The organism is Ralstonia nicotianae (assembly GCF_018243235.1).
GTDB classification, from domain to species: domain Bacteria; phylum Pseudomonadota; class Gammaproteobacteria; order Burkholderiales; family Burkholderiaceae; genus Ralstonia; species Ralstonia nicotianae.
Map to the genome: position 1 here is coordinate 1,151,539 of NZ_CP046675.1, position 57,671 is coordinate 1,209,209.

At 68.1% G+C, this 57,671-nt stretch carries 46 protein-coding genes (1 of these 46 running past the window's edge); 30 read left to right on the forward strand and 16 right to left on the reverse strand.

Annotated features, from left to right (window positions below; genetic code table 11):
* The 3 genes from GO999_RS21130 to cfa form a co-directional block, all read left to right on the forward strand.
* Positions 1 to 3,210, forward strand: the 3' portion of a protein-coding gene (locus GO999_RS21130; protein WP_249215080.1) for a beta strand repeat-containing protein. 837 nt of this gene lie to the left of the window's left edge; only the last 3,210 of its 4,047 coding nucleotides appear in the window; the start codon falls outside the window, past its left edge; its stop codon occupies positions 3,208 to 3,210.
* Positions 3,207 to 4,922 (forward strand): ShlB/FhaC/HecB family hemolysin secretion/activation protein, encoded by a 1,716-nt coding sequence (locus GO999_RS21135; protein WP_211906826.1) that lies wholly within the window; start codon positions 3,207 to 3,209, stop codon positions 4,920 to 4,922. The genes GO999_RS21130 and GO999_RS21135 overlap by 4 nt, the downstream gene beginning before the upstream one ends.
* Positions 4,923 to 5,482: 560 nt before the next feature.
* A complete protein-coding gene (gene cfa / locus GO999_RS21140) occupies positions 5,483 to 6,649 on the forward strand; it encodes a cyclopropane fatty acyl phospholipid synthase (protein WP_020830468.1) in 1,167 nt (388 codons plus the stop codon).
* A 65-nt stretch (positions 6,650 to 6,714) separates the two neighbouring features.
* Here cfa and GO999_RS21145 read toward each other — a convergent pair whose 3' ends face one another.
* The 5 genes from GO999_RS21145 to GO999_RS21165 all read right to left on the reverse strand — a co-directional run bounded on the left by GO999_RS21145 (position 6,715) and on the right by GO999_RS21165 (position 14,356).
* A complete protein-coding gene (locus GO999_RS21145; protein WP_021155528.1) occupies positions 6,715 to 7,875 on the reverse strand; it encodes an ABC transporter substrate-binding protein in 1,161 nt (386 codons plus the stop codon).
* A 492-nt stretch (positions 7,876 to 8,367) separates the two neighbouring features.
* Positions 8,368 to 9,786, reverse strand: coding sequence for a pyruvate kinase (gene pyk, locus GO999_RS21150; RefSeq protein WP_016723540.1), 1,419 nt, complete (start codon positions 9,784 to 9,786; stop codon positions 8,368 to 8,370).
* 3 nt (positions 9,787 to 9,789) lie between these two features.
* Positions 9,790 to 11,073, reverse strand: coding sequence for a glycerate kinase type-2 family protein (locus GO999_RS21155; protein ID WP_029240603.1), 1,284 nt, complete (start codon positions 11,071 to 11,073; stop codon positions 9,790 to 9,792).
* Positions 11,074 to 11,296: 223 nt separating this feature from the next.
* Entirely contained in the window at positions 11,297 to 12,190 is an 894-nt protein-coding gene (locus tag GO999_RS21160; RefSeq protein ID WP_019719909.1) for a LysR family transcriptional regulator, read from the reverse strand.
* 390 nt (positions 12,191 to 12,580) lie between these two features.
* Positions 12,581 to 14,356, reverse strand: coding sequence for a hypothetical protein (locus GO999_RS21165; RefSeq protein WP_135006117.1), 1,776 nt, complete (start codon positions 14,354 to 14,356; stop codon positions 12,581 to 12,583).
* 131 nt (positions 14,357 to 14,487) lie between these two features.
* Here GO999_RS21165 and GO999_RS25005 point away from each other — a divergent pair, with 131 nt between their 5' ends.
* Both GO999_RS25005 and GO999_RS21170 read left to right on the forward strand, forming a co-directional pair.
* On the forward strand, positions 14,488 to 14,616 hold the full coding sequence (locus GO999_RS25005; RefSeq protein WP_016723544.1) for a hypothetical protein: 129 nt from the start codon (positions 14,488 to 14,490) through the stop codon (positions 14,614 to 14,616).
* On the forward strand, positions 14,613 to 15,704 hold the full coding sequence (locus tag GO999_RS21170) for a c-type cytochrome (RefSeq protein ID WP_211906827.1): 1,092 nt from the start codon (positions 14,613 to 14,615) through the stop codon (positions 15,702 to 15,704). The genes GO999_RS25005 and GO999_RS21170 overlap by 4 nt, the downstream gene beginning before the upstream one ends.
* A gap of 251 nt (positions 15,705 to 15,955) precedes the next feature.
* Here GO999_RS21170 and GO999_RS21175 read toward each other — a convergent pair whose 3' ends face one another.
* Together GO999_RS21175 and GO999_RS21180 are read right to left on the reverse strand one after the other, a co-directional pair.
* Positions 15,956 to 17,053, reverse strand: coding sequence for a HAMP domain-containing sensor histidine kinase (locus tag GO999_RS21175; RefSeq protein WP_019719906.1), 1,098 nt, complete (start codon positions 17,051 to 17,053; stop codon positions 15,956 to 15,958).
* Positions 17,054 to 17,056: 3 nt separating this feature from the next.
* Positions 17,057 to 17,743: a response regulator transcription factor gene (locus GO999_RS21180; protein ID WP_014632003.1), complete on the reverse strand. Its 687-nt coding sequence runs from the start codon at positions 17,741 to 17,743 to the stop codon at positions 17,057 to 17,059.
* Positions 17,744 to 17,869: 126 nt separating this feature from the next.
* Between GO999_RS21180 and GO999_RS21185 the strand changes: the two genes are divergently transcribed.
* Genes GO999_RS21185 through GO999_RS21195 form a run of 3 tightly spaced genes read left to right on the forward strand, consistent with a single transcriptional unit; the run spans position 17,870 to position 23,606 of the window.
* Entirely contained in the window at positions 17,870 to 19,381 is a 1,512-nt protein-coding gene (locus tag GO999_RS21185; protein WP_049800508.1) for an AdeC/AdeK/OprM family multidrug efflux complex outer membrane factor, read from the forward strand.
* Positions 19,378 to 20,505: an efflux RND transporter periplasmic adaptor subunit gene (locus GO999_RS21190; RefSeq protein WP_081365376.1), complete on the forward strand. Its 1,128-nt coding sequence runs from the start codon at positions 19,378 to 19,380 to the stop codon at positions 20,503 to 20,505. Before GO999_RS21185 ends, GO999_RS21190 begins: the two co-directional genes overlap by 4 nt.
* Positions 20,502 to 23,606 (forward strand): efflux RND transporter permease subunit, encoded by a 3,105-nt coding sequence (locus GO999_RS21195; protein WP_211906828.1) that lies wholly within the window; start codon positions 20,502 to 20,504, stop codon positions 23,604 to 23,606. Before GO999_RS21190 ends, GO999_RS21195 begins: the two co-directional genes overlap by 4 nt.
* 136 nt (positions 23,607 to 23,742) lie before the next feature.
* Here the strand turns inward: GO999_RS21195 and GO999_RS21200 are convergent, their stop codons facing one another.
* Positions 23,743 to 25,467 (reverse strand): amidohydrolase, encoded by a 1,725-nt coding sequence (locus tag GO999_RS21200; protein WP_211906829.1) that lies wholly within the window; start codon positions 25,465 to 25,467, stop codon positions 23,743 to 23,745.
* Between the two features lie 181 nt (positions 25,468 to 25,648).
* Entirely contained in the window at positions 25,649 to 26,473 is an 825-nt protein-coding gene (locus GO999_RS21205; RefSeq protein WP_019719901.1) for a hypothetical protein, read from the reverse strand.
* A 627-nt stretch (positions 26,474 to 27,100) separates the two neighbouring features.
* Here GO999_RS21205 and GO999_RS21210 point away from each other — a divergent pair.
* The 5 genes from GO999_RS21210 (at position 27,101) to GO999_RS21230 (ending at position 32,513) form a co-directional block, all read left to right on the forward strand.
* Positions 27,101 to 27,418, forward strand: coding sequence for a hypothetical protein (locus GO999_RS21210; RefSeq protein WP_011004709.1), 318 nt, complete (start codon positions 27,101 to 27,103; stop codon positions 27,416 to 27,418).
* A gap of 74 nt (positions 27,419 to 27,492) precedes the next feature.
* Complete coding sequence (locus tag GO999_RS21215; RefSeq protein ID WP_328517102.1) at positions 27,493 to 29,106, forward strand: TolC family protein; 1,614 nt, start codon at positions 27,493 to 27,495, stop codon at positions 29,104 to 29,106.
* Between the two features lie 24 nt (positions 29,107 to 29,130).
* Positions 29,131 to 30,474 (forward strand): efflux RND transporter periplasmic adaptor subunit, encoded by a 1,344-nt coding sequence (locus tag GO999_RS21220; RefSeq protein ID WP_118872804.1) that lies wholly within the window; start codon positions 29,131 to 29,133, stop codon positions 30,472 to 30,474.
* Positions 30,467 to 31,249 (forward strand): ABC transporter ATP-binding protein, encoded by a 783-nt coding sequence (locus GO999_RS21225; protein WP_064478654.1) that lies wholly within the window; start codon positions 30,467 to 30,469, stop codon positions 31,247 to 31,249. Before GO999_RS21220 ends, GO999_RS21225 begins: the two co-directional genes overlap by 8 nt.
* 1 nt (position 31,250) lies before the next feature.
* Positions 31,251 to 32,513 carry an ABC transporter permease gene (locus tag GO999_RS21230; RefSeq protein WP_211906830.1) on the forward strand — a complete coding sequence of 421 codons (1,263 nt, stop codon included), beginning with the start codon at positions 31,251 to 31,253 and terminating at the stop codon, positions 32,511 to 32,513.
* Positions 32,514 to 32,714: 201 nt separating this feature from the next.
* On the opposite strand, the gene GO999_RS21235 is transcribed toward GO999_RS21230, so the two are convergent.
* The gene (locus GO999_RS21235) at positions 32,715 to 32,876 is read right to left on the reverse strand and encodes a hypothetical protein (RefSeq protein ID WP_158594558.1); all 162 of its coding nucleotides are present in this window, start codon (positions 32,874 to 32,876) and stop codon (positions 32,715 to 32,717) included.
* Here GO999_RS21235 and GO999_RS21240 point away from each other — a divergent pair.
* The 10 genes from GO999_RS21240 (at position 32,875) to GO999_RS24870 (ending at position 43,030) form a co-directional block, all read left to right on the forward strand.
* On the forward strand, positions 32,875 to 33,219 hold the full coding sequence (locus GO999_RS21240) for a hypothetical protein (RefSeq protein WP_011004714.1): 345 nt from the start codon (positions 32,875 to 32,877) through the stop codon (positions 33,217 to 33,219). The genes GO999_RS21235 and GO999_RS21240 overlap by 2 nt on opposite strands.
* A gap of 192 nt (positions 33,220 to 33,411) precedes the next feature.
* Complete coding sequence (locus GO999_RS21245; protein ID WP_016723556.1) at positions 33,412 to 33,741, forward strand: hypothetical protein; 330 nt, start codon at positions 33,412 to 33,414, stop codon at positions 33,739 to 33,741.
* Positions 33,742 to 34,143: 402 nt separating this feature from the next.
* Positions 34,144 to 35,079, forward strand: a complete 936-nt coding sequence (locus GO999_RS21250) for a SphA family protein (RefSeq protein WP_019719895.1) — start codon at positions 34,144 to 34,146, stop codon at positions 35,077 to 35,079.
* A 1,446-nt stretch (positions 35,080 to 36,525) separates the two neighbouring features.
* The gene (locus tag GO999_RS24865; protein ID WP_230076549.1) at positions 36,526 to 36,834 is read left to right on the forward strand and encodes a 3D domain-containing protein; all 309 of its coding nucleotides are present in this window, start codon (positions 36,526 to 36,528) and stop codon (positions 36,832 to 36,834) included.
* Positions 36,835 to 36,842: 8 nt separating this feature from the next.
* The gene (locus GO999_RS21260; RefSeq protein WP_081263872.1) at positions 36,843 to 38,054 is read left to right on the forward strand and encodes a hypothetical protein; all 1,212 of its coding nucleotides are present in this window, start codon (positions 36,843 to 36,845) and stop codon (positions 38,052 to 38,054) included.
* A 521-nt stretch (positions 38,055 to 38,575) separates the two neighbouring features.
* Positions 38,576 to 39,718 (forward strand): helix-turn-helix transcriptional regulator, encoded by a 1,143-nt coding sequence (locus GO999_RS21265; RefSeq protein WP_081326709.1) that lies wholly within the window; start codon positions 38,576 to 38,578, stop codon positions 39,716 to 39,718.
* Positions 39,719 to 40,037: 319 nt separating this feature from the next.
* Positions 40,038 to 40,931, forward strand: a complete 894-nt coding sequence (locus GO999_RS21270; protein ID WP_011004719.1) for a LysR family transcriptional regulator — start codon at positions 40,038 to 40,040, stop codon at positions 40,929 to 40,931.
* Between the two features lie 189 nt (positions 40,932 to 41,120).
* Entirely contained in the window at positions 41,121 to 41,447 is a 327-nt protein-coding gene (locus GO999_RS21275; protein ID WP_011004720.1) for a carboxymuconolactone decarboxylase family protein, read from the forward strand.
* Positions 41,448 to 41,507: 60 nt separating this feature from the next.
* A complete protein-coding gene (locus tag GO999_RS21280; protein ID WP_211906831.1) occupies positions 41,508 to 42,512 on the forward strand; it encodes an aldo/keto reductase in 1,005 nt (334 codons plus the stop codon).
* Between the two features lie 140 nt (positions 42,513 to 42,652).
* Positions 42,653 to 43,030, forward strand: a complete 378-nt coding sequence (locus GO999_RS24870) for a hypothetical protein (protein WP_249215081.1) — start codon at positions 42,653 to 42,655, stop codon at positions 43,028 to 43,030.
* Positions 43,031 to 43,554: 524 nt separating this feature from the next.
* On the opposite strand, the gene GO999_RS21290 is transcribed toward GO999_RS24870, so the two are convergent.
* Entirely contained in the window at positions 43,555 to 44,664 is a 1,110-nt protein-coding gene (locus GO999_RS21290; protein ID WP_211906832.1) for an NEL domain-containing protein, read from the reverse strand.
* Positions 44,665 to 45,359: 695 nt separating this feature from the next.
* On the opposite strand from GO999_RS21290, the gene GO999_RS21295 reads away from it, so the two are divergent.
* The gene (locus GO999_RS21295) at positions 45,360 to 45,785 is read left to right on the forward strand and encodes a DUF1801 domain-containing protein (protein WP_019719889.1); all 426 of its coding nucleotides are present in this window, start codon (positions 45,360 to 45,362) and stop codon (positions 45,783 to 45,785) included.
* Positions 45,785 to 46,303, forward strand: coding sequence for a hypothetical protein (locus GO999_RS21300; protein ID WP_019719888.1), 519 nt, complete (start codon positions 45,785 to 45,787; stop codon positions 46,301 to 46,303). Before GO999_RS21295 ends, GO999_RS21300 begins: the two co-directional genes overlap by 1 nt.
* 277 nt (positions 46,304 to 46,580) lie before the next feature.
* Here the strand turns inward: GO999_RS21300 and GO999_RS21305 are convergent, their stop codons facing one another.
* Positions 46,581 to 47,471, reverse strand: coding sequence for a LysR family transcriptional regulator (locus GO999_RS21305; protein WP_211906833.1), 891 nt, complete (start codon positions 47,469 to 47,471; stop codon positions 46,581 to 46,583).
* 99 nt (positions 47,472 to 47,570) lie between these two features.
* On the opposite strand from GO999_RS21305, the gene GO999_RS21310 reads away from it, so the two are divergent.
* The 5 genes from GO999_RS21310 to GO999_RS21330 all read left to right on the forward strand — a co-directional run bounded on the left by GO999_RS21310 (position 47,571) and on the right by GO999_RS21330 (position 52,417).
* Entirely contained in the window at positions 47,571 to 47,984 is a 414-nt protein-coding gene (locus GO999_RS21310; protein ID WP_016726382.1) for a nuclear transport factor 2 family protein, read from the forward strand.
* A 289-nt stretch (positions 47,985 to 48,273) separates the two neighbouring features.
* On the forward strand, positions 48,274 to 49,014 hold the full coding sequence (locus GO999_RS21315) for a DUF3348 domain-containing protein (RefSeq protein WP_011004728.1): 741 nt from the start codon (positions 48,274 to 48,276) through the stop codon (positions 49,012 to 49,014).
* Positions 49,015 to 49,024: 10 nt separating this feature from the next.
* A complete protein-coding gene (locus GO999_RS21320) occupies positions 49,025 to 51,121 on the forward strand; it encodes a DUF802 domain-containing protein (protein ID WP_211906834.1) in 2,097 nt (698 codons plus the stop codon).
* The gene (locus tag GO999_RS21325) at positions 51,118 to 51,765 is read left to right on the forward strand and encodes an OmpA family protein (RefSeq protein WP_019719883.1); all 648 of its coding nucleotides are present in this window, start codon (positions 51,118 to 51,120) and stop codon (positions 51,763 to 51,765) included. Before GO999_RS21320 ends, GO999_RS21325 begins: the two co-directional genes overlap by 4 nt.
* Positions 51,758 to 52,417, forward strand: coding sequence for a DUF2894 domain-containing protein (locus tag GO999_RS21330; protein ID WP_019719882.1), 660 nt, complete (start codon positions 51,758 to 51,760; stop codon positions 52,415 to 52,417). The genes GO999_RS21325 and GO999_RS21330 overlap by 8 nt, the downstream gene beginning before the upstream one ends.
* Before the next feature lie 188 nt (positions 52,418 to 52,605).
* On the opposite strand, the gene GO999_RS21335 is transcribed toward GO999_RS21330, so the two are convergent.
* The 4 genes from GO999_RS21335 to GO999_RS21350 form a co-directional block, all read right to left on the reverse strand.
* Entirely contained in the window at positions 52,606 to 53,346 is a 741-nt protein-coding gene (locus GO999_RS21335; RefSeq protein WP_011004732.1) for an alpha/beta fold hydrolase, read from the reverse strand.
* A 20-nt stretch (positions 53,347 to 53,366) separates the two neighbouring features.
* Positions 53,367 to 54,590 (reverse strand): MFS transporter, encoded by a 1,224-nt coding sequence (locus GO999_RS21340; RefSeq protein ID WP_016723570.1) that lies wholly within the window; start codon positions 54,588 to 54,590, stop codon positions 53,367 to 53,369.
* Between the two features lie 89 nt (positions 54,591 to 54,679).
* A complete protein-coding gene (locus GO999_RS21345; protein WP_019719881.1) occupies positions 54,680 to 56,029 on the reverse strand; it encodes an ATP-grasp domain-containing protein in 1,350 nt (449 codons plus the stop codon).
* 16 nt (positions 56,030 to 56,045) lie between these two features.
* On the reverse strand, positions 56,046 to 57,617 hold the full coding sequence (locus GO999_RS21350; RefSeq protein WP_011004735.1) for a carbamoyltransferase family protein: 1,572 nt from the start codon (positions 57,615 to 57,617) through the stop codon (positions 56,046 to 56,048).
* Positions 57,618 to 57,671: the final 54 nt, after the last annotated feature.

The window sequence follows — 57,671 nt, forward strand, 5'->3', positions numbered from 1 at the left end:
CTGACCCAGGTAAGCGGCCAGATCGACGCGAGCGCGCCCGACGGCGGCGGCAACGGCGGAAGCGTCAAGGTGCTGGGCACCAAGGTCGGTGTATTCGATGGCGCGCGGATCGACGTCAGCGGCATGGCGGGCGGCGGTACCGCGCTGATCGGCGGCAATGCCCAAGGGGCGGGCCCCGAGCCCAATGCCACTGCCACGTATGTCGCCCCGACCGCCGCGATCGATGCCAGCGCCATCCGGCAAGGCAACGGCGGCAGGCTGATCGTCTGGGGAACGGATGTCGCCAATGTGCACGGATCGCTGTCGGCCAACGGCGGCGCGCAGGGCGGCAACGGCGGCCATGTTGAAACCTCGGGCCATGCGCTGGATACGGACGGCATCGCCGTCAGCGTGGCCGGCGGCGGCGGCGGCACGGGCGGCCTGTGGCTGCTGGATCCGTACAACGTCACCCTCTCCGCGGGCACGCAGACCGGCGGTGCGTTCTCCGGCAACGTGTGGACACCCAGCGCCAGCGGCTCGCTGGTGAACACCTCCAGCATCCAGAGCCTTCTCAACAGCGGCGGCAATGTCACCATCACCACGACGGGTGCCGGCACGCAGGAAGGCAACATCGCGATCAACGGCAGCATCAGCAAGACAGCCGGCGGCAATGCCAGCCTGACACTGATCGCCGACGGACGCATCACCACCAACGCATCCAGCGGCACGCACCGCACCATCACCAGTACGAGCGGCACCCTCGACGTATCGATGACGGCGCGCGCGACCACCAGCGCGGCCAGCACCAGCGGCATCAATCTGCGCTACGTGGACATCAACGCCAACGGCGGCAACATTTCAGCGACGGCCAGCGGGGCCCAGTCCGGCACCGCGGCGGCACTCAGTCTCCAGAACAGCAGTTGGAGCACAACCGGCGCCGGCAACATCAGCCTCTCTGGCACCCTGCCCGACAACGGCAACAGCCAGGGCGTCTTTCTGAATGCGAACACGCTCACCACGGCGTCCGGCTCGATCACGGTATCCGGCACCAGCGGCGGCATCGCCACCATCACGGGCACCAACAGCAACGGGGCACCGCTGTTTTCCACCAGCAACATCGGGGTGTACCTGGCCGGCGGCAATACCCTGCGGAGCACCGGTGGCGGCGCGATCGCGCTCACGGGCACGGCAACCGGCGCCACCGCCACCTGGGCAGGCAGCGGCGTAACGCTGAGCGCGCTGGACTCGCTGTCCACCAGCGGCGCCGTGACGATCAGCGGCACGGCCAGCAATCCGGTCTCCAGCACGTACCGGAACCAACTGTCCACCGTGAACATCGCGGGCACCGGCTCGAACGCCGCCAGCCTGACCGGGGGCACGGTCACCATCACCGGCACCAACAGTGTGGTGGGCAATGCAAGCAGCACCAGCAACGGCAACGCGGCCGTCAAGCTCGACGGCAAGGTCAATCTCACGGCCACGGCCGGCCCCATCAACATCGCCGGATCGAATGCGGGCGGCGACGGTGTCTGGGGCTCGGGCAGCGGCGCGGTCACGATGAGTGCGCCGGCTTCATCGTCGATCACGATCAGCGCGCGCTCCCTCGATTCGGTCAGCGGCTACAGCGGGTTCTATATCGGCGGCGGCGGCGCGACCCTGACGTTTGCAACGGCGGCGCCGGTCAGCATTGCGGCGGAAAGCCTGGTCGGTGCCCGCAAAGCGTTCTGGAACAAGGGCGGGCTGACCGTCCCTGGCAACCTGAGCATCGTCACGACCGGCGGCGCCATTGCCGACGACACGACCCATGGCGGATATTTCCACGTCACCGGCAGCACCTCGATCGACAGCAGCGGCGCCGGCAACACCGTCAGCCTGACCAACAGCGGCAACACGTTCGCCGGAGCGATCTCGCTCAACGCGGGCGACACCACGCTGGCCAGCAGCACATCGCTAACGCTGGACAGCTCGACCGTGAACGGCGCCCTGAACCTGACCGCGCCCGGCATCACGCAAAGCGGCGCGGTGTCGGCGGCCGGCACCGCCACGCTCAATGGCGGCAACGCGGCCATCACGCTGACCAACGACGGCAACGCTTTCAATGCCCTGGCCGTGACCGGCGCCGCAGGGGTGAACGTGGTGAACGCCAACGCACTGAGCGTGACGGGCGTCACGTCGACGGGAGCGGTGCGCTTCACCACCTTGAGCGGCGACCTGGCCACGCGAGGCAACTGGTCGATATCGGGCGGCGACCTCACCCTGTCGGCCGGGGCAGGCAACACGCGCGGCACGGCGAGCGGCGGCAACGTGGACAGCCAGGCCACCCTGGCGGTCGACGCCGGCCGCACCATCACGGTGTACAGCGGCGCGGTCGGCTCGACCGTGCTTGGCGGCACGCTGGCCGGGCGGGCCGCCGCCGGCAGCGGCAACTTCCGCTACAACCGGCAGGATGGCGATGCCCCCGGCGCCGACGGCATCGGCGATGGAGCGACCTACGTGATGTACCGCGAACGGCCCACCGTGACCGTGACGCCCACGGACGCCGCCAACACCAAGGTGTACGACGGCGGCGGCGCGAGCGACCCCGCACTCGCCTACACCATCGTCGGCCAGGTCAACGGCGACAGCGCCACGCAGATCCTCTCCGGCAGCCTGGCCCGGGCGGCTGGCCAGAATGCAGGACGCTATGCCATCTCGCAAGGCACGCTTGCCGACCAGCTCGGCTACCAGACCGTCCTGGATGTCGGCCACGCCTTCAGCATCACGCCGGCGCCACTGCTGATCACCGCCAATGGCGCGAGCCGCACGGCCGGCCAGGACAACCCCGCCTTCAGCGCCACCTTTGCCGGCTTCGTGGGCGGCCAGACCGCACAGACCGCCGACCTGCGGGGCACGCTGCGCTTGCTCACCAGCGCCGATGCCGGCTCGCCGGCGGGCAGCTATGCCATCGTGCCGGATGGCATCTCGAGCAACAACTACAGCATCCGCTACGCCGCCGGCACGCTGTCGGTGCTGCCGGCCAGCCCCGCCCCGATGGTCGCGGTGCCCGGCGAGCCGTCCTACATGAATGCCGTGATCGACATGCAGGCCAGGATTCGCGCGGCAGGGCTGGCCTCGGCGCCGGAGCCGGCGGAGCGCAGCGCAACGGGATGGCGCACCACGACAGCCACGTTCCGACAGGACGATACCGCCAGCGACAACGTGCCAGGGAATCGCCTGGCCGCGCAAGAATGACGGCCCCCCCGCGGGCACGCGCGCGCAGGCGCCGCCAGCCCGCGCGCACCTATGCCCGCCTGACCCTGGAGAGTGCGCTGCTGCTTCTGATGGCACCCGCCGTCTGCGCGGAGCTTCGGCCCGACGCGGGCGACGTCGCACGCGATACGGCGCCTGCGCAGCTCCTGGGCATGCCCGCCGGAGGGACGACCCTGCCCGGCACCGCTGGCGATCAGGGTGACGGCAGCGTGCCGCAGGATGCCACCCCCATCCCCGTGCGCCACGTGCGCGTGACAGGGGCACGGCTGTATCCGACCGCAGTGCTGGAGGCGCTGGTCGCCGACCTGAACGGCGGCACGCGCACGCTGGCGGACCTGTCGCGCGGCGCGGCGCGCATCACCCGCTTCTATCGCGCGCAGGGCTGGCCGCTGGCAAGCGCCTATCTGCCGGCCCAGTCGATCCGGGACGGCCAGGTCGAGATTCGCGTCATGGAGGGCACGTTGTCCGGCGTGCGCATCCAGGCCGATCCGCAAAGCCGGCTGCGCGCCAGCGTCATCGACGCCCATCTGGCGGCGCTCGAGCACGATGCGCCGCTCAACCAGGCGCAGGTCGACCGCGCATTGCTGTTGCTGTCCGATCTGGCCGGCGCCAGCCTGAACGCCAGTCTGGCTGCCGGCGCGCGTCCTGGCCAGACCGAACTCGTGATCGGCAGCCGGGCCGCCCCGCTGACAAGCGGCCGCCTGGAGGCCGACAACTACGGTTCGCTCTACACGGGACGGACCCGCGTTGGCGGAACACTCAACGTCAACAGCCCCACGGGCCATGGCGAGCAGATCAGCGCGCGCATGCTGGCGAGCGACGACCACCTCTATTACGGCAGACTGTCCGTGCAGATGCCGCTGGGGAGTCGCGGCCTGAGCACTGGCGCCGGTTTTACGCACACGCAGTACGTACTGGGCTCGGCCTTCACGCAGCTCGATGCGCGCGGGCAGGCGGACATCGCCGAATGGAACCTGACCTACCCTTTCGTCCGTAGCGTTGCGCACAACGTGTTTGGACAGTTCAGCGCGGAACACCGTCGCATCTCCGACCAGGTGGGTGCCTCCGGCACCGAGACCGGCAAGCGGGCCGACCACTACAGCGCCAACCTGCTGTACAGCGGCCGCGATGGCGTGGGCGCCGGAGCCGATACCCAGGCGGCGCTGCGCATCGGAACAGGCACGCTGGGCATCGATTCGCCCACCGCCGCGCGCATCGATGCATTGGGCGCGCAGACGGCCGGCCGCTACAGCACGCTCAATCTCGATCTGCAGCGCAACCAGAGGCTGGGCGGCCCGTGGGGCCTGCTGCTTGTCCTGCGCGGCCAAGCGGCATCGCGCAACCTGGACTCCTACCAGAAGTTCGTGCTGGGCGGTGCCAATGGCGTGCGTGCCTACCCGGCCGGCGAGGCAGCCGGCGACGAAGGCTGGCTGGCCAGCGGCGAACTGTATTACGCGGCAAACCCGTTGTGCATCCCCAGCGTGTTCTATGACGCCGGTGGCATCGGGATCAACAGGCATCCCTATCTGACCACCGCCAACCGGCGTGTGCTGCACGGCTATGGCATTGGCCTGCGAGGCAGTCACCGGACATTCGACTGGAGTGCCAGTCTCGCCTTCCGGGGTTCCGAACCCACGCAGACGGAACCGGATCGACGTACGCGCCTTTGGGTACGGCTCGGATGGGCGTTCTAGCCACCCGGGAAAAAACACCTCGCGAAACCGCGCCGCGGAAAGCCCAGGCAGCCGGGCAGCCGGGCAATCGCGCGACGGCCACGGCCTGACCGCCACCGCCCCGCGATCAGCTCACCAAGCGGCCATTGCTACCGATCGTCGTAACGTCGACATCGTCCAGCCTGGCATGGCTGGCGCGATCGTGATGCGAAAGTCCGCCATCACGTGCGAGGCCTGCCCTCGCGCATGCACGAGCACGTACACCAGCGCGGCCGACGCTTTTGCACCGGCGATCGATAAGCCTGCCCGGCGGCGCGGCTCGCATGCGGCCGCTGCCGCCCGGCCCAGGCGCGGGTGTCGGCACGAGCGCGCAACCTATCCGCACCATTAAGAAATTCAATTTTTTTGCGCGCTCGGGTTCCGCTTAGCATCGGCTCAACCGTCAGCCGACGGCCTGTCGCAGATAGCCGCCATGCATGGCGCGACCGATCGCCTGCGCTCGGTGCCGAACCTGACCAGGCGCTGCCCGATTGAGGCCGTTGACGCAAACCACCACCGAAGCGGTCGAGGATGCACTGTCCATGAGCACTACCGAAAGTCTGGTTCCATCGCAGGGATCGCACAGGGATGACAGTGCACGGCGCTATATCGAGCAACTGCTGGCCCAGGCCGATGTGCGGATCGACGGCACCCGACCGTGGGACATCCGGCTGCACGATCCCGGCGTGCCGGCCCGCGTGCTCGCACTCGGCAGCCTCGGGCTCGGCGAAGCCTACATGGACGGCCATTGGGATTGCGCTCACCTCGACCAGCTGTTCGACCGGCTGCTGCGCGCGCGGCTGGACCGCACGGTGCGCGGCATGTCGGCCGTGCTGCATCATCTGCGGGCGCGGCTGTTCAACCGGCAGACGGTGCGGCGCGCATGGCAGGTCGGACACACGCACTACGACCTGGGCAACGACTTCTACGCGGCGATGCTCGATGCGCGCATGACCTACACCTGCGGCTTCTGGGAAGGCTGCGGCACCCTGGACGAAGCGCAGGCGCACAAGCTGGACCTGGTCTGCCGCAAGCTCGGGCTCCAGCCGGGCATGCGCGTGCTGGACATCGGCTGCGGATGGGGCAGCTTCATGCGGTTCGCGGCCAAGCGCTACGGCGTGCAGTGCACCGGCGTCACCATCTCGGCGGAGCAGGCCGGCTTCGTGCGCGCACAGTGCGCCGGCCTGCCGATCGAGACCCGGCTGGCGGACTACCGCGACCTCGACGGCCGCTTCGACCGCATCGTGAGCCTCGGCATGTTCGAGCACGTGGGCCGCAAGAACCACGCGGCCTACATGCGCGTGGCCGAGCGCTGCCTGGCCGACGACGGCCTGTTCCTGCTGCACACCATCGGGCGCAACGAGAGCGGGCACGGCACCGATCCGTGGATCGACCGCTACATCTTCCCCAACGGCGAGCTGCCCACCCTCGCCGACATCGGGCTCGCCTGCGAAGACCGCTTCGTGGTCGAAGACCTGCACAACTTCGGCGCCGATTACGACCGCACGCTGATGGCCTGGCACGCGAACTTCGAGGCCGCATGGCCGGCCTTCTCCCGTACGCTGGGGCCGCGCTTCCACCGCATGTGGCGGTATTACCTGCTGTCGTGCGCCGGCGCGTTCCGCGCGCGCGACCTGCAGCTGTGGCAGTGGGTGCTGTCCAAGCCGGGACGCTCCGGCGTATACCGGCGGGTGTCCACGACACGATAAGACCCGCCGGCCCCTACCCGCCGCCGCCGGCTCCCGGCTCAGCAGGGCGGACTCCACTCCGCGCGTCAGCGGATCACCTGCCCCCGCGCGCTCACGATCGTCATTTCGACAAAGCTCGAGCCGAGGTGATTGCTTGGCGAGAAGTTGAGCACGAAACCGCCCATGTCGTGGTTGCCCAGGGCTTCGAGGGCCCGGATGAACTTGTCGCGCGTGAGATCGCGGCCCGCCCCTCTGAGCCCATCAACGAGCGCGCGTGCAGCGATATAGCCCTCCAGGCTGCAATAGTCGAAGTCGGTGATGCCATTGGCCTTGAGCAGCTTCTGGTATTCGCGCACGATCGGCGTCGATACGCTGCGCGGATAAGGCATGACCTGGGAGATCACAACACCGCTTCCGGTCGTGCCCAGTTCCTTTGTCTGCATCTTGGAGCCGACCAGCGACAGGTTGTAGAACTGGCCGGCATAGCCTTGAACCTGTGCCTCGCTCACCAGCGCCACCACCGTCTGATAGCCGCAGACAACGGCGATGACCTCCGGCTTCTGCGCCAACACGCTACTGAGCACTGCCTTGATATCGGTGGTGTAGCGCGCCACGCTCGCCTGGCCGACCAGCGCCAGACCTGCATTGGCCGGAAGGGCCAGCGCATGCCGGAGGCCGTCCAGTCCGGCCCTGCCATACGCGTCGTCGTTGTAGATCACGGCGATGCGTTTCTGGCCCACGGCCCTGATCTGTTGAATGATCGCCGCGGTTTCGTCGTTGAACCCGGCACGCACGTGGAAGACGTTGCGGGCGAAGGGCTCGCGCAAGGACTGCGCGCCGGCGTACGGCGCAAAGAACGGCACGCCCGCCGGATTGGCAACCTTGAGCGCCGCCATGCTGCTCTGCGTGCCGACATAGCCGAACAGCGCGAACGCCTTGGCGTCGTTGATGAGCGTCCTGGTATTGCGGGCGCTCGTGTCGGCATCGAACCCATCGTCCAATACCTTGAAATCGATCTTGCGGCCGTGGATTCCGCCCGCCGCATTGACAGCGTTGAAATACAGCCGGGCACCCAGGCTCAGCTGCTGGCCCAGCTGTGCGGCCGCCCCGCTCAATGGGGCCGACTGGCCGATGATGATGCTGTCGGCCGTGACACCGTTCTGCGCATGCGCGTGGCACCCCGTCCAGAACAGTACAACAGCAGCCAGTTTCGCCAGCCAGCGCTTCAACAACCGGTCTTGTGCCATCTTTCCACTCTCCCCAGAGACATATGCGCAGGCGCTCGTCCCGATTGACGTGCGCCCTCGATACTCGGACCTGCGTTCGAATGTGCGGTGCGCGCCGGAAGACCGTATCGATCCGGGCGTGCCGGCCCACGATGCGGGAAGCGGTTGCGGCGCGTGATTCAGCTGCATGAAGCCACGCAGCACCGGTCATGGTGCTGGCTGATCTCACCGACAACGTCTTCAGTAACGCCGACACATCGCGTACGGCATGCCTCGTGCCGACACGCGGATCACGCTGCACGCAGGCATCCCGGGCCAGGCATATCGCGCCGCGCGGACCTACCCCGCTCGAGCGCCATGGCGCCCGGCAGGCCAGCATCACGGCGGCAACGACCCGCATGCTTCAAGCGCATGCAGACCGCCGCAACCCAGGAACCTCGAGGAAATTGTAGGCAGCCCCTTGCCGCAAGGTTTTCAACTTTGCTCAGCGCCGACAGCCCCGTGGCGAGGATGTCATTCCACCTGCGCGATGCGCAGCAGGTTGGTCGATCCCGGCGTGCCGAATGGCAGGCCCGCCGCGATGACGAGGGTCTGCCCCGCTTGCGCGAACCGCCGCTGCACGGCCGTCTGCCGCGCCACGTCGGTCATCGCCTCGACGTCGAGCACGCCGTCGCAGATCACCGGATGGACGCCCCACACCAGCGCCAGCCGGCGCGCGGTTTCCGGGCGCGGCGTCATGCCCAGGATGGCGGCGCGGGGCCGCTCGCGCGCCATGCGCAGCGCCGAGGCGCCCGAGCTCGTGTAGGCAACCATGGCCGCCACGTCCAGCAGGCCGGCCACCGAGTGCGCGGCGCAGCCGATCGCATCCGGCGTATTGGCGCCGGGCGGCGTGTGCGAGGCGTCGATGGCGGCGCGATAGTGCGGGTCGGCTTCGGTCTGCGCGATGATCCGCCGCATCATGGCGACGGCTTCGACCGGGAACTGGCCGGAGGCGGTCTCGGCGGACAGCATGACCGCATCGGCGCCGTCGTAGACGGCAGTGGCCACGTCCGAGGCCTCGGCGCGGGTGGGCACCGGCGCGCCGATCATCGACTCCAGCATCTGCGTGGCCACGATGACCGGCTTGCCCAGCCGGCGGCAGGCCCGCACGATGCGCTTCTGGATGGCGGGCACCTGCTCGGCCGGCAGCTCGACGCCCAGGTCGCCCCGCGCGACCATCACCGCGTCCGTCTCGGCCAGGATGGCGTCCAGGCTGTCGATGGCGGCCGGCTTTTCCAGCTTGGCGACAATGCCCGCGCGGCCGTGCACGAGCTGCCGGATCTCGGCGATGTCGGCGGCGCGCTGCACGAACGACAGCGCGATCCAGTCGACACCGAGTGCCAGGCCGAAGGCCAGGTCGGCGCGGTCCTTCTCCGTCAGCGCCGACAGGGGCAGCACCACGCCCGGCACGTTGACGCCCTTGCGGTCGGACAGCATGCCGCCGTTGACGACGCGCGTCTCGGCGTGGTCCGGGCCGCAGGCCACGACTTCGAGCCGCAGCTTGCCGTCGTCCAGCAGCAGCGCCACGCCGGGCCGGATGGCCGCGAAGATTTCCGGATGCGGCAGCGCGACGCGCGTCGCGTCGCCGGGGCGGCCGGTCTCCAGGTCGAGCCGGAACAGTGCGCCGTCGTCCAGCCGCACCCGGCCCTCGGCGAAGGTGCCCACGCGCAGCTTGGGGCCTTGCAGATCGAGCAGCACGCCGAGGGGTCGGCCGAGCGCGGCCTCCACCGCGCGAATCCGTTCGAGCCGCCGTTGATGATCGGCATGCGCGCCGTGGCTGAAATTCAGGCGGAAGACATCCGCGCCCGCACGCGCGAGCGCTTCGATCGTGGCGTGGTCGTCGCTGGCCGGACCCAGCGTGGCGACGATCTTGGCATGGCTGGAACGTTGCATGGCTCAACCTCCGTTGGCAGGGCCATCGATGACGATGGCGCGAAAATCGTTGACGTTGGTCAGCGTCGGACCGGTGATGACCGCGTCGCCCAGGGCCTGGAAGAAGCCGTGGCCGTCGTTGTTGTCGAGGCACGCGCGCGGGTGAAGGCCGAGTGCCCGCGCCCGAGCGATCGTGTCGGGCGCGATGCAGGCGCCGGCGATCTCTTCGACGCCGTCCACACCATCGGTATCGCCCGCGATGGCGTGCACGCCGGGCAGCCCGTCGAGCGCCACCGCCAGCGACAGCAGGAACTCGACGTTGCGGCCGCCCCGGCCGTTGCCCCTGAGCGTGACGGTGGTCTCGCCGCCAGACAGCAGCACGCACGGCGCCGCGAACGGCTGGCCGCGCCGCGCCACCTGCCTGGCCATGCCGGCCATGACGAGGCCGAGATCGCGCGCCTCCCCCTCCAGGCTGTCGCCGAGGATATGCGGCGTGTAGCCGGCGGCCCGGGCCACCCGGGCTGCCGCTTCGAGCGCGATCTGCGGTGCCGTGATCAGGCGCACCGTGCTCGCCCGCAGGCGCGCATCGCCCGGCTTGATGCTCTCGGCCGCGTCGCCGCGCAAGTGCGCCAGCACGCTGGCCGGCACGGCAACGCGATAGCGCGCGAGCACGGCCAGCGCATCGTCGCGCGTGGTCGGGTCGGCCACGGTGGGGCCGGAGGCGATGTCGATCGGATGATCGCCGGGCACATCGGAGATCAGCAGCGTCACGACGCGCGCCGGATGGCAGGCCGCCGCCAGCCGCCCGCCCTTGACCGCCGACAGATGGCGCCGCACGCAGTTCATCTCCGCGATGGTGGCGCCGCATTGCAGCAGTGCGGCATTGACGGCCTGCTTGTCGGCCAGGGTGAGGCCCTCGCCCGGCGCCACCAGCAGCGACGAGCCGCCGCCGGAGATCAGGGCAATCACGAGGTCGTCTTCGGTCAGGCCGGACACCAGCCGGCGCATGCGCGCGGTGGCCTGCAGGCCGGCCGCATCGGGCACGGGGTGCGCGGCCTCCACGATCTCCACGCGCTCGCAGGGCACGGCGTAGCCATAGCGCGTGATGACGAGCCCTTCGAGCGGCCCCGGCCAGTGCGCCTCCAGGGCCTGCGCCATGGCGGCCGAGGCCTTGCCCGCGCCGATGACGATGGTGCGCCCCCTGGGCGGCGCCGGCAGGTGTGGCGCCAGGCATCGCGCGGGCTGCGCGCTGGCCACGGCGGCGTCGAACATGGCGCGCAGCAGCAGCCGGTGGTCGGCTTGGGGCATGGGTTTCATGAGATCGCTCGGCAGACGGACAGGGACGGGCCGCGGCGTGCGGCGCACCGGTTGGCGATGCGGCCCGATGCCAGTCTATGAACGGCTGCGCGGGGTACCTAGTGGCAAATCGTCAAGGCAGCGTGGACGCCCAGGAATACCGCGCTGCGACAAGGCCCGGCGGCGCACCGCCGCCATGCGCGCGAGGGGAAACCCTGAGGCATGGCACGCGCCGTCAGGCCGCCCCGGTATCAGCCGGCCAGACCATGGGAATGGTCGCCAGCAGCGCCTGCACCACTGCGTCGTCCGCGCCGGCGCGCCGATGCAGCAGGCACAGCGGGCAAGGCAGGCGCGCCCCGCTCCAGACGACGGCCTGCCCGCCCAGCGCCATGCCGGCGGCGAGGCGCTCGCGCATCAGGCCCAGCGCCACGCCGGACTGCACGAGGTCGATCATGGAGGCTTCCTGGTCGGCCTCGACCACGGTGGTGTACGACAGCCCCCGCTCGGCGAACATCTGCGCGACCAGCCCGTGCTGCGAGCTGCCGGCGGGCGTGGCGAGCCACGGCATGGCGGCGAGATCGGCCCAGGTCGCCTGGCGCAGCCGGGCCTCCCACGCGGCCGGCGCGACCACCACGTAGTGCTCGACGGTCAGCGGATACGCCGCGATCTCCGGGTCCCGCACCGCGCCGAGGTAGAAGCAGGCGTCCACCTGGCCATCCTTGAGCATCTGCAGCACGCTGCCGGAAATGCCGTGGACCAGCGACACGTCCACGTGCGGATAGAACCGCAGCAGCGCCGCCAGCAGCGCCCCCAGGCGCAGCGACTCCGGATCGATGATGGTGCCCAGCCGCAGCACCCCCGACACATGCTCGCGCAGCGACGCCGCCAGCGCGCCCATCTCCTGGGCGGACTCCACGATGCGCCCCGCGACGGCCAGCAGCCGGCGGCCGGCCGCGGTGGCGGTCATCCCGCTCGGGGTCCGGTCGAACAGCAGCACGCCCAGCTCGTCCTCCAGGCTCTTGATCTGCTTGGAGACCGCGGACTGCGTCAGGTGCAGCTGTTCGCCGGCACGCCCGAGCTGACCGGTGCGCGCGACGGCGAGGGCGGCTTTGAGTTGATAGAGTTCCATGGGCGGCAAGGCGGGATCGGCACGGTAGTTTGGCAGAATCCGGCGGCCTTGCCTGTGTCGGCGGGGCCGCCGCATTCACGCAAGCCAGCCGGCATCATCAGAAGCGGTGGGTGAAAGGTCGGTCATGCAGTCGAGGCCAGAAGCAAAACACGCCTCCAACTATCGGCGGCTACAGCCGCCCAGGCAATGCGCGCCCCCCGACTTGACGGCGAAGCACACGCCATCGCCAGCTTGAGCCGGCCCGGTAGCACTCGACGCCCCGCAACCGCGACGCCAACGCGATTGTCCGCCCCCCGGACCGACTGGGCAATCAGCTCGCGCATGCATCCTGCATACAGGCGCGTGCCATCCTGCGCAGCCCGTCGGGCGCCGCTTCGTCTACCCGTGAGACTAGATGCCAAGACCGCTCACGCAAATCGTCTTTCCTTCGAGAGCGTACTCCGTGGCGGCACGCTCTTGTGACCACCCTCCGCCCGTGTTCATTGCGCAATAGACAGGATGCTCGGCAAGCAACCGTCGGATCACGGTCATGGGATGGTCGATCAGCAGGGGGCCCCGCAGGCGGATAGGCTCCGGCTCGCCATCGGCTCGGCCAACACGGCACTCGGCATCCTTGAGCAGATTGCGAAACGTCGCCCAGTCATACAAGGCGATGCCGTCTTCGGTGCTCTGGAAATCGAATTGGGCGATGTTATGCAGCAGCACGAAGCTGCAATTCTCCGGCGTCGCATCTTCAATGTCCCTCGCGGCCAGGGTCTTGCAGAGCCGGTTGGCTTCCAACAGGCGCTTGGCTTCCCGCAGCTGGAAAATCCCGTGGCCAATATCGTCCTGTATCGCCTCGACAATCGGCTTGAAAAAGCCCTCCTCACCGAGCAAGGAGTGCTTGACCTGGATGAAATAGTAGTGCCGTTGCTGGACATCTCTGATGATGAACTCGATGTCGCATTGGTTCGGGGCGTCGTCTAGAACCTTGTGCTGATCAAAGCCCTCAAGCACCTGGTATCTGGGCTTGTAGTCATCTCCATGTTCGATGCGGTGCCGAATATGGGTTTTCTCAAAGAAGAACCCACCGATATGCGTTCTCAGCACGTCGCGCTCGCCGAACTCCAACTCAAGCGCGCGGTAGTAGCGACGCAAGCCTTTGGATGCGGCTTCGATTCGCAGGCACAGCGTATCGCCCTTGCGGGTGACAAACTGATCGGTCACCAGCGCTTGCGTCTGGCGGTACACAAGGCCAGACACCTCGCTGAAGTCCAGGCCATATCGCAACAGGTCCGATCGTGTCATCTTGACTGCTTCACCGCGAACACCCGCCGCGGCAACCACGCCGACGACAGCAACCGCACCATAGAGGTGTTGGACACTCTTCAAGGCACGCCCCTGATCGGTCAGCCGACGCCACGGGATGGCCAGATCCTGATCCAGGATTTTCTCAATCACGGGTGTCAAATCGCGAACGGTCATTGCACCATCATCCACCAGCGCCTTGATCATGGCGAGGGTACTTGTCCGGCTGCTCTGATCCAGGGCACGCGCAAACCAGGTCGCATGAAGGGTTTCCTGAGCGGCGGCGTCCCGCACGGAGATGTGGAACCGATTCTCATGGTGGAAGACCTTGGCAAGGCCCGCCAAGCACAGGACAAGTGCTTCGTTCAACATCAGAAAGCGGACGGCTGCAACCACTTCGGCCTTTTGCAAAGCGCTGCCCATTCCCATGCGCCGCAGCCCCAGATGGTCATATAGGCGTTCAAGCTGACACTGAACGCTGACGTAACTGAGGTACCGCGCGCCATGCACTTCTGGCAGTCGCGGTGTCTCACCTGTGAACGCCGTTTGGCAGATACCCCTCAAGTCCGTGTCGGGCCGCACAACCACCGACAATGATTCCTCGAGCAGCGGCCGGACCTGAATCAGTCCGCGCTGCGCAGATGATTGCGCCCGATCGTAGAGACGACCCAGCGCGACAAGGCTGTCGAAATCGGCCCGATGGGCCAAATGCTTGCGCAAGGGACCCGCAATACTGTCTCCGGCCGCGAAGTCGAACGGCTCGTCCAGGAGGCTGTGTATCGGTCGCAAGAGCTTAGGGTTGGTTCGGAAGAACATGCTTGTTGAAGTCGTAGCTGAACCCTCGACGATAAAGCCATATGTGATGTCCATTGCCATCATCAACTTCGCCCTGATTGTCGAAGGTACTCTTGGTGTGAACGTACCCTAGCGGATGCCAGCCGCGCATTGAGCGCATTGAGATACGCCGATCTGCCGCCTACGATGCTTTCTTTTGAAGGAGGGCATACGGCATGCTCCAAGCAACGCTCAAACCGGCCGGCATCTCGACACAGCGCATCAAGCCGATGCGGCCGCGCGGTTTTCACCGCAGCCACCGGCCGGCGACGTCGGCCGCCGCCATCATCGCGGAGCACACATGACGGCGACCCTGCGCTCGATCCTGCTGCTCGCAGCCGGCCTGTGCGCCGGTACGGCCGGCGCGCAGCCGCCCGCCGCCCCCGACATCCCCGCGCCGCATGCCGGCGAAGCGGTCGACACCGCCCGCGCCATCCAGCTGCGCGAGCGCGAGGCGGCGCAGCCGGTGCGGCCGTGGGCCGAGCCTGACCCGGCGGCCATCCCGACCGGCAAGGCGGGCGACGCGATCCGGTATGGCCAGGCACTGCTCACACGCACCTCCACCCTGATCGGCCCCAACGCGCCCGACCCGGCCAGGCGGTTTGCCGGCAACAACCTGAACTGCGTGCATTGCCATGCCGTGGGGCCGTCCGGCCTGCCCGGCACCAAGCCGTATTCGCTGCCGCTGGTCAACGTGGTCAACGAATATCCGAAGCTCGACATCAAGTCGATGAAGGTGATTTCGCTGGAGACGCGCATCGCCGGCATGGTCGGCAAGGGCCCGGCGGGCGGCATCCCCGCCGACGGGCCCGAGATGCAGGCGATCCTGGCCTACCTGAAATGGCTCGGCCGCGCCGGCAGGCCCGATACGCGCATGGCCCAGACCGGCCTGGACGAGGTGGCGATGCCCAACCGCGCGGCCGATGCCGGACGCGGCGAACGGCTCTACCGCGAGCAGTGCGTCGCCTGCCACCAGCCGGACGGCACCGGCATCAAAGCGCCCAATTTTGCGGGCGGCGCCGGCTACGCCTTCCCGCCGATTGCCGGCAACGACAGCTACGACGACGGCGGCCACATGGCCATGGTGCCGCTGCTCGCGCGCTTCCTGGCCGCCAACATGCCCTACGGCAGCACGCGGCAATCGCCCCGGCTGACGGTGGACGAGGCCTACGACATCGCCGCCTACGTCACCAACAACCTGCCGCGCAAGCACAACCCCGGCCGCGTCAAGTCGTATCCGGCCGAGGCATTGCGCCCCGGCGGCTTTGTCATTCCCGAGCAGTTTCCCGGCGACGATGCGGCCTACCAGCGCGCGCGCCTCGGGCCGTTCATCGACCCGCCCGCGCTGCGCCAATCCGCGGACACGCGCCACGACCTGGCGGCGGAGCAGTGAACCGCGGCCAGTGAGGCGCTGACGACGGCTGGCGGACCGGGCCCGCGCCGCCGTGCCGGCCCGATCTCAACGGGCAGCCGCATGGGCAGGTGCGGGCGGATGCGGATGCGGATGCGGATGCGGATGCGGATGCGGATGCGGATGCGGATGCGGATGCGGATGCGGATGCGCAATGGTCACACGGCCCACCGTGGCGTGCGCGCCGATGCCCCGCCTCGCGGTATCCGGCTGCCCGATCCCGGGGACACGCCCTACGGGTGGTCCGAAGGGGGCGCGCTCATCACCGCGCTTGGCAGGCGCGCCGTCACGCGCAGGCCGCCCCCCTCTCTCGGCACGGCCCGGATCGAGCCGCCGTGCAGCGCCAGTGCGCGCCGCGCAATGGCCAGGCCGAGCCCGGTGCCGGGCACGGCTTGCGCCGCGCCCTCATGCCAGTGCGGCTCGAGGCGGCGAAACGGTTCGAAAATCGTCTCGCAGAACTCGGCCGGCACGCCGGGGCCCCGGTCGCACACGCTCACCTCCAGCCATTTCACGTCGCCGCCCTGGGGGTTGGCCGGCGCGGACACCTGGGCGTGGATTTCCACGGTCGTATTGGGAGCCGTGTATTTGACGGCATTGCGCACGACGTTTTCGAAGGCGCGGTACAGCGTCTCCCCGGCGACCTCCGCCACGAAGCTGCCGGGCGCATCCAGGGTCACGGCGCAAGCGCGCGCCTGGGCCTCGAAGGCGGCATCCTGGGCAATGTCGGCCAGCAGCTCCATGACATCGATACGCTCGCGCACCGGACCAATGGCGCCGGCCTCCAGCTTGTGCAGCGTCAGCAGTTCCTCGATCAGGCGGTCGAGCCGCTCGGCCTCCCGGGCAATGCGCTCGGCCATGACCGGCCCCGATTGCGGGCTCTGCTGCATGAGCCCGACCGCCGCCTGGATACGGGCCAGCGGTGAGCGCAACTCATGCGAGACGTCGTGAAACAGCTGGCGATGCTGGGCCGCGGCCTGCTGCAGCAGGGCGGCCATATGGTCGAACTCGCGCGCGAGCTCCACCAGCTCGTCGCGGCGCGACCCGAGCAGCGGCAGCACGCGCACGTCGAAGCGCGCCCGCGCGGCGTGGCGCAGCGCCATGCTCAGGTGGTGCAGCGGCTTGGCCAGATACCACGCCAGCGCAAAGGCAACCGGCAATCCGACCGCGGCCCCGGACACGACCGGAATCAGGAAAAACCAGCGCGGCTCGGACGGCGGCGGCGGATGCCCGGTCAGCCGCAGATACAGGCCGGCGCACACGAATGCCGCGACCATGGCCAGCCAGAGCACGGCGAAACATTTCCAGAACAGGCGTCCGACCGGCAGCTTCATGGTTCAGTCCGCAAGCAGTTGATAGCCCATGCCGCGCACGCTGACGATCCACGGCTGCCCATCGGGACGCTGGCCGAGCTTCTGGCGGATGCTGCTGATATGCACGTCGATGCGCCGATCGAAACGCGCCAGCGGCCGGTCGAAGGCCTGCAGCGAGATGTCTTCCTTGCTGACCAGCCGTCCCGCATGGCGTGCCAGGACTTCGAGCAGGCTGAACTCGGTGCCCGTCAATTCCAGTGCGCTGCCCAGCCAGGTGGCGCGCCGGCTGGCGGGCCACAGCGCGAGCGGTCCGGCGTGGATCGCCCCGGCGGCGGCGCCCGCATCGGCACCCGAGGTACGGCGCAGGATGGCGCGCAGGCGGGCGACGAGTTCGCCCGGCGTGCAGGGCTTGGGGACATAGTCGTCCGCGCCGAGATCCAGGCCGGAGATGCGATCGATGTTGTCGCCGCGCGCCGTCAGCATGACGACCGGCACCTGGCTGGCGGCCCGGATGCGGCGCAATGCGTCGATGCCCGACAGGCGCGGCATCATCACATCGAGCACCACGATGGCGAAGTCCCCCGAGAGCGCGCGGGCCACGCCGGCTTCGCCGTCATGCGCGACCTCTGCGGCAAAGCCCTCGTGCGCGAGATACTGCACCAGCATCCCGGTCAGTTCGGCGTCGTCGTCGACCAGCAGCACGCGAGTCATGGAAGTGCGGTCAGGATCGGTCATGGCAGCAGTATGGCGCGCCGGATACCGCATCAGGAAGCGGTTCCGCCGCAATTTTACGCAACTTAACCCAGCCATACCGCACTGGACGGTGTGATCCGGACAATGGCTTCCATCGGCCCAAGGTGGGCCTGGGAGCATGCATTGGACGGATGGAAACGATGCCGGCGTCTGCGGACGCGGCTGGCGGCACTTGCCGGCGGCCTGGCGCTGAGCGCCTGCGCCCTGCAGCCGCCGTACCAGGCACCGCAGACGGCGATCGCCACCCAGTGGCAGGCGGAGCGGCCGCATGGCGCCAGCGTCACGAGCCTGGTCGACTGGTGGAGCCGGTTCAACGATCCGGCGGTGGCCGAGCTGATCCGGCGGGCCGAAGCCGACAGCCCGTCGCTGGCCAAGGCGGTGGCGCAGATCAACAGCGCGCGCGCCACGCTGGTGTCCAACGGCGCCGACGCATGGCCCGCCCTGACCGGCAGCGCGTCGGTCACGCGGGCCAAGTCGGCCACCGCCGCCGGCGACACCACCGTGTCCAGCCTGTCGACCACGCGCAGCGGCGGACTGGACGCCTCCTGGGAGATCGACCTGTTCGGCAAGGTTCGCGCCAGCCGCCAATCGGCGCAGGCGCAGCTGGAAGCCCGCATCGACGATTGGCATGACGCGCGCGTGTCGCTGGCCGCGGAAGTGGCGGACGACTATGTGCAATACCGGGCCTGCCGGCAGCTTGCCAAGGCGTATGCGCAAGCGGCGGCTTCCCGCGCGCAGACCGCCAAGTCAACGCGCGCCGCGGTGGCCGCGGGCATGACCGCGGCTTCCGACGGCTATCTGGCGCAGGGCAGCACGGCCAGCGCCAATGCCACGGCCACGGAGCAGAGCGTCGCGTGCGAGACGCTGGTCAAATCGCTGGTCGCGCTCACGGGCACGGACGAGCCCACCCTGCGCGGCATCATCGACCGCCCCGGCGCGCCCGACCTGCCGCAGCCCGACACCTTCAGCGTGACCAGCGTGCCGGCCGACCTGGTGCGCCAGCGCCCCGACCTGGCCTCGGCCGAGCGCGATCTGGCGGCCGACTATGCGTCGATCGCGAAGGCCCGGGCGAATCGTTTCCCGAGCCTGTCGCTGTCGGGGTCGATCGCGATCTCGGCCACCACCCTCGCCGCGCCGATGTCGAGCTGGTCGTTCGGTCCGAGCCTGTCGGTGCCGCTGTTCGATGCCGGCCAGCGCAAGGCCGCGGTGGATTCGGCGCAAGCCACCTACGACGCGCAGCTCGCCACGTATCGCAGTTCGGTGCGCACGGCGGTCAAGGAGGTCGAGCAGGCGCTGGTCGCGCTCGACGGCGCCGCGCGCCGCAGCGACGACGCGCGCCAGGCCGCCGAGCAATACCGCCGCTACGTCGGCGCCATCGAAACCAACTGGCGGGCCGGCCTCGACACCCTGCTGACGCTGGAAGAGGCCCGCCGCTCGGCCACCACCGCCGAGATCACGCTCATTGAACTGCAGCGGGACCGCGTGCGCGACTGGATCACGCTCTACAAGGCACTGGGCGGCGGCTGGCAGGCCGACCAGGCCCTGGCCTCGACCCCTCATGCCACCGCTGCGCCCGCACAAGGAACGACACCGTGAAACTGAATCGCCGCATGGCCGCATTGGCGGCCTTCCTCGCCGTGGCAGGCATTGCCCTGTGGCGGCTGGCCCCCACCGCGCCCGCGCGCGCCGAAACGCAGGCGCCTCCCGCCGCGCTCGCCGTCAGCCTGACCGAGCCCACGCGCCTGGACTGGCCCGACACCATCGAGGCCAACGGCACCACCGCCGCGTGGCAGGAAGCCGTCATCGGGGCGGAGACCGGCAGCCTGCGCATCACCGAACTGCTGGCCGACGTGGGCAGCACCGTCAAGCGCGGGCAAGTGCTCGCACGGCTGGCCGATGCCACCGCAACGGCAGACCTGCGCAAGCAGGAAGCCGCGGTGGCCCAGGCGCGCGCCAACCTCGAACAGGCCCAGGCCGACCTCAAGCGCTCGAAGCTGGCCGCCGACAGCGGTGCCCTGTCGGCGCAGAAGCTCGACGAATACCGCATCACCGAGGCGGTCGACCGCGCCGCGCTCGCCTCCGCCGAGGCTGAGCTGCAAAGCAAGCGCATCACCGTCTCGCAGACGCGCATCGTGGCGGTGGACGACGGTGTCATCTCGTCGCGCTCGGCGCTGCTCGGCAACGTGGTGAGCGCCGGCACGGAACTGTTCCGGCTGATCCGGCAGGGACGCGTCGAATGGCAGGCGGAAGTCGACGCGCAGCAACTGACGCGCATTCAGGCCGGCCAGCCGGCGCACGTGACCCTGCCCACCGGCAAGACCGCCGACGGCAAGGTCCGCCTGGTCTCGCCCACCCTGTCGACCAGCACCGGCCGGGCCATCGTCTACGTGGCGCTGGACGGACACGACGCCCAGCCCGGCATGTTTGCCAGCGGACGCATCGAACTGGCCGGCCGGCCGGCGCTGACCGTGCCGGAATCGGCCCTGGTGCCGCGCGACGGCCGCACGGACGTGTACGTGCTCAACAGCGACGGCACAACCGTCGCACGGCACACCGTGGCTACCGGGCGCCGCCGCGACGGCCGCGTCGAAGTCACCACCGGGCTCGACGCCGGCGCGCGCGTGGTGGCCAGCGGCGGCGGCTTCCTGTCGGACGGCGCGCGCGTGAGGGTCACGCCGTCGGCCGTGGCCAGCAACACCAAGGAAGGGGCCGCGCGATGAACATTTCCTCCTGGTCGATCCGCAACCCGGTGCCGGCGGTGCTGTGCTTCATCCTGCTGACCGTCTTCGGCCTGATCGGCTTTCACAAGCTGCAGGTCCAGGATTTTCCGGACATGGATCTGCCGACCATCAGCATCTCGGCCTCGCTGGAAGGCGCCGCGCCCTCGCAGCTGGAGAACGAGGTCGCCCGCAAGATCGAAGACAAGCTGACCTCGCTGTCGCAGCTGGACCACATCACCACCAAGATCACGGATGGCGCGGTCAGCATCAGCGTCAGCTTCAAGCTGGAGAAGGACCCGCAGGCCGCGCTGAGCGAGGTGCGCAACGCCGTGGACGGCGCGCGCGCCAGCCTGCCCAGCGAGATGGCGGCGCCCACCGTCTCGAAGAGCGACGCGGCCAATTCCGCGCTGCTGACGTACACGGCCAGCTCGACCACGCTCGACGAACAAGACCTGTCGTGGTTCGTCGACAACGATCTGGCCAAGGCACTGCTGTCGGTCAAGGGCGTCTCCAAGGTCGAGCGGATCGGCGGCATCGACCGCGAAGTCCACGTCGACCTGAACCCGGCCCTCATGGCCGGCCTCGGGCTGACGGCCGAGACCGTCTCGAGCGAGCTCACGGCCATGCAGCGCGAGCGCTCCGGCGGCCAGGGCGACATCGGCGGACAACGGCAATCCTCGCGCACGCTCGTCGGCGTGGGCTCGGCTGCGGATGTGGCGGCCCTGACCATCACCACCGGCGACGGCCGGCGCGTGCGGCTGGACCAGATCGCCCGCGTCACCGACGGCGCGGCGGACCGCGCGTCGTATGCCTTCCTGGACGGCAAGCCGGTCGTTGGCGTGCAGATCACGCGCGCCAAGGGCAACTCGGACGTGACGGTGCTGCACGACGTGCGCAAGGCCATCGCCACCTTTGCCGAGTCGCATCCCGAGGTGCGCCTGGCCGAGGCCAGCAACACCGTCAGCCCCATCGAGGACAACTACGAAGGCTCGATGAGCATGCTGATCGAGGGCGCGCTGCTGGCGATCGCGGTGGTCTGGTGGTTCCTGCGCGACGGCCGCGCCACGCTGGTGTCGGCGGCGGCCTTGCCGCTCTCGATCATCCCGACCTTCGGCGCGATCTACCTGGCCGGCTATTCGCTCAACACCATCACGCTGCTGGCCCTGTCGCTGGTGGTCGGCATTCTGGTCGATGACGCGATCGTCGAGATCGAGAACATCGAGCGGCACCTGCGCATGGGCAAGACGCCCTACCAGGCCGCCATGGAAGCCGCCGACGAGATCGGGCTGGCCGTGATCGCCACGACCTTCGCGCTGGTGGCCGTGTTTCTGCCGACGGCGTTCATGTCGGGCATTCCGGGGCTGATCTTCCGGCAGTTCGGGGTGACGGCGTCGGTGGCGGTGCTGATGTCGCTGCTGGTGGCCCGGCTGCTGACGCCGATGATGGCGGCCTATCTGATGAAGGCGACCCGGCATGCCGAACGCGACGGCCCGGTGATGACGCGGTATCTGCGCTGGGTCGGCGGCGGGCTCGACAAGCGCGGCCGCACCATGTTGGCCGCCGGGCTCATGCTGCTGCTCTCGCTCTCGATGGCGGCCGCCCTGAAGACCGGCTTCTTCCCCGCGCAGGACAAGGCCCAGACCCAGGTCACGCTGGAGCTCACGCCGGGCAGCACGCTCGAGCAGAGCCGCGCCGTGGCGCTGCAGGCCGAGGCGCTGATCCGCCGGCTGCCGGAGGTCAAGGGCGTCTTCAGCACGGTCGGCAGCGCCAGCGACAGCAGCAACCCCGCCGCCGGCACCAGCAGCACGGCCGATGTCCGCACCTCGACGCTCGTGGTCGATCTCGTTGCGCGCGGCGAGCGCAAGTCAAAGCAGTCGGCGGTGGAAGAGGCGATCCGCCACCAGCTGCGCGACCTGCCCGGCGTGCGTGTCGCGGTCAACAACGGCGGCAACGGCGAGAAGCTGCAGATCACGCTGGCCGGCAGCGATGCCACCTCGCTCGAAAGCGCGGCGGCGGCACTGGAGTCGCAGTTGCGGACCCTGCACGGCATCGGCAACGTCACCTCCAGCGCCGCGCTGCAGCGCCCCGAAGTCCAGTTCCGGCCGGACCCGGCGCGCGCGGCGGCCCTGGGCGTGACGACCGAGGCGGCGGCCGACGCCATCCGCATCGGCACCTATGGCGCCTATTCGACCTCGCTGCCCAAGCTGAACCTTCCCGAGCGGCAGATCGCGATCCGGGCGCGCATCGACCCGGCCTTGCGGCAAGACCTGGATGCCATCGGCCAATTGCGCGTGGCCGGCACGAACGGCAGCGTGACGGTGGCCTCGGTCGGCACGCTGTCCATCGGCAGCGGCCCGTCGCAGATCGACCGGCTCGACCGCGCGCGCAACATCACGCTGTCGGTCGAGCTGAACGGCCGCACCATCGGCGAGGTCAACCAGGAAGCGCAGCAGCTGCCGGCGCTGCAGCACTTGCCGGCCGGCGTCCACCAGGTCCAGCAGGGCGAGCTGCAAAACATGAGCGAGCTGTTCCAGAGCTTCGGCCTGGCCATGGCCATCGGCGTCTTCTGCGTGTATGCGGTGCTGGTGCTCCTGTTCCACGACTTCCTGCAGCCGGCTACCATCCTGTGCGCGCTGCCGCTGTCGCTGGGCGGTGCGCTGCTCTCGCTGCTGATCACGCGGATGAGCTTTTCCATGCCCGCGCTGATCGGCCTGCTGATGCTGATGGGCATCGTGACCAAGAACTCGATCCTGCTGGTCGAGTACGCCATCATGGCCCGGCGCGAGCACGGCCTGAGCCGGCTGGCGGCGCTGATGGACGCCTGCCACAAGCGGGCCCGCCCGATCGTGATGACGACCATCGCCATGGGGGCCGGCATGCTGCCCAACGCGCTCGGCCTGGGGGCGGAACCCAGCTTCCGCCAGCCCATGGCCATCGTCGTGATCGGCGGGCTGCTGGCTTCGACGCTGCTGAGCCTGCTCGTGATTCCCGTGGTGTTCACCTACGTGGACGACCTGGAGCAGTGGCTGCGCCGCCGATTCCGGCAGGCCAAGACCCATCAGGACGCATCGCTCCCGCTGCCCGTTCCCCACGATCAGTGAGGCAGCGCAGCGTCCCGCAAGAAGGCCGCGCGACCGGTGACGGTCGTTCCGTTGAACAGCGCTCGCGCCAGGCCTGGGCGAGCGCTGTTCCGCGGTTGAAGGGGGGCCCAGCCCCATATCGTGCCCGGGCAGACCTTTACTGATCGGCGGCGCGATAGACCGGCCGCCCCTGGAAGTAGGTGACGCGCACCGTGGTCCGGTGGATCCGCGACGGCGGGATCTTGAACAGGTCCTGGCTCAGCACCGCGAAGTCGGCCGACTTCCCGACCTCGATGCTGCCGGTCTCCTGGCCCAGCCCCATCGCTGTCGCGCTGTTGAGGGTGTAGAGCCGCAGCGCCTGGCCGAGCGGGATCGCCTCGTGCGCGTCCAGCACACCGGGCACGTTACCGGCCGGATTGCGCCGCGTGACCAGCCCTTCGATGCCGAGCCACGGGTCGGGCGTCTGCTGCCCGGCGGGCCAGTCCGAACCGCCCGCGACCAGCGCGCCGGCCCGGATCAGGCTGCCGATCGGGTAGCTGTGCAGCGTGCGCGCGTGTCCGACCACCTTCTCGAACAGCGGGGTATAGGCGTGCGGGAACCACAGCATCGGCGACACATCCGCCACGACATTGAGCCTGGCGAAGCGCGGCATGTCGGACGGCGCGATGAAGGTGATGTGCGCGATCTGGTGGCGGGGGCCGTTCATGCCGTTGGCCTTGCGCACCGCCTCGATCGCATCCAGCGCGAGCCGCACCGCGCCGTCGCCCACGGCATGCAGCTTGACGGGCGTGCCCTGCCGGTCGAGCGCCGTCAGCTTTTCGGTCAGCACCGCCAGCGCATAGAGCGGCGCACCGCGAAAGTCGTGCCCATGGGCATCGCTGGGCGCGTACGGCTCCAGCATGGCCGCGGTGTAGCTCATCGGCACGCCGTCGAGGAAGACCTTGACGAAGTCCGGACGCAGGCGGTCGCTGCGCACCTGCGCGAGCGTCTGCCGGCCGGGCAGGCCGTCTCCGCCGGCTTCGGGCTCCACGCCCATCGACGCCACCACGCACAGCGGCAGGCCCTGGCCGTCCGTGTCGGCGGCGTGCCAGCCGGAGAGGATCTGGCGCGTGACGAAGGCATCCTGCACGCCGGTGATGCCGAAGCTGTTGAGCCTGCGCGCCGCCGCTTCGGCAGCGTGCTTGAGGCGCGCCGGCGTGCGCGACGGGATCAGCTTCTCGACGGGCTGCCACGCGGGCGGCTCCTTGATCAGGCCGGTGGGCTTGCCGTCGGCCATGACGTACGCGCCGCCGGCGGGCGCGGCGGCGCCGGGGCCGATGCCCGCGCGCTGCAGGACCACGCTGTTCGCCCAGCGGTTATGGAAGGTATCGTCGCGCAGCAGCACCGGCAGCCCCTTGCTCGCACGATCGAGCGCGGCAAGGCTTTCCGGCGTCTCCAGCGCACCGAGCAGCGCGCTGGACCACGGCCCGCCGACGATCCAGTCATCGGGCTGCGCCCGCGCGGCGCAGGCGCCGACCGCGGCCAGCACCGCATCGAGATCGCCCGCCGGCGCAAGCGCGCAGTGGTACAGCGCCTCGTACGCGCCCTCGACCGGATGCGCATGCACATCGCTCAAGCCGGGGACCACCATCGCGCCGTGCAGATCGACCACCTGCGTCGCCGGCCCGACCAGTTGCGCGACCTCGGCATCGCTGCCGATCGCAACGAACCGGCCATCGCGCACCGCCACCGCCTGCGCCCACGGCTTGCCGGCGTCCAGCGTATAGAAGCGGCCATTCCTGACCACGAGCTCGGCCGGCGCGGCCGGGGCGCCGGGGCTGAAGCCCGCCGCGAACCATCCCAACAGCAACGCACCCCAGATACGCCTCGTGTTCGCAGACATGCTCCCTCCTCCCAGAATTGCGCTTGTCTGGTCGGATGTTAGGTGGGCTGTCCGGGCGCCCGCATCTCCCGTTTGATAGATGGGGTTGTCCCTAAGCGAGGGCTCGATGGAGGCACTCGGGCCGGCAGGCCGATGCCGGCACCACGCGCGAACGGCAGTGCCGCGTCAACCGGCGTGCCCGTCAATCGGCAGGGGGCTCCCGATATTTCGGATCCAGGCTGGGCAGCACCAGCGCGTCCGGCGTCTTGCCCGACCGGTATTCCGTTTCGACTTCGAGCCCCAGCGGCGCAACCGCTGCGCGGATGATCGTTGCGACTTCCTGCAGCTGCGCCTCTCTGCGGTCCTCGTATCGCGAGTAACGCCCCGACTTGTTGATGACCACCAGTTTCCCGGTCTCTGCGTCGAAACGGAATTCGCCGCAGATGCGCGCTGGACCGCCGCTGACCAGCAGCGGGTGCCCTCGACGGCGTTGCTTTCCCGAGTCGGGGTCGTGCCCCACGGGCTCTTCCTCTCCGATGAACACGCGGCCCAGCGCGCTGGCGGCCCAGATGTACTGCTTGTCGCCCGCCTTGAGCGCGTCGATATCGAACGCTTTCCGCACCGCCGGGTCCGTCCAGTCCGGCGGCGCGTCTCCGCCCTGCAGCGCAATGAAGCGAGGATGCGCCAGCGGCCGCCCCTCCGCATCCTTCTCCCAGTCATGGATGCCGTCGCCATCCTTGGTCCGCACGGGCTGCAGGCTGCCGAATCGGACGTCCAGATCCGCTGCGCGCTCGGTACCGATCAGCGTCTGCAGCGCCGGTGCCTTGACCTCCGGACCGGCGCTCAGGCTGCCGTCGGACGCGCTCAGACGCAATCGCTTGTTCGGCATGGCGGCCTGGGACAGATCGGCCAGGGCACCGGGCGATCTCGGGCGCTTGCTGCCGACGGACGGCGATGGCGCGCTGAATTCCGCCGAAGCGCCGGCGGCCGCGGAAGTGGATGGGGGTGAGGTGCGTGCGGGCTTCATCGGAAACGTGTGGGGTTGCAGCTTCCCGGGAGGCTTTAGGGTGTGCAACGTATGCACTTGGCTGCCGTGTCTTGCGTCGGCAAACGAACCGGTGTCGCCCGCCGCGAAACGCACCCACCGATGCAGCGCTGGAGACCGTTGACAGGCCGGCGCATCCGCATGCCCGGCGCTGCCGCATCCGTCGTCTTCGCACCGGCTCGCGCACCGCTCGGGCAGGCATCCCGAAACACCTCCGCCCCCGCTCCGCCGGCACGCATGGCGGCCGGCTCGATCGTCCCGATGGCCGCGGGGCCGCCGGCTGCCTTCGCTTGCCGGGCACCGGCTTCGCAATTCCGGCGCCGATCCGCTGGAGCGCGCCCTATCTTGCTAAGCTGCCGCCTTTCTCCAGCGCATGGCATGGATCCGTTTTCATGCAACGGCGGGAGGGTCCGATGCGTTTTCTCAAGAATCATCAAACGGCACTGAGGGTGCCGGATCGTTCGATACAGTGTCGTCGATCCAGTTGATGCCGCCACCAGCGATTTGATCGGTGCGTTCGGGTGATTGGTTTACAAAACGCCTTTGGATCAGCCAAGCAGGCGCGCGCTTTGAAGTTTCATCGAGTATTCAACCCATCAAGGAAGATCAATGCATAGCTTTGGATCGAATCGCGGCAGGAAATCCATCGCCGTCGCCGCTCTGGTGATGGCATCTGCGTTTGCCCATCACGCCAGCGCCAGGACGCTCGGCAAGGTCGATGTCATCGGCACCTACACCGGCACGGCGCTGACGCCTGCCAACGCCTGGTCGGCAACCTGGGGCAACGCCTGGGATGCCTGCCGCGTCCAGTACGGCACGACGCGCTCGGTCAACATGACGTGGCATCAGTTCGGGAATCCGAGCCCGGCCGGCTCCAACAAACGCTCCGTCGCCGCCACGTGGGAATGCCGTGACACGGCGAACTGAGCGGCCGGCCCGGCCGGAATGGCGCTAGCCGCCCCGGCCGGCACACCCCTGCGGCGGCGCGCCGGTCCCGTTGGATGAGGGATCGGCGCGCCGTTCTCGCTGTCTTTACCTGCCCCGTAGTGAGCATCTCCCGCTGCCACGCACTGCTGCTTGCCCTCTCCATCGGCGCAGCGGATGCGGTACTCGCCCAATCGGACCGCCCTGATGCGATGCTCGCCGCGCCGCCGGCCATCGCGGCCGAAGCCTTGCCGGCGCATCCGCCGACGGCATTGCGGCTGAGCCTCCAGGAGGCCTTGCAAGGCGCGTTGACGCGCGCCGTCAGCGTCCAGACCCAGCAGTTGGACTTGCAGCAGCAACAGGAGCAGACCGAACAGGCCCGTCACGAATTCCTGCCGCAGACCGTCCTGTCGAGCCAGCTCGAGCGCAACAGCACTTCCGGCACCGGCACGGGCACCACGCGCGGCACGGCCAGCTCGGGGAACCTGGTTTCCACGTGGAAACTGCGCTCGGGCACGCAGTTGTCCCTGTCGGAGGGGCGCCTGTACAACCGGTTCGGGCAGAGCGCGCCGGCGGACAGCTTCGTCCCGGGGGCCAGCCTGAACACCAGCAGCCGCGTCACGTCGGTCTCGCTGTCGCAGCCGCTCCTGCGCGGCTCGGGCAGCGACGTGGTGCTGCTCAACGAACGCCGGGCCGCCCTCGCGCTGGAGAGCGCGCGCCGGAGCTTCCTGCAAACCCAGCGCGACGTGGTGCTGAACGGCGTGCTGGCGTACTTCGCGCTGGAGCAGGCCAGGCAGAATGTCACGCTCGCGCAGGCGGCGCTGCAGCGCGCGGGCGAGGCCCGATCGATCAACGAAGCGCTGCTCGCCGCCGGACGCATCGCCCGCATCGCCCTGCTGCAGAGCGACGCCGACCTGGCGCAGGCCGAGCTGGCGCTGACGCAGTCCCGGCAGGCCGAGAACGTCGCCCGCCGCCAGCTGCTGCGCGTGATCGGCCGATACGACCTGGATGCCGACCGCACCGACATCACGCTCACCGATTCCTTTACCGCCTATCTGCCGCCGGCCGCGCAGAACGAGGCGCCGATCATGCGGGATGCGCTGGCCAGGCGGGTGGACCTGCAGCTCGCGAAAGACGCCGTGACCGCAAGCCAGTTCAGCGTGACCGCCGCGCAGGACGGCATGCGCAACCAGCTCGATCTGTACGCGCGGCTCGACCGGTCGGGCGACAGCGCCGGCGGCACCTCGAACCGGCAGATCAACCGCGCGGTCGGCCTGAGCTTTTCCATGCCGCTGGACAAATCCGAGAGCCGCCTGGCGCTGGGCGCCGCACGGGTCGCGCTGACGAAGGCCGAACTGTCGCTGGCCGATCTGGAGCGCACCGCGCGTGCCGAAGTCAGCGACGCACTGAGGAACATCGACTTCGCCTTCCTCCAGCACCGGATGGCCCAGCGCACGGCGGAGCTCGCGCGGCAGCGGCTGGCGGGCGAGATCGAGAAAGCGCGCGCCGGCCGCAGCAGCGCGACCGACCTGTCGCTGGCCCAGGACACGCTCAACCAGGCGCTGTCCCAGGAGGTGCAGGCGCGCTTTGCCATCTTCACCGCGCAGCTCGAGCTGCAACGGGTCAGCGGCACCGCGCTGGAGCAATGGCACGTGGCGGCGTTCGCCCAGGCAACCCTGCCCCCTTCATGAAGCGCCGGCATGCGAGACACTGAAATGCAACCTCCCTCCCGATGGCAACGGAACGCCGCCCGCGCGGCGGCGGCCGCGCTCCTGATCGGCCTCGTCGCGTGGGGGCTGAGCCGGGTGGCGCGGCCCGCCGTGCAGGAGCGCGGCCATTGGCTCAAGGCTGCGCGCCAGGCGTCGTCGCAGCCGCTGCTGCTGCAGGGCACGCTGCGCCCGGTCGATGCCGTCAATATCGCGGCGCCGGTCGAGGGCGTGCTGCTCGCGAAGTTCGTGCAGTTCGGCGACACGGTGACGGCCGGGCAGAAGCTCGCGCAAGTCAGCGACACCGAGCTCAAGCGCCAGCTGCGCGAGGCCGAGATCGCCTCGATCCAGGCGCAGCAGGCGCTGAGCGCGGCACAGCAGATCGAATCCAGCACGGAATACCAGGCCGCGGCACGCCGGCTGCTGGCCGCGCAGAACAGCCTGGCGGCCGCGCAGCGGCGCGGCAAGGAAGCGCAGATGCTCTACGACAAGGGCATCATCGCCCGCACGGAGCTGGATGCCGGCAAGCAGGAGATCGATACCGGCCAGAGCCAGGTGGACGGCGCGCGCGACGAAATCGCCACGCTCAGGCTCAAGCGCGCCCCGGCGGCCCTGCGCGTGCTCGAACTGGATCTCGAAAACCGGCAGCTGCGCCTCGAAGAACTCCGCGCCAAGCTCAAGGCGACGACCCTGCTGTCGCCGATCTCGGGCGTGGTGCTGTACCCCGAGCCGACCGACGGCAACGACCCGTCCGGCCGCAAGGAGCTGAACGCGGGCGCTGCCGTCACGCCCAAGGACGTCATCCTGACCGTGGGCGACACCTCGGCGTTTCTCATCAAAGCCTGGGTGGACGAGGAGGACATCCGCCGCGTGGCGCCGGGACAGGCCGTGCGCATCGTGCTGGGCGCGGACAGCGACCGGGCGTTCGCGGGCACCGTGCAGCGGGTCTCGTCGCAAGCCAGAGCGGCGGACGGGCGCGGACAGGGCAGCCGCGGCACGGCGGAATTCGAAATGCAGATCCTGTTCAAGCCACCCACCGATGCGGGCAGGTCGCTGCGCGTCGGCAGCGCCGTCAACATGAGCCTGGCGCCGGAGCCGGGGCCGGCCACGCTGCGCATCCCCCTGGCGGCGGTGGCCTGGAGCCCGGCGGGCCGGCCGGTGGTGCGCGTGCGCAAATCGGCCTCGGACACGGCGCGCATGCAGGAGATCGAAGCCGGCCGGACCCTCGTCGACAGCGTCGAGGTCAAGGCCGGCATCGCGGATGGCGACGAGGTGTGGGTGCCCAGCGCAGCCGCCGGCCCCGGCGACGAGGGCACGCTGAAGCAACTGCTGTCGGGGGCCGGCAATGGCTGAGCCCGAGGCCGGCAACGATCGCGCACCCGCCGGGCTGCTGATCGAGCTGCGCCAGGTCTCGCGCACCTTCCAGGTGGCCGGCGAGACGGTCGCGGCGGTGCGGGGCGTCGATCTGCAAGTGCGCAGCGGCGAGGTGCTGGCCATGGTCGGGCCGTCCGGCTCCGGCAAATCGACCATGATGAACCTGCTCGGCCTGCTGGACACGCCGACCTCCGGCCAATACCGGCTGGCGGGAGTCGATACGCAGACCCTGTCCTCGCAAGAGAAGTCCCGGCTGCGCAATCAGGACATCGGCTTCGTCTTCCAGCAATTCCACCTGCTGCCGGCGCTGACCGCGCTGCAGAACGCGCAATTGCCGCTGCTGTATCGGGGCCTGTCGCAGCGCGCGTCGCTCGACGCGGCGAGGGCGGCGCTGGTGGCGGTGGGGCTGGAGCACCGGCTGTCGCACCGCCCGGCGGAGCTGTCCGGCGGAGAGCGGCAGCGCGTGGCCATCGCCCGCGCCATGGCCGGCCAGCCGCGGCTGCTGCTGGCCGACGAGCCGACCGGCGCGCTGGATTCGGCAACCGGCGCGCGCGTGCTCGCGCTGCTGCGCGAAGTCACCGCCACGCACGGAACGGCGCTGCTGATGATCACCCACGACCTTGAGATTGCCCGGCAGCTGCCCCGCCAGATCGAGATGCGCGACGGGCGCCTGCGCTGCGCCACGCAGCCCGATCGCCCCGCCGCAGCGCAGGCGCAGCCCCTGTCGGGCCGCCGCGGCACGGTTCCCGCCTGAGATGGACAAGCGGCTCCAGCACCAGGTACAGCGCCTGCGCATCGCGGTGGGATTCGCCTGGCAGAGCATCCTGACCAACCGCCGCCGGATCGCGCTGGCGGTGGCCGGCGTGGCGATCGGCATCGCGGCGGTCACCTCCATGCTGGTCATCGGCGACAGCGTCACCGCCCAGGCCACCCGGGCGCTGGACCAGCTGGGCGCGGACGTGGTGACGATCAGCGTACCGCCACCGGGCGCCGACCCGTCCGGCCAGAGCGCCGAGCCGCTGAGCGAGGCCGCGCAGGCCCGGCTGGACGCCACCACCGACGCCGCCGCCGCCGCGCTCCGCCACATGCCGGAGGTGCAATCCGTGGCGCGGCTGGAGCGCCGCTTCGGCTGCGGCGACGGACCGGAGACGGCACTGGGCAGCCCGGACATCGTCGCCGCCAATCCCGATCTGCCCGGCGTGCTGTCGCTGCGCCTGCAGCACGGGCGCTTCCTGAGCCCGCTGGATGCGCGGCAGCCGTGGATCGTGCTCGGCGCCGACATCGCCGCCGAACTGCGCAAGACCCGCCTGGACGTGCAACCGGGCGCGGCCCTGCCCCTGTGCGGCAAGACGTTCTTCCTGGCCGGCGTGCTGGCCTCTTACATCGGCGACGATCTGCTGCAGTCGATCCGGATGAACCACGCCGTCTTTGTCTCGTACGCCTCGCTGCGGCGGCTGACCGGGCCACCGTCGCCGTCGGCATCGCTGCTGCTGACCCGGCTGCAAACGGGCGTGACCGCGCCCGACATGCCGGGCCTGCTGGCATCCCGCCTGCGCACCATGCTGTCGCAGACGGTGGAGGCGAGCGGCGCCAGGCAGGTCAGCGAACTGCGGCAGCAGCAGGTCTCGCTCTACACGCGCTTTCTGGCGGTGCTGGGCTGCGTCGCGCTGCTGGTGGGGTCACTGGGCATCACGAACGTGATGCTGGCCTCGGTGTCCGAACGCAAGACGGAAATCGGCCTGCGCATGGCCCTGGGCGCGCACACCACCGATGTGGTGGCGCAGTTCCTGACCGAAAGCGTGCTGATCTGCCTGCTGGGCGCGGCGCTCGGCCTGGCGCTGGGCATCGTGGGCGCCGGAGTGGCGCTGACGGTTGCGCAGATCGGCATCACGCTGGATATCACGACACCGCTGTGCTCCGCCGTGCTGGCCCTGCTGTGCGGCCTGGCCGCCGGCGCGTATCCCGCGGCCAATGCGGCGCGGCTCGATCCGGTGACCCTGCTGCAGGGACGCGGCTGAGACCGGATTGCGCGCCCGTGGCCGCATGGACCGTCATTGCATGCGGCCCCACCCTCGCGGTGGCGCGTGAAGGCGACCCGCGCGCCCTCGGCGCACCGGCATACCGTTCATTACGCAAGCCCGAACAAAAAAGCGAAATCATTTACCCAAATAAGAAATAAAAAACCAAAAACAAAGCAAAACAAAATACATCAAAAAAATTCAAAACACACTTACAAACACTTTCGCATGAGATATTGATTTCAGCAGCCGCCAATCTTGCGCTTCCGTCAATATTTCTTTGTTATATCCCGGACAAAAGCCATTTCCACGGCGCTGCCGCTCGGCATCATCGAGTGAAACCACTTCATCGGAGATATCCATGCAACTCAGCAAGATCATTCACAAGCAATCGTTCGCCTTCGCCTTCGCAGCACTGGCGCTCATCGCGGCTCCGGCGCACGCCCAGACCGCCAAGGCCAGCTTCACGGTCAAGCTGACCGGCCAGAACGCCACCAAGGGGTGCGTGCGGTTCTATGTGAATGGCCAGCAGGACGTCGCGGCCGGCCAGACCAAGTATCTGGGCGGGGTTCCCAACGATAAGCAGTTCATGGCTTCCGTGTTCCCGAACGCCTGCGGCGGCACGGCATCGCGCAATGTCTGGATCACGACCAACAAGTGGCCGTCGAGCCAGCAGGCTTACGCGCAGACGTGGAAGGTGCAGTAACCCGGCCGCGCCGTACTCAAGCGAGCGGATAGCTGCTGCTGCGGCTTGCAGCAGCCAGCGCCTGCGCCCGGGCGATTGCCGCAAGACCACGGAAAAAACGAATGCGCGTTCCCCTTTTTCCTGTCAATGCGTCATTGCCATCACGCCGATGCGCATCCCCCTTGTACTGACGTCACCCCACAAAAGATACCAATGAATATCAGTAAAACCACCGGCAAGAAATCTGTTTTCTTTGCAATCGCGGCAACGCTGGCCCTGATGGCCAGCCAAGCGAAATCCCAGACCATCACGGGCGTGGATCTGACCGGCCAGAACTATACCCAAGGGTGCGTGCGCTTCTTTGTGAATGGCCATCACTACGACGTCTCGGCCGGCCAATCGACGAAGGTGCTCTATGTCGCCAGCGGCAGCACGTTCATGGCGTCCGTCTTCCCGTCGGGCGGCGTCTGCGGTGGCACGGCCACCCGCAACGTCTGGTACACGACGAACAGCGTGACCCACCAAACCTGGCTGATCAGGTAATCGAGCACGCCGGTAAAAGCGACCTTGCCCGTGCAAGGTCAAGGGGCTCGCCCCGTCGCTCCAGGCATTTATCCGCGTACGCCCGCCCGGAAACCTCCGGAGGTTTGCGGGCGGCAGCTTTTCTCACGCACTCGCCGCATGCCCGACAGGTGCGCACACCGGGCACGGATGCGGCCCACCTCATCCTCCCCCACGACAAGACCCCGGCGCCGATGCATCCCGGCAAAGGCGGGCGGCCCCTCGGATGCTGAGGGTCATTAGGGCAAACGCGTATCCAAAATGGCAGATGCCGGGCGCCCACCGCGACGATAGATTGACCTCGCCGAGGCACCCAGGGCCGTGCGAGTCCAACGACAGGCCAGCCGGAGCACGCCTTGTGTCCCATCTTCCGGAGGTCAAACCATGCGGCTCATCCGCCCGCGCCTTGCTGCCCAGCTGTCCTGTCTTGCCATGGCCACGCTCCCGCTCCATGCCGCCGCGCTCGAGGGCAATGCGCCGACCACGCCGTTCGGCGTCTTCGACTTCGGCGCAGGGATGATGCCGCCCCCGACGGAACTGCCCGCGGTCGGGCTGCGCGTCACGTCGTACACGGCCAAGCGGATGCAGGACAACCGCGGCAACAGCACGCCGCTCGATGTCGATCTGTCGGTACAGAGCTACGGCCTGGCCGTCGTCAAGACGACCCGCCTGTCGCTGCTGGGCGGCAAGTACGGGTGGTCGTTCGTCGCGCCCGTGCTGAGCATGAAGCTCGACCTCGGCATCCCGACGCCCGCCGGCCGGCTCAGCCAGAGCGGACGGAACACCGCGCTCGGCGATCTCCAGGTCTCGCCCATCACCGTGTCGTGGATGCCCGCGCAGAACCTGTTCGTCAACGCCTCGCTGATGCTGCAGCTGCCCACGGGGTCGTACGACAGGAACCGCCTGGTGAATGCGGGCATGAACCACTGGGTGGTTTCGCCCACGGTCGCGTTCACCTACATCACGTCGTTCGGCGGCGAACTCTCGTCCAACATCCAGCTCAACGTGAACGGCCGCAACCGCGACACCGACTACCGCTCGGGCATCGAGTACCAGCACGAATTCGCGATCGGGCAGCATATCGGCCCGTGGACGGTCGGTATCGGGGGCTACTACAGCCAGCAGCTCACCGACGACACCCAGGCCGGCAAGACCATCGAAGGCAACCGCGCACGCGTGTTCGCCCTCGGCCCGGCGGTATATTTCCTCAAGCCTGGCAGCGCCTGGCCGATCGTCTCGCTGCATGCCTACAAGGAGTTCGCCGCGCGCAACCGGGCGCAGGGGCGGCAGATTGCGTTGCGGGCGGCGTGGGTCTTCTAGGGCGGCGTCAAATACGCCCGGGTCCCGGGGGCCAATAGCGAGTTGCCGGACACAATGCACTGATGCAACAAAGGGCTCTTGCCCCCGGCGTGCACACAAACACGTGTTTCTCGACAAGATGCACTGCGTCATGCCATGAAACGGATTTGCGGCAGTGATTTCGCCATCATGCTGAATCGCGCATCAGGCTCGTCCAGAAACACTCAGCATTTCAATCTGGCATACATCATTCCGAGACTTGGACGTCGCTTCCCGTGTCTTTGGATCCCGGGCGGATGGTCAGTCGCCCAGACTCAGCTTCCATCAGTGGCTGAGTGGCAAGCTGCCCGGTGCACGACCTCTAATCTTACTGGGACGCCTAAGATATTAGTTGCTCTAATATCTTGAAAAAGAAAATTTCATCAATTTCGTCATGAACAACGCATGCCAAATAGATTGGCACTCGATCACAATACCCTACGCTCGCTTGTGAACGATATGATTTCACGCGACCCAAATAACCGACACCAGCACGCCAAATCATTTCACGAGAAAACACAATGACAAGGAGGTATTTTGAGAAATATTTCCATCACAGCTGGAATATTATTTATTTTCGCGCTTTCCCTAAACAAATCTGCCAAAGCGGTACAGGATATTCCATCTATACCGGTTTACCTGGGACCCGGTAACGCTGGATATCCAACGGCAGACGCAGCCGGCCAAGCTTTGGCGGCTTTGGTCTGCAATGCCCCTGGTAATCAGTCGTATTTTCAAAGTTGCACGTATGCAGGACTCCGAACGGATATCCCCGATCCGGACCCGACCTCGCCTCTTCCATTTGCAGGGCGTGCGATGGTTACCCTTGTGCGCAATGGGTCGTCATTGACAATGACAGCGGGAGACGTGCGGGAAACTTTCTCTTGCCCCGCCGGCAATTGGTCTCTTCGTTGGCTTCCGAACAACCCTATCCCGGTTTGCGAGGGGTCAGGCACAGCTCCACCGCCGCAACCATCGCTGCAAATTACCGCGAGCGCAGCATTCATTCCCGCAGGTGGCACGACACAAAATGGGAAAATACTTACAAAGTCGAATCTAACCTTACGAGTTACGCAAGCTGGTCAGTCGGTTAGCGGCATGTCGGTCGGATTGCAATCGAGTCGTGGCTCTCAGGATGCTATTCAAGGCCCGACTGCAGCAACGAACGCGAGCGGCACAAGCACTGCCTCCGTGTCAACTCGAGCACAGCCGGGTCAGTCAACCATTAGCGGCTCGAGCCCATCTAACCTCCAAACGACGAATCAGGCAAACATCAGTTGGCTCCCGGCACGCTATGAGCACTCGTTTCTCGTCACCTGCTACACGTTGGCCGTGGAGGCAGAAGCGCCGGCCACACCCATCAGTCATAACGTCTGCGGATTGCCGAGCGCCAACCACTACCGTTCGAAGTTTTTGACCGACGTGAAGATGCAGGGGTCCGGGCAGGCGTTGGATGGCACCATTGTTCACTATAGGGGCCAAGGATGTTTCAACACCGACACATGTGCACGCACCGCGACCGGCGCTTGCGCCACGGTGGGCACCACCATTGCTGTCGACCGCTCCGTCATCCCGAAGGGAGGTTCCGTCACCGTCGACATACTAGGCCAGCGAAAGGCACAGGATGGAGGTGGCTGGATCAATGGCTACCATATAGATGACTACATGGGACCTCAGCGCGCGGCATGCTTACAACTGGGGACTCGCAATTCAGGCATCGTGTTTCAGAGCTACTAGGGGGAGACATGCGTAATTTTGGAAAAATCTTTGCATGGATGGTGTTCTGCGCAATCGCATCGCAACATGTCGTAGCAGCGCAAGATTGCCGCGCATTGGTGGTGGTCAAGGAGGATCTATGGTTTGCACAACAAAATGGAACTCTGCTCACACAACTGACAAACGACGGCAAATTGAAACTTGCTGTTGCATTGGCCCCAACGTCAAATCTCATCGCTTATAGCGGGAAAAGTTCACCTGCCGACGTATCCCTGATCGATTCAACTGGCAGGCTACTCGCCGACGTAAACTTGCACGCAACGGACGCAATTACCGATCTAGCGTGGACATCTCCGGACCTGCTTGAGGCAGGGCAACACGAAAGCCCGACCAGCAGCCGCTTTTACTTTCTGCGCGTCCCGCCCCCCGCTGGGCCCGCTCAGGTTCTGCCCGCGACGGGGGCCGGAGGACGCTGTGCTCTCTCCCCAAGAGGGCATGGCATTGCATGCACCCAGGGTGATGCCATCAGCCTGAATGGTCGGGATATCTATACCCTTCCGAGTCCGTTTTCCACTGCCGACGTCGTACAGAAGGTCAATGCTTCTGTTGGCACAAGCGTTTCCACAACAACGAAGCCTTCGTTCCGAATCGAGGTTCAGAACATTCGAGACGATCAGGTTGCCCTGAAAGCCACAACACCAGATGGGCAATCGATGCAAACCTATCTGCGCAACGGTGACGTACTTCCTATACCGTACCCGAGCGAAAGCTCTGACGGTTCCTCTGCACTGTATGGGGTAGGCGCAGAGATTGCCCGACATAACAACGGGGTTGTTACGCTAACAGTAATGTCTAACACTCGGGGCACACCAACGTTTGAAGCCGGCCCAGTCTGGGATCCAAGGGGCAAGCGCATTGCCTTTGTCGAGTCCAATGGCTCAAACCAGAGATGGCTGGTCTTGATCAATCGAGAAATGGGCGAAGCCGATGAACATCGCGGGGGCCACGATGCCAGAGAGCGGCTTCCGATCGCCGGTCCCGTGAGCTCGATCGCGTTCACATCGGACACGCACATCGTGGTTAAGGGGCAAGACAGCGTTTTTGCACAGGACATACCCGCCGAAGGAAAGGTGCCTGGCAACGCTCCTTACACGACAACGCCACGACTGGCACAGCAGATCAATGTGACGGTCGGCGGAAATCTGACTCCCGTCCCGGTAAGAGGTTGGACCTGCCAGTAGTGGTTCTCACTTGGCGGTGCGTGGCAACATCAACGCACTGCCCATTCATTGTCACTTGGCAATGGATTGGCTGCGAGATTGTCCCCACGAACCGGCACCGGTGCCCAGGAATAAAAGAGCCGATCGCCCCATCCTTCCCCCTCTCCCCGCCCCATCCTCCGTATTAGGGCTTTCCCGCTAGCGGCAACCACCGTCACGGGCGCATCATTGCCGAGCGCAGACATCGTTCCCGGCCGCCCCAAACAGCAGAACGACGGCACCGCGCCCGCACCGGGGCGCCGGCCGCACACCACCCGATCCGCCCGCGCCCCCCGCGGCGAGCATCGGGCCCGCCACTGGTGCCCACGAGGCACCGGTTTGGAACGCCCGACGGCAGCGCATCCGCAGACAAGAAAACGACGGGAAACCGGGTTCGCCGCCCGCCATCACGGACCGCGGCCGCCCGCCCACCCGATGGGAGACCGGCCTGGAAGTTGCCCGGCGGATGCCGCGCAGCGCGCCATGGCCACGAGAGGTCGCAGATGGAAACCACGTACTCGAACGACCCGCTGCTGCTCAACCTGTACCGCTGCTGCACGGCCCCCGGCGGATGGCAGGCGGTGCTCGACCGGCTGTGCGACGAGGTCGGCGCGCACTCCGCCGTCATGCAGGCCATTGCTTTCGCGGATGACCACCAGGGCCGCACGTACTGGTGCGCGCACGATTCCCGGACCGACGTGAATGCCTACCGGGCGCTGATCTCCGACGCCAACAACCCGCGCATGGACCGCCGGCGCGGCTTGCCGGTCATCGGCCGGTTCGTCGGCGACGAACAGCTGTTCACCAGCCGCGAAGACCTCCGCCAGCAGCAGCGGCTGCAGCGGCAGCTGGCCGACCTGGGCTTGGGGCGCTTTCTCGGCGCGCTGCTGCCGATCGGCGGCGACCGCTTCATGGCGATGGTGCTCCACCGCCCGGCCGGCAACGACACCGCCTTCGGCGAGGCCGACCAGCAGCGGCTTGCCGGCCTGCTGCCCCACTTCGGCCAGGCCGCCGAGCTCAGCCTGTCCGTGCACGGCGAGCGCAAGCTCGAGCAGATCCTCAGCGCCTGCCTGGACCGCTGGCAATGCGGCCTGGTCGTCTGCGATGCCGACGGCCGGGTGCAATGGATGAACCGTCCGGCGCAGGACCGCATCGCGCACCACGGTGCGCTGCACCTGCGCGACGGCCTGCTGCACGCCCACGGCGACAAGGCGGCCCGGTTGCGGCACGCGCTGATGCCGCGCAGCATCGCCCACGGCCGGGCGACCTTCCTCACGCTCGATCACGCCGCCCACCGGCTGCACCTGGCCGTGCAGCCGCTGACGCGCGTCGACGGCATCGCCGATGCCGGCGGCGCGCTCGTCATGATCAGCGACGGCAACCTCGCCGGCGAAATCCCGGCCGCGGCGCTCGCCGCGCTGTTCGACCTGACCGAGGCCGAATCCCGGCTGGCCAGCGCGCTGGTGCAGGGCGACACGCTGGAGCAGTATGCACAGCGCCGCGGCGTGTCGATCGGCACGGTGCGCTATCAGCTCAAGCAGGTGCTCTCGAAGACCGGCACCAACCGGCAATCCGAGCTGATGCGCAAGGTGCTGTGCTCGGCCGCGGCGCATGCGGCGGGCTTCCAGTCGGCCAGCATGCACTGAGGGCGACCGCGCGACCGCTGCCCTGCGCGCCTTTCAAAGACGGCCCGGACCACCGGACTGGCGGAACACGCCTCGTGCCGCCTCGCACGGAAAGCCGGGCGCGCGAGCCTTGATGCCGCCCGCGCCCAGGCGCAAGCGCCCTCGTCCATGGCGGCGGGACGCGGTACGGACAAGGCCATGCGTTTCATTGCGGCCCCCTCCCGCAAGACAATCGGCGACGCATACGCACGGCACATCGCCGACCGGCCCGAATCCGTCCGGTGCGCGGCCAAGCGGCCGGATGCTACGATCCCGATGAACTTGTGAACGGGATTCAGCAATGGCACGCGAGAACTACCACGACCTCCTGGCCTTCCTCGCCGTGGCGCGCGAGCGCAGCTTCACCCGGGCGGCGGCGCAGCTCGGCGTGTCGCCCTCGGCGCTGAGCCACACCGTGCGTGCGCTGGAGACGCGGCTCGGCATCCGGCTGCTGACCCGCACCACGCGCAGCGTCTCGCCCACCGAGGCCGGCGAGCGGCTGCTGCAATCCATCGCCCCGCGCTTCGAAGAGATCGATGCAGAACTCGCGGCCATCGGCGAACTGCGCGACACCCCCTCGGGCACGGTCCGCATCACCACCACCGACTACGCCATCCGCACCTTGCTGTGGCCCAAGCTGTCGAAGGTCCTGCACGACTATCCGGACGTGAAGGTCGAATTCGTGACCGACTACGGGCTGACCGACATCGTGGCCGAGCGCTACGACATCGGCGTGCGCCTGGGCGACACGCTGGCCAAGGACATGATCGCCGCGCGCATCGCGCCGGACCTGCGCATGGTCATCGTCGGCGCGCCCGCTTACCTGAAGCGGCACCCCGCCCCCAAGACCCCGCAGGACCTCACCGCGCACCGCTGCATCAACCTGCGCCTGCCGACCCGCGGCGGCGTGTACGCGTGGGAGCTCAAGAAGGGCCAGCGCGAGATCCAGGTGCGCGTGGACGGACAGCTCACCTTCAACGGCGTCTACGAGATCCTCGACGCGGCGCTGTCCGGCTACGGGCTGGCCTACATGCCCGAAGACCTGGCCCAGCCGCACGTGGCGGCGGGCCGCCTCAAGTGGGTGCTGGAAGACTGGTTCCCGACCTTCCCCGGCTATCACGTCTACTACCCGAGCCGCCGGCAGTCGTCGCGCGCGCTCACGCTGGTGATCGACGCGCTGCGCGACCGGACCTGAAGGGCGCGTGCCGCCGCCGGCACGCGGCACGCCTCGGCGGCATTGTTGAATCCGCCTCATAGCCGCATGCAGCGGATCGGCCTTTATCGGTGGCCGGCCGGTCCTTACCATGCAGGGCATATCCCGTTCCGCGGCTGGCATGCGCGCCGGCCGCGCAGGGTGTCGTGTCGCCTTCAACCGGAGTTGCCCATGTCCGCCCCATCGACCGTCGCGCGCGACGCGTTCGGCCACATCGCGCCCGCGCTGGCCGACTACACCGACAACGTCCTCTTTGGCGATGTCTGGCAGCGGCCGGGACTGTCCCCCCGCGACCGCAGCCTCATCACCGTGGCCAGCCTGATCGCGCTGTATCGCACCAACGAACTGCCCTTCCATCTCAAGAAGGCGCTGGACAACGGCCTGCGCCGCGATGAGCTGATCGAGGCCATCACCCACCTCGCCTTCTACTCGGGCTGGCCGACGGCCAGCACGGCGCTGCCGATCGCGCAGCGCGTCTTCGAGGCCGCGGGCGTCTGAACAGCGCGCGCGGCGTTCCCACGCTTGCATGGCGGGCGCATGCCCGCACGGAGCCAATCCATGGAGTATCGGTATCTGGGCCGCAGCGCCCTCAAGGTGTCGCCCCTGTGCCTGGGCGCGATGATGTTCGGCGGCGAGACCGACGAGACCACCGCCACGCGCATCATCGGCAAGGCGTTCGACCAGGGCATCAACTTCATCGACACCGCGGACGTCTACCACGCCGGCCGCTCGGAAGCGATCGTCGGCCGCGCCATCGCCGCGCGGCGCGACAGCTGGGTCGTCGCCACCAAGTTCGGCTTCCCGAGCGCGCAGGGGCCGAACGAGCAGGGCCAGTCCCGCAAGTGGATCATGCAGTCGGTCGAGGCCAGCCTGAAGCGGCTGGGCACCGACTACATCGACATCCTCTACTTCCATCGCGCCATCCCCGACCTGCCGCTGGAAGAAGGCGTGCGCGCCGTCGGCGACCTGATCCGCCAGGGCAAGGTGCGCTACTTCGGCGTGTCCAACTTCCGCGGCTGGCGCATCGCCGAAGTCGCGCGGCTGGCGGACCAGCTCGGCATCGACCGCCCGGTGGCCAGCGAGCCGCTCTACAACCTCGTCGACCGCTCGGCCGAGGTCGAGCAGCTGCCGGCCGCCGCGCACTACGGGCTGGGCGTGGTGTCGTACAGCCCGCTGGCGCGCGGCGTGCTGACGGGCAAGTACACCGTCGATGCGCCCCCGCCCGCCGACAGCCGGGCCGGGCGCGGCGACAAGCGCATCCAGCAGACCGAATGGCGGCCCGAATCGCTGCGGATCGCGCAGCAGATCGCCGCCCATGCCGCCGCGCGCGGCACCACGCCGATCGCGTTCGCGCTGGCCTGGGTGCTCAACAACCAGTGGGTCAGTTCGACCATCGCGGGCCCGCGCACCGAGGCGCACTGGGACCACTATGCCGAAGCGCTGAACCTGCGGCTCGGCCCCGACGACGAGCAGTTCGTCGACCGCCTCGTGCCGCCGGGCCATGCCTCCACGCCGGGCTATACCGATCCGGGCTATCCCGTGGAAGGACGCAAGGCGCGCTGACCCCGCGCGGGCACGCCATCCCCATCCACTTCCGGCATGGCGGCCACGATCCGGCATGGCTCCGGCCAACGAAGCGTTCGGGCGGCACGCGCGGGGGCGGGATCGGTTTGTGATCGATCTGGCGCATGAGGACACGACGCGTGCCGGCCATCCGCATCTGCCCGGTTGACGCCATGAACCGGTTTCGCCGCCGGCGCAATGGCTTCGCCGCCCCTGGCGATGCGGCGCCCCAGCCCCCCGGCATCATCACCCATCCTCAAATCAATCATCCATCTCACATGCCGAAGATCTCGCCCCCTGCTGCATCGTCTTCCCGACTCACCGTGGCCGAGGAAGACACCTCGCCGCGCCCCAGCAACATCGCTCGCTCGCGGACCATCAACGACATCGACACGCAGGGTCCCAAGAAGAACGAGACATTGCGCGCAGCGCTGCCCCGCCGGCCGGCGCAAGTCGATCCCGACGTACAACAGGCAGCGGAAACGCTGTTCGCAATCAGCCGCGGCACCAAGGGCTGATCCGTCTCCTGCCATACGTGCCCGTTCCAATGCGCGACGGGGCGGCCGGAAAGCCCGGCTGACAGCCCACGCGCGAACGGGCACGCATGCCGCGCCCTCTGCCCGAAAGACGAGTCGAGCCCGGACCTTCCGGCTCGCCTCGGAAGGACCACGGCATCCCCAGCACAGCCCACCTGCGACAGGATCGGATGCGTCGAAATGGGCACCACCCGATACCGCCGCGTCTCGCGGAATGTCCGCTCCGCAACATCGTATTCAGCCGCAAAGCCGAGGCCGCCGTGGCGCTGCTGGCACGCATTGGCGGCCTCCGAAGCGTCCGCCGCGGGCAGCTGGGCCCATGTTGGCCTTCGCCCCGCACGGCTTGTGCGCGCCCGGCGACGCAGCCATGCCGCAGGTGCCGCGCGCGCCTGTCCCGGCTGGGTCTTCCGTGAGCCGGGCGTCCCATGGAATGCGCACCGGATTGCCGGCCCCCTCGGCGTGACGCCAGCGCACCGGTGCCCGATCGAACACCGATGCGCCCCCGGCTATCCGCCGCGCGCGGCGACGATTTCCTGTTGCGTGAGCCGCATCAACCGTTCGTGCCGGTCTGGCGTGCCGATGCCATCGGACGAGAACGCCGGATCGTCGGGATGCTCCTGCTCCAGGTAAGTCAGCCAATCGGGATCGCGCAGCAGGTGTGCGTACGCCTTGGCCTCGGTTCTCGGCGTCCGCTTTTCCACGACGAGCCTGCGCGTCAGGTCTTCCGACAGCAGCACGGTGGCGTTTTGCTGCAAGTGCCGGAACGCGTGGCCCGTCCCGATGCCCGGCATCGCGCGCGCCCTGGCCAGCGCTTCGGTGCGGGAGCCGAAGGACACCGTGTTCACCTCCGGCGGCACCGCCATCGCAGCGCCCTCCGGCCGCTGCTCCATGACAGCCTGCAGCGCGGACGCCCACAGCAGCGTATTGGCAGTGAATTCGACCGGATGCTGCCGCTCCATGAACTGGCGCCAGGCCGGGCTCCTGCACAGGTTCCGCTGCAGTTTCGCCTCGCTATCGCAATGCTTTGCGATGTAGGCCCTTGCCTGAGCCTCGACCCCCTGATTGACACTGGTCATGTTGTCGAACGTCATGGCGGGGGTCCGGATCGGCAGGATATCGGACAGGCGTATCCGCAACGCAAGGACGTTCTCCAGAGACTCTGCGAACAACGGAAACCGCTCCGACACGAAATCGTCGACCAGTGACCAGGGCACGCAGCGCTTGTGGTAGTTCAGCACCTGCTCCAGGCTGGCGTTGCCATGGTAGGTCGGATCCCTGGCCGCCAACCGCAGGTTGCCGAAAATGACCTCGGCGTTGTCATAGCAGTCGGCATCGGCACCGCCCGCGACATCGAAGCAGAACGCGCGATAGGCATCGTTGTGCGCGGCGAGCTTCAGTACGGCGCCCAGCTCCTGCACCGAGTCGGCACGATGCGGCTCCTTCTCGAACGACTCGCACGCGTCCAGCTTGGCAAGCAGGGACATGAACGGTCCGCTGCCTTCCTGGTCCCGCAAAGCCCGCAGGGCTTCGACCGTCTCCGGTTGCAGCTCGCACGCCTGCGCCCAGACCGCTAAGGGCTCGCGCGGCGATGACGGTGTGGGCGCACCGATGTTCACGTGCCTCGTCGGACGAAACCGGCGTGGCAAAGACCTCCCGCCCTCGTGGCCGTGCGCCGTCTCTCCGGCGCCCCTGCGGCGCGAGAAGCCGACCAGCCCCGCCAGCACCGCCGCGGGGCTTCTGCGCGCCGGGCGCGCACCCGGAGACGGTGGAGACATCGCGGGAGGCTGACCGTCGGAGGTGGACGGATCGTGGCTGGACTGGGCAACGTTGATGCTCCGGACAAGGAAAACCATATCGAGCGGGGTGGGTGGGAAAGCGCTGCTTTATAGTCCCCCCTCGCGCCGCCCACCTGCCGGACCTCGAAATCAGCGAGGCGAATGCGAAGCCGGGCGTCCGTGCTTCGCGACGCCGTCACGCCACCCCGCCAACGCATCTCGCACGCACGGCGCATGGGTGTGCCGGCCGCGCAAACCCTTCCGCATCCGCGCCGATCGCGGCGCCATCCGGGCACCGCTGGCCACAGCGATCGGATCGTAGACGGATTGCCCGTCGCCGCGCCGGTGCTGTGTCTGCAGGTCGCCCTGGATGGCCGCCATGCCGTTCTCGCGCCCGAGCCCCGAATCCTTGCCGCCGCGGGATGGTGTAGTGTGTCGCGGATGCCTCGGCCATGTCCGCAAAGACGGCAGCCGAGGCCGACACGAATCCGGGTCCAACGCCCCGAGCGCGGGGCGCCAAGCGAGAGGCAGACGACATGGAACAGCATCCGTCGGCAAGCGCCGAATCCGAATCCGCATCCGAGTGGATCGACGCGAAGATCCGGGCACTCGGCGACTGGCGCGGCGAGACGCTCGCGCGGCTTCGCGCCTTGATCCGGGAAGCCGACCCCGAAGTGGTCGAGGAATGGAAGTGGCGAGGCACGCCGGTCTGGTCGCACCACGGCCTGATCTGCACCGGCGAGACATACAAGCACGTGGTGAAGATGACCTTCGCCAAGGGCGCCTCCCTGGCCGACCCTTCGGACCTCTTCAATGCCAGCCTCGAAGGCAACACCCGCCGCGCCATCGACTTTCACGAAGGCGACGCGCCGGACGAAGACGCGCTCAAGGCGCTCATTCGGGCCGCTGTCGCGTTCAACCAGGCCTCGCGCCGCAAGCACGCCACCGGAGACGGTCGCTGATGTCTCCCGAAGACCTCCGCGACGGCCTGCGACTGCACCCGCATTCCCGCGTCGGCGCGCATCACCGTTCGCGCAAGGCGAGACGGATGGCGACGAGCCTGTCGATCGTATCGCTGCTGGGCTCGTTGACGTCCGCATCCGCCGCCATGGCGCAAAGCGTTGCGGGCTACTACGAAACCCGGCCGGATGCCGGCAGCGCCCGCAATCGGATGTGCATCGCGAGCGGCCCCGGAAACACATTGGCCGTGGACATCGAGAGCGCCTACTGTCCGGGGCCTTCCCCTGAGTGCTACAACGCGCATCTTGGCAGCATCCAATTCAATGCCCGCCTTGCCGGACACGCGATGCGCTACGACGACGGGCACGGCTGCAGGGTCGACATCACGTTCCGCCGGTCCGGCGCGCGCGTTCTGCAAGCGGCGCATTGCAGAGGCGCGCAGGACTACAACGACCTTGAAGCGAGCGGCGTATACCGGCGGGTCAAACCCGAGGTTGACGACCGGGACTGTGCGCCCTGAACGTTCGGAGAAAGCGCATCCTTCGGCGTAGGCCGCCACGGTTGGCGCCTTGCAATGGCCGACCGGGTGGCCGCGTCATCTGCGTCAGCCGCCTGCCGGTGGCCGAAGCGGCCACGCTTTCGAAAGCCCTCGGGCAATGATCCGCGGCACGGCGATCATGGGTCGATGCCGATCCCGCCCGCCCGGCACCGGGGCCAGGTCAGCGCGCATCGCGCGGAAGACGTCGGGTGGGCGGCGTGTCCGCGAAGCCGGGGCGCTCGCTGAAAGTCGGCGACGGCTACCGCGCCTCCCGATGCGCCATCGCACCCAGCAGTTGCTGGACAACCGGCCGCGTCCGCCCACGGGCACGGGCCGGCTCGAACACCCACATCTCGTACAATGGCAGCGCCTCGCGCAGGCGCAGCGGCGTGATCCGCTTGCGCACCTCCCCGATCAGTGCCGGATGCGGAACCACCGCAAGCAGGTCCGTGCCCGCCACCAGGTTCAGCAGGCTGGCGTAGTCCGGGCAACTCACGGCCACCCGTGGCGGCTGCATGTTGCGGACCGCGTGGGCCTCCGTCAGCACGTCCACCGGCCCGCGGACACTCGGCCCGACCACGGCCCATGCCGCCCCCTGAAGCTCGGCAAGCGTCCGCGCTCCGGCACAGGGATGCGTCCGCCGGGCGTAGACCAGGGGCGCGATCCGATAGAGGCTTTGCCCGACCACCCCGCTCGGCAGCGGCCCGCGCGGCTTCGGCGCGATGACGACGTCGAAGCTGCGCATCTGCAGGCCGGCAAGCAGGCTGTCCTCGTCGGCGCTGGTCAATTGCAGGAACCGGCGCGGATGCCCCGTGCACCAGCCGTCGTACAGGATCGGCCCGCAGGTGAGCGCGGCCGAGGGTGTCACGCCCACCTGCAGCACCTCCCGATCGCGCCGAGGCGGGCCCGACGCGGCGAGGGCATCGACGTGCTCCGCCAGCGAAGCGGCCTCCGCGGCGACGCGCATGGCCAGGCCGGTCGGGACAGCTCGCCGCCCCGAGCGCACCAGCAACGGCGAGGCGAACTGCCGCTGCAGTTGCCGCATCCCGTGGCTGATCGCCGGCTGAGACACCCCGGCCGCCCGCGCCGCCGCGGCAAAGGAGCCGTGCTCGATGACCAGCCGCAGGTAGTGCAGATAGCGCAGATACATAAGCAACTCTGATGGGTGGATTTCCATTGTCGCTTGTCGCCGCAGGCTGCGTCGGGAAAGATGCGCCGTGAACCGTCCAACCAGTCCAGTGAGGTTTCCATGACACAGCTGCACATCGACACGGTGCGCGCCTATCTGCGCCACCTGCACGCTGGCGACACGGCGGGCCTGATCTCCACGTTCGAGGACGATGGCATCGTCCACTCGCCGTTCCTCGGCACCATGGCTGCACGCGACTTTTTCGGCAAGCTCGTGCAAGCTTCCAGCGGCAGCGTCATCACGCCGATCGACGTGTTCGCGTCGGTTGAGCCGGCGACGGATGTCGTTCGCGTGGCCGCGTACTTCCGCTATGACTGGACGCTGAACGATGGGCGGCAGGTGGACTTCACCTGCGTCGATGTCTTCAGCTTCCGGCACGACAGCGCGCGCATCCGCGAGATGCACATCGTCTACGACACCCACCCCTTGCGCGAGCGCGTCGGCGACAAGTACGCCCCGGACCCGGCTCCGTGATCCCGGAAACCGGGCCGCAGACCCGCGCCGGGATTCGCGGCACCACGCACGTAAGCGCCCGCTTCGGGGCGCGCGGCAGCCGCGCCTGTGCTTCGCGGGCGTGATCGTTCCCGCAGCGACCGGCCCGCTGCCCTGCGGCCGGCGGATCGCAAGCACCCGGGCTGGAAACGGCGGGCCGGGCCAATCGAGCCCCACCCCCGCACGGTGCCCGCCGCCACCCCGGAATTCGAAAGGAAACGGCCCGCCCCCCGTCGGCGTGTAAACTGCTGCCTTTTTTGAGTCTTGTGGTATGGCGCAAGCTCCACGACGTACGGCGCTCAGCGGCCCGACGCTGGTCCGCCTGCTCGCCCGCCTGGCGCAGATCGACGTTCCCGAATCCGGACAATCGCTGTCGGACCGGCTGAGCCGCTGGCTCGGCTGGACCGACGCCATCGCCCTGTCCACGGCGCTGAACCAGAGCCCACCGGCCATTGCGCTCGATGCGCCATCCGCCGGCAAGGATGCCGAAAGCCTGTGCGCCCGCGTGCGCACCGCCTTGGCACAGGCCATTGCCGGTACCGGCGAGGCCCACGGCAGGCGGGGCGCGCCTGCGCAGGTGCCCTCCCGGGGCGCCTCGATGGACGCGACGGCCGACTACGCGGATTTCCGGCAGCGCTACCTGGCGCTGCAGCAGACGATGCAGATGGAGATCGCCGACCTGCGGGCCCGCCTGCGGCGCATGCTGTCCGCCCAGACGCCCGGCATGGCGCGGCTCGCGGTGCTCGATGCCAGCATGGAGCAAGCGCTCGACGCGCACGAGCGGAACCTGCTGGCTTGCGTGCCCACGTTGCTGGGCACGCACTTCGAGCGCCTGCGCGACACCGAGCGGCAGCGGCTGGCCGATGCGCACGCGCCGCAGAACGCCGCGTCGGCGCCTCCGGGCGCGTGGGTGGACGTGTTCCGCAGGGACATGCAGAGCGTGCTGCTCGCTGAACTCGATATTCGTTTTCAACCGGTCGAAGGGCTGCTCGCGGCACTTCGTACCCGCTAAACAGGACGCCATGTCCAGACCTCATCTTCCTTTCGCTGTCTTCTTCGCCGGCCTGGCCGCCCTGTGCTGGATCGCCGTGGGCTACGCCGGCTCAAACCCGCTGGCACTGGCCGTCACATTGCTGATCGGCGCCGGATACCTGACCGGTGCGATCGAACTGCACCGCTACCGGCAAGCCACGGCCACCCTTGCACGCGCCGTGACCCACCTGTCGGCGCCGCCGCCCGAGCTGGGCGCCTGGCTCGACCCGTTGCACCCCGATCTGCGCAGCGCGGTGCGCCTGCGCATCGAGGGCGAGCGCGTGGCCCTGCCCGGGCCTGCCCTGACGCCGTACCTGGTCGGCCTGCTGGTGCTGCTCGGGATGCTGGGCACCCTGCTCGGCATGGTGGTGACCTTCAAGGGCACCGGCGCGGCGCTGGAAAGCGCAGCGGATCTGCAGGCGATCCGCGCCTCGCTGGCCGCGCCGATCCAGGGCCTGGGCTTTTCCTTCGGCACCTCGATTGCGGGCGTGTCCACCTCCGCCATGCTGGGCCTGCTCTCCGCCCTGTGCCGGCGCGAGCGGCTCCAGGCGGCCCAGGCGCTCGACGCGCAGATCGCGACGACGCTGCGCCGCCACTCGCACGCCCATCAGCGCGAGGAAACCCTCGCGCTGCTGCGGCGGCAGGCCGAAGCGATGCCCCTCCTGGTCGACCGGCTGCAAGCGATGATGACAACCCTGGAGCAGCAAAGCCAGGCATCGGCCGAGCGGCAGATCGCCAGCCAGCAAGCCTTCCTCGGCCAGACCGAGGCTGCCTACGCCCGCCTCGCCTCGTCCGTGGGGCAATCGCTGCAAGATAGCGCCGCCGAAAGCGCGCGCACCGCCGGCGCAGCGCTGCAGCCGGTCGTGGAGGCCACGTTGGCGGGCCTCGCGCGCGAGGCGGCGTCGGTGCAAGAGACGGTCAAGCATGCGGTCCGGCAGCAGCTGGACAGCCTGTCCACCGGCTTCGACACGACGGCCGCCAACGTGGCCGACATCTGGAGCCGGGCACTGGCAGCGCATCGGCAATCGAACGAGGCGCTCGCCGAGCAATGGCGTACCTCGCTGGACCAGCTGACCGCGGCCTTCGACCAGCGCTCGGCCAGCCTGCTGGAAGGCATCTCTGCCCGCCTGGAAACCACGGCGGGCAGCGTGTCGCAAGCGTGGACCGAGGCACTGTCGCGGCAAGACCAGACCCATGAGACGCTGACCGGCCAGCATCGGCGCGCCCTGGAGGCCGCCACGGCAACGTTCGAGCAGCACGCGGCCACGCTGCAGCGCACGCTGCACCAGTCGCACGAAGACCTGCGGGCCGGACTGGCCTCGCAAGACCAGCAGCGGCTGGCCGCCTGGACCGACACCCTCGGTTCGATAGCCGCGACGCTGCGCCAAGAATGGGAGCAGGCCGGCGCGCACACCGCGAGCCATCAGCAGGCCATCTGCGAAACGCTGGCCCGCACCGCGCACGACATCTCGGCCCGGACACAAGCGCACGCGAGCGACACGATCGCCGAGATCTCCAGGCTCGTGCAGGCCGCCTCGGAGGCCCCCAAGGCGGCGGCCGAAGTCATCGGCGAGCTGCGCCAGAAGCTCGCCGACAGCATGGTCCGCGACACCGAGATGCTGGACGAGCGCAGCCGCCTGCTGGCAACCCTGGAGACCCTCCTCGATGCCGTGAACCACGCGTCCACCGAGCAGCGGTCCGCCGTCGACGGGCTGATCTCGACCTCGGCGGATCTGCTCGATCGCGTCGGCACCCGGTTCGCGGACAAGGTGGAGGCCGAAGGCGGGCGGCTGGGCACCGCTGCCGCGCAGGTCACCGGCAGCGCGGTCGAGGTGGCCAGCCTGGGCGAAGCATTCGGCGCGGCCGTGCAGCTGTTCGGCGAATCGAACGGCCAGTTGGTCGCGCACCTGCAGCGCCTCGAAGCGGCGCTGGACAAATCCCTTGCGCGCAGCGATGAGCAGCTCGCCTACTACGTGGCGCAGGCCAGGGAAGTCATCGATCTGAGCGTGCTGTCGCAGAAGCAGATTCTCGAAGACATGCAGCGCCTTGCCGACCAGCGCGCGCCCATCGGAGCCGAGGCGGCATGAGGGAGGACATCGACGGCGGCGTGGAGGCGGCCGCGCCGATCTGGGCCGCGTTCGGCGACCTGATGTCGGTGCTGCTCGGCGCCTTCGTGCTGATCCTGGTCAGCGTCATCGCCGTCCAGCTGGAGCTCTCGTCCCGGCTCGAGAACGAGGTCAAGCAGCGGCAGATGGAGGCGCAGCGCCGCAAGACGCTGGAACAGGCGCTGGCGGGTCCGCTGGCGGCCGGACGCGTGACGCTCGTCAACGGCCGCATCGGCATCAGCGGCAGCGTGCTGTTCGCGCTGAATTCCGATCAGCTGCAGCCCGAAGGCCTGGAGCTGTTGAAGAGCCTGGCGGGGCCGCTGTCGGCCTACCTCAGATCCCGCGACGAAATCCTGATGGTGAGCGGCTTTGCCGACGACCAGCAGGTGCATGCCGGCAACCGTCGCTTTGCCGACAACTGGGAACTGTCGGCAAAGCGCGCGCTGACGGTGACGCGCGCGCTGATCGACGCGGGCATCCCCGGCGCATCGGTCTTCGCGGCCGCGTTCGGCTCCGAGCAGCCCGTCAGCTCGAACGCCGACGACGCAGGGCGGGCGAAAAACCGGCGCGTGGAAATCGCCCCGGTCCCGAGGCCGTCGACGGGCGCCGGAGACCGCCATGGATAGCGCCGGGACGCACGCCCGCGCCATGCTCGACGCCTGGCGCGCGCGCGGCGCCGATCGCCTGGACCCGGTCCGCTTCCATGTCATCGCAGCGCTGGACCGGCGCGCGGCGGGCCACAGCGGCGAGGCACGGCGCATCCTGGACGCCCGGCTGTCCGGGCTCCTCGAGGACTACGCCGAGCGCGAACGCATGGCGCGCGACGCCGGCCAGACCGGCGGCCCGGCCTCGTCAGCCCAGCCCGCGCGCGGCGCGCTTGCCGACCTGCTCGATCACATCGCCAGCCGCGCGCCGGCCAGGAACGACAGCCGCCATGCCGCCCGTACCGCGCATGCCGCGGGCAGCTTCGGCGCCGATCCGGAGCTGAAGACGCTCGACTACTTCCGGGAAACCTGGTCCACGGTCAGCACCGAACGGCAGTTGCGCCAAGCGCTCGACCAGGTACCGAGAAACGCCGGCCCGCTCAATTCGAGCAGCCTCGTGCATCGATCGCTCCTGCTGATGCAAGAACTGTCGCCGGCGTATCTGAGGCAATTCCTGTCGTACGTGGATGCCTTGTCGTGGATGGAGCAGATGAGCGGCAACGCCGCCCCGGCCGGTCCCGATGCACCTCGCGCGGCAAGTGCCAAGAAGGGTGTACGCAACCGACCCCGTTAGCGCTGGGGTATGCAAGCTCGCCACGTCGGCACATGGATCCACCACCGCTTCCTGTACGTACAGGCCCGCGGCAACGCCCATGACAGGATCGGCCTCCCCATGCGCTGGCGAAGGCATCGGCACAGGCTCGCCCGAGGGCAGCACACGCTTGACCGGCCAGCCTCTGCCGGTCGGCCAGGACCGACGGCTTACGAATACAACAGCGACAAGAGCGTCTGACAGAACAGATCCGGTTGCTCCAGCATCATCATGTGGCCGCAGTCCGGCAGCTCGGCGTTCCCATGCGCCCGCTGGCGAACCCAATCGGGCACATGCCATCCCGCAACTGACCGGCTGCCCGCCACGAGGTGGAACGGCACGCCACGCGACATCAGGCCGCGTACCGTTTCCAGGTACGCCGGCACGGCGGTTTCCCTGACAACGGCCCGGGCCATGGCCTGCAAGGTGGCGGCCGGCTGATTGTGCAGAATGCAGCCGGCCATCCGCAGACGCTCCGGGGTCGGCGCGATGCCGCCCTTGGCCAGCCAGGCCTGCGGATCGCTCTGAATGCGCTGCAGCTCCGCCTCCCATTCCGGGGCATCGAGCGGAGCGATGCGGCGGCACATGAACGCATCGTCCAGCGTGAAATTGCCTTCAACGCTCACGATGCTTTTCACCAGCTCGGGCGCATGCGAAGCCGCCAGTACGGCAATCGCCCCGCCCACGCTGTGCCCGAGCAGGTGACACGGCCGCCGCACCTCCTCGCGCAGGATGCGCACCACCTCGGCGGCCTGCGCCGCCAGGCTCAACTCCGGCTCCGCCGGACGCGCGCCGTAGCCCAACAGATCCGGGGTATGAACGGTGACACCGGGCAACCGGGCGGCCGGCTCGAAAAAATGCAGCGGACCGAACAGTCCGTGAATCATGACCAGGGGCGTATCGTGTTGCATAAGAGGGTTCCCGTAAAAAATCATCCCGCTGAGGCAGCCTGGCGCGCCAGCTGCCGACCTTGCAGCGCATTCAGCGGCATGACGACCAGATACACCAGCGCAAACACGCCGGCACAGGCCGGCAGGCCGATCCGTTCCGTCAGCATGCCGCCCAGGGTACCGGCCACGAGCATGCCCAGATAGACGCCGGCGTACTGGAAGGTCGCCACCAGCGGCATGTGGTCTTGCGGGGTGACGGCCACCAGGTCGGACTGGTATTTGAAGAAGAGCAGCTCCCACGCGAACATGAAGACAAAGTACAGGACATAGCTGCCCACCGGCTGCCCCAGGCTGCAGCTCCCGGCCATGGCCAGCAGCGCGATCGCGCTCACGGCCACGCTGGCTGCACGGCCGAGGACGATCTTCCGCTTGCCGAGCCAGACGAACAGCAGAGCACCGGCCAGCGCCGAACTCGCGCTGATCATCTGCAGGTAACCCACCCAGGATTGGCTCAGCTTCAGTACGTAAGTGGGCAAGGTGACCCGGGAGACGTTGAAGAAGCCCTGAAAGATGCTGACGAAGATCAGGAAGGCGAAGAAGTGGCGGCGCAGGTTGGCGTCCTGCTTCAGCAGTTGCCACAGGTGCGACAGCGGATTGCGCTGACGCGGCGCCGACGCAGGCGCAGCGCGGCCCTCTTTGCTGTGGGCCGGCAGCAGCCGTGCGGCGAGCATAGCCAGCAGGAAGCCCGTGGAGACAATGGCATTCGCCACCAGCGGCGTGATGTCGGCCCGGTAGAACGCAAGCGCCACCCCTGCAACCCCGCCCGCGATGAACTGCGCGGTGAGCGTGATCGGCACGGCGTATTTGACGTCTGCGTCCGAGAAATAACGTTTGACGGCCACCGTACGCGCCACCCGCTGCAACGCGTCCAGGAAACCGATCAGCAGGGCCGCCACCAGTGCCGGCCAGATGAAGCGATCAAGCAGGCCGTAGCACAGCAGCGCGCAGCCGAGCCCCACCGTATTGCAGACCATCAGCACACTGCGCGGCGTACCGGCCGCGGCGATGCGGCTGATCACCAGGCACAGCAGCACCGGGATCACCATCGGCGCCAGCAGCACCCATTCGGACAGCAGCACGTTGCCGGTTCGCTGATAGACGAAATAGGAGAGATAGACATAGCTGAACACACTGGCAGCTATCGAGGACAAGTTGACTGTCCACAGGATGGCGCTCACGCGCCGCGGATGGATCGATGCACTCATCGGATTCTCATGTTCCTGAAATCGCGCCGCTCGCAAGGACGCCACGGCGGGTGGGGCTGCACCGCGCTCGGCACACCCCACCACGCAGATCAGCCATGCAACGGCAAACGCTGCTCCAGGCCGTCCAGCAACTGGTACGCAGCACGCTTGAGCTCGGCCGGCGTCGGGCTTACCAGGAATGCCTGGCCGGCGTAGTTCATCAACCCTCCGGAAATGTCGTAGGGAGCGATCGGGCTGCCCGGCACGATCGACTGCGCATACTGGATATGCACTTCGGCCATGTCGTCCAGCAATTCGCCCCAGTTCACGCGCTCCGGCGCAAAACCGCGCGTGCTCTGCCACGGCGTGCCGCGACTGTCGCAGGCGATCAGTGCCACCGAGGCCGCGGCACAGCGCGGCGCGTTCTGCTCGAATGCCGGAATCGTCTCCGGCTCGCCCAGGATCACGCTCAGAAACAGATCGACATAATCGATCCCGAATACTTCGTCCAGCTCCTTGGCGATCGCCACGCCGCCCATGCGGGCGGCGGTCTCCAGGAACGACACCTCGCCGTCCGCCATCAGCTTGAGCTCGGTGTGGGTGGCGCAGTTCTCGAAGCCAAGCGCATCGATCGACCGCTTGATCAGCGCAACGATCTTTGCCTTCTTGTCCGTGCTCAGCACGCACGGCGCCACATTGCCGAGTTCGGTAAACGGCGCAATGGTGCGCAGCCGGCCAGTCATGGCCAACGGGTAGTACACACCGTCGCGCACCAGCCCTTCCACGCTCAGGTAGTCGCCGTAGCCGTCTTCGTCGTACCACGAGGTGGTGGTGGACTGAATGATCTCTTCGGCGATCAGCTGCGGAAAGCCCTCGTGTTCGGAAAACTCGTGCTTGCCCGCCCTGCGTGCCGCCTCCGTAGCGGCAATCAGGCGCTCGATTGCCGCCGGCAACTCGTCCATGCCGTTCACGATCTGCTGGCCGATCGAGCCGGCGCCGTAGGCCAGCTTGACCAGCACCGGAAAGTTCAGCTCGGCCACGCGCGAGATTTCCTGCTCGCTGCGGACCGCGCGAAATGCCGGCTGCGGGATGCCGGCCTGGTGCCAGCGTTCGCGCATCAGTACCTTGTTGCGCCCGAGCGCGATATTGGGGCCGACCGCGCGCAGCCCGAACTCGGCCGCCAGTTCCGAGACCGATTTCAGCAGGAACTCGGAGAATGTGAAGATCGCATCCGGGCCGATCTGCTGCGCCAGCGCGCGCACCTGCTCCAGCGCCTGCGCCGGGGCGACATGGCTGAAGTCATGCACGGCACGGCTGTGCCGGCGCAGGATCTCCATGTTGGAGGCCGACGGCGGGCTGACGATACAGGTATGGACTTCCCCGCGCGCGGCGATTTTCGGGAAACAGTAGTCCAGCGGCGGGCCGGCCGGCGCATAGACGTACAGAATCTTCTTGCTCATCGGAAAACCTCCTGGCTCACGCACCGCGCACGACGCAGAACTTGTCGTCATAGACAAAGCCCTCGATGCCTGTGCTCTTGCAATATTGGTAAAGGTCGCTGGTCCGGTTGATGAAACCGGTCCCATTGAAGTTCAAGGAGGTGTTGCACAGCACGCCGGCACCGGTCAGCTCCTTGAATGCGTTCAGCAGACCGTGCATGTTCGGGTTCTGCTCGCGGTTCACGGTCTGGGTCCGGGCAGTCCCGTCGATATGGGTGACCGCGCGCAGGTCGCGGTTGTTGACGTGCTGGAAGTACAGCATGTGCGGCGACGGCCCCTGCCAGTCGAAGTGCCGGCTGACGTCCTCTTCCAGGCAGATCGGCGCCACCGGGCGAAAGCCCTCGCGCTTCTTGATGTGGTTCAGACGATCACGCATCGCATCGGTGAACGGCGCCGCCAGGATCGAGCGGTTGCCGAGCGCGCGCGGGCCGATTTCGCAGCGGCCCTGCGTCCAGGCCACCACCTTCTGCTCCGACAGGAAGGACGCGACCCGCTGCAGGTCCAGCGGATAGACATCGACGTCCGGCATGTGCGGCGTGTCGTCCACGAACGGACGGTCGGCATAGACGTTCCATTCGACCTTGGCCTTGCCGGTGAACTCGCGCATCGCATCGATGGCCGTACCGATCGCCGAACCGGTATCGTTGGTGCACGGCGGCACGAACACGTCGCGGAACAGGCCGCTGTTGCGCCACATCGTGTTCCAGTCGCAGTTCAGGCCGCAGCCGCCGGAGATCAGCAGCGGGTAGCCCTGGGTCAGGTGCTGCTTCGCATAGAGATAGAAGCGGTTGAAGATCTCATCCGAATAGCGCTTGGCCAAACGCGTGAACGCCGGATGATCGAGGCCGATGTTGTAGTACTTGCTCCAGCGCATGTCCTCCTTCGACAGCGTGGCCAGGATGCTGTCGCGCTTGAGCAGGAACTCCGTCAACTCGCGCTCGTCGTCATCCATTTCGCCCGACGCCCCATAGGCGCACAGCGCCATCAGTTTGCCTGGATCCTCGTTGCGCAGCTTGCCCTTGGGCAGGGTGAAGGTCGGATCGGCCAGCGCGTACAGGAAGGAATACTTGTTGCCCGGGGTCATCATCACGCGGCCCAGGCTGATCACGTTCAGCTTCTCGTCGATCTGGTAGAAGTCGCCGAGCGCGCCTTCCCAGACCAGCACGTAGCACGGCTGCCCCTGCTCGAACGGCGACAGGCCGTAGCTGCACCACAGGTGCGAGCGTTCGTGGCTGCTGCTGAAGTATTTGACGTCGTGTCCGAACATGCGCGCGGCACGCTGCTGTACGGCACTGCCGTCCCAACCGTAGTAGCCGGCGCCGATCGGCGCGTTGGCGGCCATCGAGCCTTTGCCCCAGCCACTGACGGCGAAGACATCGGGCATCACGTCCAGGCGCTCGGCCGCATCCACCATCTGCGCCGGATTGAACGCCTCGAAGCGTGGAAAGCTGTCTTTCTCTGCCTCCAACGACCATACCAGCTTGCCGGCATCGGCATCGACCAGGGCGACCGCGCCGTCGTGGCCGGGCTTCATTGCAAAAATCTTCATGTCTGTTCTGTCTTGTCGGGAAACCGGGGACTGTCTCCGGCGGGAAGTTTGGGC

Excerpts from the sequence above, each read along its gene's own strand:
- GO999_RS21230 (WP_211906830.1), top strand. The coding sequence starts at position 31,251 with ATGGACAAGCGGCTCCAGCACCAGGTACAGCGCCTGCGCATCGCGGTG.
- GO999_RS21170 (WP_211906827.1), top strand. The coding sequence starts at position 14,613 with ATGACGGCGACCCTGCGCTCGATCCTGCTGCTCGCAGCCGGCCTGTGC.
- GO999_RS21330 (WP_019719882.1), top strand. The coding sequence starts at position 51,758 with ATGGATAGCGCCGGGACGCACGCCCGCGCCATGCTCGACGCCTGGCGC.
- GO999_RS21275 (WP_011004720.1), top strand. The coding sequence starts at position 41,121 with ATGTCCGCCCCATCGACCGTCGCGCGCGACGCGTTCGGCCACATCGCG.
- GO999_RS21320 (WP_211906834.1), top strand. The coding sequence starts at position 49,025 with ATGTCCAGACCTCATCTTCCTTTCGCTGTCTTCTTCGCCGGCCTGGCC.
- GO999_RS21215 (WP_328517102.1), top strand. The coding sequence starts at position 27,493 with ATGAGGGATCGGCGCGCCGTTCTCGCTGTCTTTACCTGCCCCGTAGTG.
- GO999_RS21345 (WP_019719881.1), bottom strand. The coding sequence starts at position 56,029 with ATGAGCAAGAAGATTCTGTACGTCTATGCGCCGGCCGGCCCGCCGCTG.
- GO999_RS21185 (WP_049800508.1), top strand. The coding sequence starts at position 17,870 with ATGGCTTCCATCGGCCCAAGGTGGGCCTGGGAGCATGCATTGGACGGA.
- GO999_RS21310 (WP_016726382.1), top strand. The coding sequence starts at position 47,571 with ATGACACAGCTGCACATCGACACGGTGCGCGCCTATCTGCGCCACCTG.
- GO999_RS21180 (WP_014632003.1), bottom strand. The coding sequence starts at position 17,743 with ATGACTCGCGTGCTGCTGGTCGACGACGACGCCGAACTGACCGGGATG.
- GO999_RS21200 (WP_211906829.1), bottom strand. The coding sequence starts at position 25,467 with ATGTCTGCGAACACGAGGCGTATCTGGGGTGCGTTGCTGTTGGGATGG.
- GO999_RS21165 (WP_135006117.1), bottom strand. The coding sequence starts at position 14,356 with ATGATGGCAATGGACATCACATATGGCTTTATCGTCGAGGGTTCAGCT.
- GO999_RS21250 (WP_019719895.1), top strand. The coding sequence starts at position 34,144 with ATGCGGCTCATCCGCCCGCGCCTTGCTGCCCAGCTGTCCTGTCTTGCC.
- GO999_RS21225 (WP_064478654.1), top strand. The coding sequence starts at position 30,467 with ATGGCTGAGCCCGAGGCCGGCAACGATCGCGCACCCGCCGGGCTGCTG.
- GO999_RS21240 (WP_011004714.1), top strand. The coding sequence starts at position 32,875 with ATGCAACTCAGCAAGATCATTCACAAGCAATCGTTCGCCTTCGCCTTC.
- GO999_RS21325 (WP_019719883.1), top strand. The coding sequence starts at position 51,118 with ATGAGGGAGGACATCGACGGCGGCGTGGAGGCGGCCGCGCCGATCTGG.
- GO999_RS21315 (WP_011004728.1), top strand. The coding sequence starts at position 48,274 with ATGGCGCAAGCTCCACGACGTACGGCGCTCAGCGGCCCGACGCTGGTC.
- GO999_RS21175 (WP_019719906.1), bottom strand. The coding sequence starts at position 17,053 with ATGAAGCTGCCGGTCGGACGCCTGTTCTGGAAATGTTTCGCCGTGCTC.
- GO999_RS21160 (WP_019719909.1), bottom strand. The coding sequence starts at position 12,190 with ATGGAACTCTATCAACTCAAAGCCGCCCTCGCCGTCGCGCGCACCGGT.
- GO999_RS21245 (WP_016723556.1), top strand. The coding sequence starts at position 33,412 with ATGAATATCAGTAAAACCACCGGCAAGAAATCTGTTTTCTTTGCAATC.
- cfa (WP_020830468.1), top strand. The coding sequence starts at position 5,483 with ATGAGCACTACCGAAAGTCTGGTTCCATCGCAGGGATCGCACAGGGAT.
- GO999_RS21220 (WP_118872804.1), top strand. The coding sequence starts at position 29,131 with ATGCAACCTCCCTCCCGATGGCAACGGAACGCCGCCCGCGCGGCGGCG.
- GO999_RS21350 (WP_011004735.1), bottom strand. The coding sequence starts at position 57,617 with ATGAAGATTTTTGCAATGAAGCCCGGCCACGACGGCGCGGTCGCCCTG.
- GO999_RS21265 (WP_081326709.1), top strand. The coding sequence starts at position 38,576 with ATGGAAACCACGTACTCGAACGACCCGCTGCTGCTCAACCTGTACCGC.
- GO999_RS21300 (WP_019719888.1), top strand. The coding sequence starts at position 45,785 with ATGTCTCCCGAAGACCTCCGCGACGGCCTGCGACTGCACCCGCATTCC.
- GO999_RS21210 (WP_011004709.1), top strand. The coding sequence starts at position 27,101 with ATGCATAGCTTTGGATCGAATCGCGGCAGGAAATCCATCGCCGTCGCC.
- GO999_RS21135 (WP_211906826.1), top strand. The coding sequence starts at position 3,207 with ATGACGGCCCCCCCGCGGGCACGCGCGCGCAGGCGCCGCCAGCCCGCG.
- GO999_RS21270 (WP_011004719.1), top strand. The coding sequence starts at position 40,038 with ATGGCACGCGAGAACTACCACGACCTCCTGGCCTTCCTCGCCGTGGCG.
- GO999_RS21295 (WP_019719889.1), top strand. The coding sequence starts at position 45,360 with ATGGAACAGCATCCGTCGGCAAGCGCCGAATCCGAATCCGCATCCGAG.
- GO999_RS21280 (WP_211906831.1), top strand. The coding sequence starts at position 41,508 with ATGGAGTATCGGTATCTGGGCCGCAGCGCCCTCAAGGTGTCGCCCCTG.
- GO999_RS21205 (WP_019719901.1), bottom strand. The coding sequence starts at position 26,473 with ATGAAGCCCGCACGCACCTCACCCCCATCCACTTCCGCGGCCGCCGGC.
- pyk (WP_016723540.1), bottom strand. The coding sequence starts at position 9,786 with ATGCAACGTTCCAGCCATGCCAAGATCGTCGCCACGCTGGGTCCGGCC.
- GO999_RS21260 (WP_081263872.1), top strand. The coding sequence starts at position 36,843 with ATGCGTAATTTTGGAAAAATCTTTGCATGGATGGTGTTCTGCGCAATC.
- GO999_RS21340 (WP_016723570.1), bottom strand. The coding sequence starts at position 54,590 with ATGAGTGCATCGATCCATCCGCGGCGCGTGAGCGCCATCCTGTGGACA.
- GO999_RS21155 (WP_029240603.1), bottom strand. The coding sequence starts at position 11,073 with ATGCCCCAAGCCGACCACCGGCTGCTGCTGCGCGCCATGTTCGACGCC.
- GO999_RS21195 (WP_211906828.1), top strand. The coding sequence starts at position 20,502 with ATGAACATTTCCTCCTGGTCGATCCGCAACCCGGTGCCGGCGGTGCTG.
- GO999_RS24865 (WP_230076549.1), top strand. The coding sequence starts at position 36,526 with ATGCAGGGGTCCGGGCAGGCGTTGGATGGCACCATTGTTCACTATAGG.
- GO999_RS21235 (WP_158594558.1), bottom strand. The coding sequence starts at position 32,876 with ATGGATATCTCCGATGAAGTGGTTTCACTCGATGATGCCGAGCGGCAG.
- GO999_RS21335 (WP_011004732.1), bottom strand. The coding sequence starts at position 53,346 with ATGCAACACGATACGCCCCTGGTCATGATTCACGGACTGTTCGGTCCG.
- GO999_RS21145 (WP_021155528.1), bottom strand. The coding sequence starts at position 7,875 with ATGGCACAAGACCGGTTGTTGAAGCGCTGGCTGGCGAAACTGGCTGCT.
- GO999_RS25005 (WP_016723544.1), top strand. The coding sequence starts at position 14,488 with ATGCTCCAAGCAACGCTCAAACCGGCCGGCATCTCGACACAGCGCATC.
- GO999_RS21305 (WP_211906833.1), bottom strand. The coding sequence starts at position 47,471 with ATGTATCTGCGCTATCTGCACTACCTGCGGCTGGTCATCGAGCACGGC.